Raw genomic sequence first — 57,671 nt, forward strand, 5'->3', positions numbered from 1 at the left:
TTGATGAGGCTTTAGGAAGAGTTTTAAAAGAGGCTATAGTTCCATATCCACCAGGAATACCAATAGCTTGTCCTGGTGAAATGGTAAGTGAAGATGTTATAAAGAGTGTTCTTAATTATTTAAAGGTAGGACAAACTGTTTTAGGAGTAGAGAATGGTAAGATAAAAGTTTGCATACATAATAAAAACAAAGAGTGGTAGTCTATATTGAGACATACCACTCAAGTTCTTTTGGTAAGTTTAAATGATTAATAATTCATATATACCTCCAAGTATGATTGGATTTTTATAGACTGTAAGGTAGTGGGTTTAACTTTAATAAGTTGTGTTAAGTAGGTTCATCAATAATATTTACTCAATTATATTAGTAGTTATGATTATACGTGGTAAAAAAACTAATTATTTTGGAAATAAAATGATAGTGTGTTATTTTAAAAAGTTTTTGTACATACTAATATTAACCTAGTAAAGTAAAGGAGATATAAAGTATGGAAAAAGAACATTACATAGTTGAAGGATTATCAAGTGAATATATAAAAACTCAAGTGAAAAATGCTTTAGAGGATATTGATGGAGTTAATAAGGTTTGTGTTGATCTTGGCCGAGGAACAGTTGAAGTTATGTACAATGAACCAGCAACTTCTGAAGAAATAAGGAATTGCATTGAAAATACAGGACATCCAATTCAATAGTTAGGATAGATATATGATATTTATTCTTGATTTAAAAGTGGCTTAGCCACTTTTTTTTGTCGTTAAAAATAATTATTTAAATTAATAAAGTATTATTTAAATAAATAAAGTGAATGTGCTTCTGAAATGTTATTAAGAATTTTCCGACAATATCCGATAAAATTGTGTTGGATATTTAATTATATACAACAAATTTAGCAGAATAAAGGAGAGCGACTTATGTTTAAAAATTTAAAGCTGGGAACGAAAATAATATCATTACTGATAACTCTTGTAATAATATCAGTAGGTATAGTTGGATTAATTTCAACGAATTCAGAAGTTTCCATTATTAATAAAAACTTGGAATATACCACAAAAGAGTTATCGGCAGGTTTAAGTCAAAGAATAGATGCATTTATAGGTAAACATGTCTCAGTATTAGAATCTATATCAAAATCTAATGATTTAAAGTTATATAATAACAATGATCAAAAAGCGTTACTTACTGAAATAGGGAAGGAATATACAGAGTTCTCACCTATATTTATAACAGATATTACGGGAAAACAGGTAGCAAAGTCAGATAGTAGTGAACTTCTTAATAACTCTGATAGAGATTACTTTAAAGAAGTAATTTCAAAGAAAAAAACGGTTATTAGTGATGTTCTTATTGCAAAAAGTACTGGAAAACCAACAGTAGTTATAGCAGTTCCAGTATTTAATTCTGAAAATAATTTAGTAGGAGTTTTATGCGGAACTTTAAAATTAGATTCAATAGAAGAAATGAGGCAAAATATTTTACTTGGAAAAACAGGATATGCTTTTGTAACAGATACTAAAGGGCAAATATTAGCACATCCTGACGAAAATATGGTTAAAGAAAGAACTAATCTATCAGACATACCAGTTGTGCAAAGTGCTTTAGCAGGAGAATCAGGAGCAAAAACATATGAATATGATAATGTTGAAACCTTTGGAAGCTACACAAGTATATCAAGCACACACTGGGCAGTTGTTGTAAGACAAACTCGTGATGAGGCACTTTCTTCTGTTACACAAACTAAAATGAAAATGATAGGTGTCATAATATCCACTCTAATTGTTACTATTTTAATAGGTTATTTCTTATCTAAAAGCATGGTAAAGCCATTATTAATATTAAGAGATGCTGCAAAAGAGCTAGCTAAAGGTAATTTGAAACATGATTTCAAAGTTACCTCAGGCGGGGAAATAGGAGAAGTATCTAAGTCATTTATAGAAATGAAAGAAGGTATTAAGAATTTAATAGTTCAAATTTCAGTAGCTGCTGATAATGTAACTAAATCTTCAGAGGAAGTGCTAGATTCAGCAAAACAAGCAGAAGTTGTGTCTACTCAAATTGCTGAAGCAACTGGTCAATTAGCTTTAGGTAGTGATGAACAAACTAAGAGTGTTGAAAGAACATTTGATTCAATGAATAATATTGTTAAAACTATTGATGATATTGCAGATAACAGTAATAACTCCCTTAAATCCTCATCTAAAGCTGAAAATTTAGTAAAGTCTGGTGTAGATATCGTAAATACTCAAGATCAAAAGATGAAAGATAGTACAGAGGCAGTTGGACAGGTAGCTGAAATCATCTATGTATTAAATGATAAGACTATTGAAATAGGCCAAATAATAGATGTGATTGAAAGCATAGCAGAGCAAACTAATCTTTTAGCATTAAATGCATCAATTGAAGCTGCTAGAGCAGGAGAACAAGGAAAAGGATTTGCTGTTGTTGCAGATGAGGTTGGAAAACTTGCAGAAGAATCCCAAAATTCTATTGTAAAAATCCAAGATATTATAAAGGATATAAGAAATACTACAGACACTGCTGTAAATGGTGCAAAATTTGCTACAGCTGCTATAAGTGAGCAAAATGAAGCCGTACAAAATACTTCTAAGATATTTAAAGATATTTTAGAAATAGTAGATGTTATAGCAGGTCAGATAGAAGAAATCACAAGTTCTACTGGTGGAGTAAGAACTGCAGGAGAAAGTATTCAACAAGATATGGAAAGAATTTTAGCTGTATCAGAAGAGACTGCTGCAAGCATCGAAGAAGTAACAGCTTCTACAGAAGAACAATCTGCTTATAGTCAAAAAATTGTAAGTGAAGTTGAAAAATTAACTGATATGTCCGATGAATTAAAAAACTACATTAAGACTTTCAAAATGTAAGGATTAGAGGAAGCTGTGTCAAAAGGCAAATATATTTTGTCTTTTGAATAGCTTTTTTTTATTAACAATATTGTCATTAAGTAAATATATAAACTATATACATATAGTAGGAAAAATTTTTAAGTGTATGGGAGTTGAAAATATGGTGGTTTGTGATGATATTGTTGCTTTAAAAAACTCAGAGGGATTTCTTGATATTTTTGATGAAAAGAAACACTATTATGGTGGTGATCAAAAATGGTTTAAGGAAGAAGCATTTAGAAGGGTTGGATGTAGCACTGTAGCAGCAGCAAACATAACTGCATATATATCTTTAAGGGATGGAGATAAGAAATTATACAAATTTAATGATATGAAAAAGGATAACTTTATAAAACATATGGAAAGCTTAGGAAAATATATTTATCCTGATGAAGTTCTAGGAACTATTTCATCATTATATTTTATGGATAGAGTTATAGACTTTGCAGAGGATAGAGGGGTAAGGGTAAAGTCAAATTGGATAACTACAGAATATGATTTTGATAAGTTAAAAGAATTTATAAAAGAAGCTTTAAGAAAAGATAGTCCGGTAGCTTTACTTATGTTAAAAAATAATGTATTAAAAGAATTTGATTGGCATTGGATGACTGTTACTAGACTTTTTGAGAATAATGATAAAACTTATTTAAATGTTTCAACTTGGGGAGAGAGAAAAGTTATTACACTTGAAGATTTTTATATTTATAGTCACTATGGAACTATGACATATTTTGATGTCATTATTTCCTGATGAGAAAAGCAAAGGTAGAACTTCTGCCTTTGCTTTTAGGTTTTCATTAATTTTTAATATATTTTATACTACTCACTAACACAGTTAAGATTATATTTTTCAATGTCTTTTGCCATTAATTTTTTTGAAAGCTTTAGAAATTCTTTTAAGGCTGGAGATATCCATTTATCCTTATGGTAGATAACCTGAGAAATAACTCCAAAATTTGGACCACACCAATTTAAAGGAATAAGCTTGCCTGACTTTACCTCGTCTACGACAGCTACTTCTGGTAATAAGGTTATTCCAAGTCCACTCATTGTAAATTGTTTAATAGCTTGAACACTTCCTGTTTCTAAAACTAAGTTTTGTTTTACATTATACTCATTTAAAATATTTTCAAAAGATGCTCTATAGCTGCAGCCTGTCTCTGTAAGTATAAGAGGCTCATTTTCAATATCCTTTGGAAATATTTCTTTTTTTTCTATTAGTGGATGTCCAGGGTACGCTAAAAGTAACATAGGTTCATCAAATTCAACTTCAGAAATAAATTCTTCAGAATCAATTTTTCTTCCAAGGGAAAAAGCTACGTCGATTATGTTGTCTTTTAAATAATGCCTAAAGTCAGCACAACTACCAAATTTTAATGATACTTCGACGCTAGGAAAAAGTTTTCTGTATTCTTTTAAAATTTCTGGAAGTCTTATTACACACAAAGATTCAGCAGCACCTATAGTTAGTGTGCCTTTTGGAGATTCTTCACTAAATACTACATTTTTAATATCTTGAGAAAGTTTAAGCATTTGTTTAGCATAAGGCAGGAGCTTTTTACCTTCGTGAGTTAGCGTTACGTTTTTTCCTATTCTATCAAAGAGCTTTACTCCAAGTTCATCTTCTAATTGTTTAATTTGAGTTGTAATTGTTGATTGAGCATAACCAAGTGTTGAAGCTGCTCCAGTAAAGCTTTGTAGTTTGCCTATTGTTAAAAATGTGTTAAGTTGACGAAAGTCCATTTAAAACACCTCCGTATCAAAAATTTTGAATATATCAATTTGAATTATCGATTTTACTAATATATATTTTCATGATATCATATATATGTAATGAAACACAAATTAATTTTGAGGTGGTAGTAATGAGCAATAAATTAAAAGTTGGGATTATAGGAGCTACAGGCATGGTTGGGCAAAGATTTGCATGTCTTTTAGAGAATCATCCTTGGTTTGAAATAGTAGTAGTTGCTGCTAGTAAGAGATCAGCTGGGCAAACTTATGAAGAAGCAGTTGAAGGTAGATGGAAGATGGCAACCCCTATTCCAGAAAATATTAAAAAATTAGTAATTAAAGATGCATATGAAGTAGAAGAAATTTCAAAATTGGTTGACTTTGTATTCTGTGCAATCTCCTTAGATAAAGAAAAAACAAAGCTTTTAGAAGAAGATTATGCAAAACATGAGACACCAGTTGTATCTAACAATTCTGCTAACAGAATGGTGGAAGATGTGCCAGTAATTATACCTGAGATAAATGGGGATCACGCAAAGGTTATTGAAGCACAAAAGAAACGTTTAGGAACTAAGAGAGGATTTATAGCAGTAAAACCAAACTGTTCTATTCAAAGTTATGTTCCTCCTATAAGTGCCTTAAAGAAGTTTGAACCAGTTGAGATATTAGCTTGTACTTATCAAGCAATATCAGGATCAGGTAAGACATTTAATGAATTCCCTGAAATTATTGACAATGTAATTCCATACATTGGTGGGGAAGAAGAAAAGAGCGAAAATGAACCATTAAAAGTATGGGGTAAGGTTGAAGATGGTAAAATAATTAGTGCAGAAAATCCTGTAATAACAACTCAATGTATAAGAGTACCAGTTTCTGATGGTCACTTAGCTGCAGTTTTTGTTAAGTTTAAAAATAAACCTTCAAAGGAAGAAATAATCGAAGCTTGGAATAACTTTAAAGCACCAGAACTTGCTTATAACCTTCCAAGTGCCCCAAAACAATTATTGCACTATTTTGAAGAAAGTGATAGACCACAACCAAAGCTTGATAGAAATTATGAAAATGGAATGGGAATCACTATGGGAAGATTAAGAGAAGATAAGGTTTATGATTATAAATTTGTTGGACTTTCTCATAACACTTTAAGAGGTGCAGCAGGTGGTGGAGTTTTATCAGCTGAATATTTAAAGGCTGCTGGATATTTAACAGCAAAATAATTAGGGAAAAGTTTATAGTAAAACTTTAAATATATTGTATTTAATACTCTTATTGTAGTGGTAATTGAAAATACCCTATAATAAGAGTATTTTTATTGTAATTAGTTATATTTAATAATGAAGTGCATAATAATAGTCTGACATTTTCTCAGCAAATTTTAAGCTGACATTAAGGTTGGATTAATTTTGAAGTTATATAATTTGAGTATGAAATTATTTTAGATCAAATTTAAATTATATAGAGATTTAGGAGTGAAAGTATGAAGATTATGGGTAAATATATACCTAATAGTATTACAATAACAAGAATGGTTCTGACTTTCATATTTTTATATTTTATTTTGGAACAGTTTCAATATAAAAAAGACAATATTATAAGTTTAATTTTTGTATTCTTAGTTATTTGTATTTCAGATTTAGCAGATGGGAAAATTGCAAGGAGAATGGGGACAAGCTCTGTTCTAGGAGCAAAACTAGATGTATCTGCAGATTTATTATATATAATTATTTCTTATTCAGCACTAATAGTGGTTGGAATACTTCCAGTATGGTTTTTGATTTTTGTATGTTTCAAATTTATAGAGTTTACAGCAACATCAAAATTCATTAAATACTACAACCAAGAATCAAAGAATGTTTTTGTTTTTGATAAGATTGGGAGGAAAGTAGCAGCAATATTTTTTATTATTCCAGGCCTCGCATGTATTTCTAGATGTATGTTTGTAGATAATGGATTAAGTTTTGTTTATTGCATTTTGTATTTAACATGTGTAGCAGGGCTTTATTCTTCTATACAAAGAGTAAGAAGTTGTATTAAATTATATAATATTAGTATAAGTGGCAATTAATTTTTAATCTTATTAGCTTATGAAAGATGAAAAAACATTCATAAATTTATGTTAGTTGCCTATGCCATGGGTGTTTATCACTATTATGGAAGTGCAAATTATGATGTTTTCTCCATGGATCCTTTAAGAATATGATTAAATATTATAAATTGTATAGGTGATGAATTTGTTGTAACAGGGCCACATGGAAAGTTTGATTACAAAAAAGGAGTAAAAAATCAAATATGGATTGCTGGTGGAATAGGTGTAACACCTTTTAGAAGTTTCATACAAGCAGGTATACCAAAAGAATATTCGGTAGATTTTTTCTATGCATATAATAATGATAAAGAAGGTGCTTATATTGACGAATTAGAGATGTTAGCATGTAATGAAAATTTAATTATGAGTATTTTCAATTTAAATAAAATTGTTATAGTATACAAATATAAATCTTGTAATGTGGATTTGATGATAAAGCTAGTTTGACATTTTAAGGGAAAATAATTAAAATAATTATTTAGGGAGGGATTAATTATGAGTAATAAAAAAGGAAACATTTCAATTCATACTGAAAATATTTTTCCGATTATAAAAAAATGGCTTTATTCTGATAAGGATATATTTATAAGAGAACTTATCAGTAATGGATGCGATGCTGTTAGTAAGTATAAGAGACTTGTTACAATGGGTGAAACAAATGGTATTGAAGGTGAAAACTTCAAAATATTAATTTCTGTGAACAAGGATAATAAAACACTTAAATTTACTGATAACGGTATTGGAATGACAGAGGAAGAAGTAGAAAAATATATAACTCAAATTGCTTTCTCTGGTGCAGAGGATTTCTTAGAAAAGTATAAGGAAAAAATCGGTGAAGAAAATGATATTATAGGTCATTTTGGTCTTGGTTTCTATTCTGCATTTATGGCAGCTGATAAAGTACAAATAGATACTTTATCTTATAAAAAAGATGCAAAGCCAGTTAGATGGATTTGTGAAGGTGGTACAGAATATGAGATGGATGATTCAGATAGAGAATCAAGAGGTACTACCATTACTTTATTTATAAATGAGGATAGTAAGGATTTCTTAGAGGAGTATAAGGTTCGTGAAATTATTTCTAAATACTGTGCATTTATGCCAGTTGAGATTTTCTTAGAAAATGAATGTGCAGAAAAGAAAGAAGGAGAAGAAGAAAAGTCTCCAGTAGCTATAAATGATGTATCTCCTTTATGGCTTAAGAAACCAAGTGAATGTACTGATGAAGAATATAAAGCCTTTTATAAGAAAGTGTTCCATGACTTTGAAGATCCATTATTTTGGATTCATTTAAATGTTGATTATCCTTTTAATTTGAAAGGTATTCTTTATTTCCCTAAACTAAAAAATGAATTTGAATTAGTACAAGGTGAGGTAAAGTTATTTAATAATCAAGTATTTGTGGCAGATAACATAAAGGAAGTTATTCCTGAATTCTTGCTATTATTAAAGGGAGCAATAGATTGTCCAGATCTTCCTTTAAATGTTTCAAGAAGTTTCCTTCAAAATGACAGGGAAGTAGGAAGGATATCAAAACATATAATAAAGAAAGTAGCAGATAAGCTTAATTCTATTTTTACAAATGAAAGAGAAAAGTATAATGAATTCTGGGATGATATACAAGTATTCATTAAGTATGGTTGTATAAGAGAAGAGAGTTTCTATGAAAAGATAAAGGACTCTATTATATTTAAAACTATAAATGATAAGCATGTAACTTTAAAAGATTATCTTGAAGCAGCTAAGGAAAAGCATGAAAATAAGGTGTTCTATGTTAGCGACTTAGAAAAACAAGCGCAATACATTAAACTTTTTAAGGAATATGGGTTAGATGCTATAATTTTAGCTACTCCTATAGATAATAATTTTATATCTTTCTTAGAGTATAAAGATACTGTTGTTAAGTTTAACAGAGTAGATTCTGATTTATCAGATGTATTAAAGGATAAGGAAGAAGTAGAAACATCTCAGGAGGAAAAGGACAAAATAGTTAAGGTGTTCAAAGATGTGATTGGTGAAAAAATGAAGGATTACAAAGTTGAAAGCCTTAAAAATGAGAATACTCCAGTAATGGTGTTAGTGTCTGAGTATTCTAGAAGAATGGCTGAAATGCAAGCTCAATTCGGAGGGATGTCTATGGGTATGAACTTCCCAGAAGAAAGAACTCTTGTAATTAATGAGAAAAATCCTATTGTACAAAAGGTTATTAACTTAAGTGAAGATGATGCTAATAAGGAAAGAGTAGAAAACATCTTGAAGCAAGTAGTTGACTTAGCTTTAATAGGAAATAAGGCATTAAATGCTAAAGAATTAGATGAATTTATTAAGAGAAGTAATGAACTTATGCTAGAACTTCTTTAGTATAAAATAAGACATACTCTTAGAGTATGTCTTATTTTTATATTTAAGAAATTTTGTCTAGATCATTGTTGTCTTTTTTCGAAAATTTTGGTCTTAGAAATTTAAATGCACAAGTTAAAATTAAACAAGCTTCTATAAAAATTATTAAATATAAGATGTATATATTGCTTATTGCACCTTTTTGGTAAAGTGCTGCAGGAATATCAACTATTGCATGTATAGCAATTGCTGCAAAAAAGTAAAGCTTTTTTCTTTCTTTTATTGCATATAGGACTATAATTGATAAACCAATTTGAATAGCTAATGCTAATACTCTTTCTATTCCAGGAGTGATCCATTGAAATACTGGGGTGTTTACATATTGATCTATTACCATATTAATTTTAACTGTAGGAATTCCTGCTTTCTCAGAAATAGAAGTGAATTTCCCAGAATTAATTGCTAAAGAATTTGATATGGTACCAAGGGCTGCTATACCTCCAATTAAGATAGATTCTATAGAACCATGGCCTAGTCCATAGGATATACCATCTAAAAAGTTTCTATTTTGTTTAAGAAAATATTTAAAGGATATATATCTTGCACTTTCTTCAAAGATACCTGCAGCTAGTCCTCCGTAAATAGCATATGCTATAGCTGAGTTAGCAAAAAAGGCAGTAGTAGTAGGGTTAACATTTAAGAAATATAAATGTAGCAAGTTTTCTAATATTTCAGCTGAAATGAAAAAGGCTAAAACACCTACTAAAAAAGGTTTTAATGAAACCTTATACTTTTTCTTTACAAATATTATTAATGTGATTGGTAATATAACACTAAGAATAAAACTAAGAATCATAAAAAATATTGATGTTGAATTAACCATAAAAATACTCCTTACATAATAAATTTAGATTGATAAAATTGACATCTAGTTGTTTCTATCTCTATATATTGTAAAGCATGTTTCATTAAAATACAAAGACATTGAAAAAAACACTTGAGAGTTTATTCTCAAGTGTTTTATAGTTGATATTATTATTTTTTATTCTTTATTGCTATTTTTAATAATTCATTAACTATAAGAGGAACGGTAGAAATTAATATAGCTATTATCCAATCAGTTATAGTTAGCGGATAAACCTTAAATATATCTGCAAAGAAAGGAATTGTTATAATTATAAATTGAATTCCTAATCCCAATATAAAGGAACCAATTAAATATTTATTGCCGAAGATTCCTAGTTTAAATACAGATTTTTTTGTGCTTCGCATATTAAGAGAGAAGAATAGTTGCGATGCACTTAAAACCACAAAAGCTAAAGTTTGTGCATGTCTTAATGATCCGGGATAAATATTTTCACCAAATTTAAAAGCGATTAGGGTAAGTGCACCAATAAGTACTCCATTTACAGCTAAGTACAATCCCATGTGGCCAGAAAATAGAGTTTCTTTAGGGTTTCTTGGAGGATCTTCCATTACACTTTCATCCATAGGATCAACGCCTAAGGAAAGAGCAGGAAAACTATCAGTAATTAAATTAACCCACAATATATGAATAGGTAAAAGGGGAGAATTCCAGTTTACTAATATAGCTATGAATAAAGCAACTATTTCCCCAAGGTTACAGGAAAGTAGAAATATTATGGCCTTTTTAATATTATTATAAATATTTCTTCCTTCCTCGACTGCATTAACTATAGTAGAAAAATTATCATCGGTTAATATTATGTCAGCAGCACCTTTTGCAACGTCAGTACCTGTAATGCCCATAGCAACTCCAATATCTGCAGCTTTTAAAGATGGTGCATCATTAACCCCATCTCCAGTCATGGAAACAATATTACCATGGGATTTAAAGGCTTTAACAATTTTAACCTTATGCTCAGGGGAAACCCTAGCAAAAACCTTATAATTATTTACTATTTTATTAAATTCATTTTGCTCGTATTTATCTATTTCACTACCTGACATACATTCAGAAATATCTTCAGCCATATTTAGCTCGTTAGCTATGGCAAAGGCGGTATTTTTATGATCTCCAGTAATCATAATTGGTGTGATTCCAGCACCTTTACAAAGCTCTATAGAAGACTTAACCTCTTCTCTTGGAGGATCTATCATTCCCATAAGCCCAACAAATGTTAAGTTAGTTTCAAAATTATCTAAAGGAATGTTAGGGGTATCTATATCTTTATATGCTAATCCAAGAACTCTAAGAGCTTCATCGCTCATTTCATTAGATTTACTTAAGAGTTTTTCTTTAAGCTCTTCAGTTAATGGAGAAATTGTACCGTTAATTGATATATTAGTACAGATTTTAAATAAAGAATCAATAGCGCCTTTAGTAAAAACTTTATATTTGTTAGCATAGGAATTTAGTGTGGTCATGAGTTTTCTATCAGAGTCAAAGGGAATTTCATTAATCCTTTTATGTTCTTCATTTAATGGATCTTTAAATATATTAAATTTTATACCCACATCAAGTAATGCGATTTCAGTAGGATCCCCTGTTTTCGATTCTTCAGTAGAGGTAGCATCATTACAAAGTACCATACCTTCTACTAGGAGTTTACCTTCATTATTAGTAATATCTAAATTGTCTAAAATATCTAAGGTATCATTAAAAAAGGTCTTTTTTACAGTCATTCTATTTATGGTTAAAGTACCTGTTTTGTCCGAACATATAATAGATACAGAACCTAAGGTTTCAACAGCAGGTAGTTTTTTTACTATGGCATTTTCCTTAATCATCCTTTGAACACCTAAAGCTAAAACAATAGCAACTATAGCAGGTAACCCTTCAGGAATAGCGGCAACAGCTAGACTTAGTGCAGTTAATAACATCTCAAACCAATCTCTACCTTGAAACATTGAAATAGCAAAAATTAAAATACAAATACCTACAGCAGCAAAACCCAAAGTTTTACCAAGGCCAGCTAATTTCTTTTGAAGAGGTGTTGTATCGTCCTCTTCTTCATCCAGCATCTTTGCAATTTTTCCTATTTCAGTATTCATACCTGTAGCAGTAACAATGCCTGAACCTCTTCCGTAAGTAGCTAAGGTGGACATAAAAGCCATATTCTTCATATCACCAATTTGAGGCTTTTCAGATACAATCAATATATTAGCATCCTTATCAGAAGGAAGAGATTCACCTGTAAAGGCAGATTCCTCAATTTTAAGATTAGCACTTTCAATTAGCCTAAGGTCAGCTGGTATATATCTACCAGCATCTATTATTACAATATCTCCAACCACAACTTCTTCAGAGGGGATTTCTGTTAAAATTCCATCTCTTTTAACCAAAGCCTTTGGGGTACTTAATTGTTTTAAAGCTTCAAGAGCTTTTTCTGCCTTTGATTCTTGAACAACACCTATAATAGCGTTAATTAAAATAACTATCAAAATTATGATTGAATCACTTATTTCACCCATAAATCCCGAAATAATAGCAGCAGCTATAAGTATATAAATCATGGCGTCGTTAATTTGTGCTAGGAATAAAGCAAATAATGTTTTTTTCTTTTTTCCAGCCAATTTATTTTCGCCATCTCTATCTAATCTTCTTCGGGCTTCTGCTGAGGATAAACCTTCAACGGGATGACTTGATAATTCGATTATCACATCCTTGGGATCTTTATTAAACCACATAAAACCTCACCTCAATTTAATTATTATATAGTTAGGATATTGCTTTTGTTAATGTTTAATACATGGAAAATAGTTCAGCATATAGGCAATTTAGAAAATTAAATGATTTTTAATATAAGGTTAATGTGGTATTATTAATAGGAGGAGAATGGAAATGAAGATAGATAGGTTAATTAGTATTATTACAATTTTAAATAACAGAGGTAGAACTACGGCAAAAGAACTTTCAGATAGATTTGAAGTTTCAGTTAAAACAATACAAAGAGATATTATGGCAATAGATAGGGCTGGAATTCCAATAGTATCTTATCAAGGTAAAGATGGTGGATATGAAATATTAGAAAGCTATAGAGTTAGTGGAAGTGTTATGAGCCCGGATGATGTTTATATTATTTCTGAGCTTTTAAATGGAATTGGGAAATCATATAATTCTAAGCATTTAGAAAATTTAATAGAGAAGTTTAAAGCAATAGATACTAAAGAAACTTCAAATAGAATTTTAATAGATTTTTCTTCATGGGGAAGTGGAGATAAAACAAAGAAAAAATTAGAATTAATAGATAGAGCTTTTTCTGAAAAGAGAACTTTATCTTTCGAATATAGCAATATAAATGGAGAATTCTCTAATAGAGCAGTAGAGCCTATAAAATTGATTTTAAAAAGTATGAACTGGTATCTCTATGGATTTTGTCTTTCTAAAAATGATATGAGAATATTTAAAGTTAGAAGGATGGATAATATAAGTTTAGGAGAAAAGTACATTGTAGATAGAGAATATTCACTAGATGATATTTTTGATGACAGAGCAAAGGATATTATTAAATTAAAGCTAAAAGCTAATGAAGAGTTTATTAGAAAAGTTGATGATTACTTTGAAGAGTATAAAATAGATGGCAAAATTATTGAAGTTAGGTTACCAGAAGATGAATGGGTTTATAGCTTGATCTTAGGTTTGGGAAATAAGGTAGAGGTCATAGAACCAGAAAAGGTTAGAAATATTATAAAAAATAGAATAAAAGAAATGAACAATTTATATAAATAGGACACAATGGTGTCTTGTTTTTTTTATTATACTGATAATAGGAGAAGTATAGGAGGTAAATTTATGGGAGAGAAGTTAGATTTAAAAAAGGAAAACAAAGAACTTTACACAGGAAAGGATGGAGAAATAAAAGAAGTGTTTTGTAAGAAGGCTTTTTATATAACAATAGATGGAGAAGGTGACCCTAATACTAATGAGAAGTATAAAATGGCAATTGGAGCTTTATATAAGGTTGCATATTCTTTGAAATTTATTTATAAGAATAGAAACTTAGATTTTGTGGTTATGCCATTAAGTGGACTTTGGTGGGGAGTTAATAGCGAGGAAAATAAGGAAGAATGGAAATGGAGAGCTATGATTGAAATACCTAACTATGTTGAAGAAGATGATATAGAGGTAGCTAAAGAAGAAGCTTATGTAAAAAGCAAAAATGAAGTGATAAAAGAAGTTTTGTATAGAGAAATGAATGAAAATAGGTGCTTTCAGCTTCTTCATATTGGACCATATAATAAGGAAAAGGAAAAAATCTCAGCGCTTCATAGGATTATAAAGGAAAAAGGTTATTCCATGAGAGGAAAACATCATGAAATTTATTTAAATGATGCAAGGAAGACTGAGGAGAATTCTTTGAAAACTATAATTAGGCAGCCTGTTTACAAAGAAGAGGAGGAGATCCTTAACTTTGAAGAAGAAAGTAGAGAATTTTTTGATAGACTTAGAAACAACAAAGTAATGGTTTTATCTACAGCAGATGGAGAGCGAGTCTCTTCAAGAAGTATGAGTATAATCATTTATAGTAGAAAGTTTTATTTTCAAACAGACAAGGAATTTAGAAAAGTTAAAGATATTAATAAAAATAGAAATGTAGCTTTGTGTGTGGATAATATTCAAGTTGAAGGTAAAATAGGAAAAATAGGTTCTATTTATGATGAATATTTCAAAGATTTTAAAAAGCTTTATAAGGAAAATTATTCTGGTTCATACAAGACTTATTCAAAACTTATGGAGAATAAAGTTTTTGAAATTATTCCTGAAATAATATCTTTATATGAATATGAAGGGAAAAATGTGTATAGAAAGTTTATTAATTTTAATAGAAAAGTAGCTTATAGAAGGTTGTATCTATCTTATTAATGTTTAGAAAGTAGAAATTAATAGAGAAGGTACAGGGTTAATATTAATGATATTCTTCAGAATACTACCATAAATATTCTGAAGAATATAAGAATATTACCATATATATTCTTAAGAATATGCTGGTAAAATGCGGCTTTAGACATAGTGGCTGCATTTTATCAGCTTTTAATTTGCTTTAGACTCAGCTTCTTTCTTATCAACAAGTAAGTTATATCCAAGTCCAATTACAACTATAATTCCACCAATTACTTTTCCTAAGGATAATTGATTTAAAGAGAAGTAATCAATAAATATTCCTATAAATAATTGTCCAATAAATATAAGAAGAGCCATATAAAAGGCAGAAATTTTTTGAGCCACATGGTTTGAAATAGAAATAGAGATCACTCCAATAAGTCCTCCTAAATAAGCTAAAAAGGGTATAGAATTAAGAGAAATATTTAACGATTCTCTACTTATTACTAAAATAATAGTTGAAAATAATAGTCCAGTTAAAAAATTATAAAATGTACTTTGAAAAAGTCCAATCTTCACGGCTAAATTTGAATTTATAATTCTAGAAACAACTATAGCAACTCCAGCTAAAATTGCAATTAATATATAAAGCATAAACCCTCCATTAATAAATAGTCATAATAATTATTCCAATAGATATAATTACTAGTCCAATTATTTTTTTCTTATTAAATTTATTTACCTTAACTCCAAGTAAGCCAAAGTTGTCTATTATTATAGAAGATAATGTCTGTCCTAATAATCCAAGAGCCATGGTTAAACTAGCTCCTATTGGAACAAAGGTATAGTTATTAAATAAAACTGTAAAAACACCAATAACTCCAGCACTATATAGGGTTAAGGGAAGAGTTTTATCAAAGGTTAGCTTAGTTTTTGTAAAGATTAATATAGCAACTACTCCTATAAGACCTACAAAATGAATTAAAACACTTGATATATAATTTCCTGTATATGTTGATAAAATACCATTAAGACTTGTCATAAGACCGATTAATGCGCCTATGATTATAGAATAAATATTGTACAAAATTTGTTTCCCTCCATTTCTATAAATAATCTATCATAAAATCATTGATAATTAATATGACATATGTCATATTAAACTTAGAATAAAAAATTATGAGGATGATTATGAATAAAATTAGAAGTAAAAAACTTAAATCTATGTATATAGAAAAATATAATATAAATGATGTATTTACAAATGATATGGAAAGTTTCATGGAGCTTTTATGTTTTAAAAAGAACGAGTATCTTTGTAGACAAAATGAAAAAATAAATTATCTTTTCTTTGCAGTTGAAGGAAGGCTAAAAGTATTTAAAACTCATAAGAACGGAAAAAATATACTATTATCCTTTAATCATCCACTTATGATACTTGGGGATTTGGAACTTATTAATTCTGAACTTGCTGATGCAAATATCCAGGCAATAGAAGATGCATACTGCATAGCTCTGCCTGTAGATAAGGTTCGTGAAATATTAATAAATGATTTAAAGTATTTAAGATATGCCTGTAATTCTATTAGTAAAAAGTTAAAAGAAACTTCTCAAAATAGTTCTATTAATTTAGTATATCCTTTAGAAAATAGGCTTGCTAGTTATATACTGGTTATGAAAGAAGAAGTAGATGGAAGTCTTAGATTTAATGGGAATCTAACTGAAATAGCTGAATTACTTGGAACTAGTTATAGACATCTATTAAGGACGCTAGAAGCTTTTATAAAAAAGGGAGCAATAAGGAAGAAGGAAAAATATTATGAAATATTAGATGAGGAGCTTTTAATAAAAATGTCAGCGGATTTATATAAGTAAATATTAAAGTATAAACAAAGGGAGCTTGGTATCCGGCGAAAGACAACCCAAGCTCCCCAATTAGCACTATTGTACCAACTGCTTAAATAGAATAACATAATTTATAAACATATACAAGAGAAATCTACTAAGTATTTAATTTTCTCTATTTTTCATAAAAATTGTGATTTTATAAGATTTATTAGAAAATTTAGTAACAATTTGGTATAATATAGATATTAAATAAAATAATGTAAAATCGGAAAAGTGAAAGGTAGAAAGGATATGGAAGTATTTAAATTTTTAAGTGCAGAAGAAACAATAAGTTATTTAAATGAAAATAACTCATATGGCTATGTGGTGTTTTGTGAACCAGAAAAGGTTTTAGAGCTTAATAAAAAAGTTAATGATAATGTAGTATTATGCTCAACATCAGGAGAATACACTTATGATGGTTTTGAAAGCCATGTATTTACAGGTTTTCAATATGATTTACAGGAGGTAGAGGTAGTAGAAGTCTTATATCCTCCAATAAAGAGTTTGGAAAAGCTTAATGGTGCTTATAATAAGGTGAAAGATAATGAAAATGCCCTTGCTTTATTACTTTGCGATGGATTGTCAGGTGTGGAAGAAAGTATAGTAACAACATTTTTCTTTGCAAAGGAAAACTTCAAAATCATAGGGGGAAGTGCTGGAGATTATACTGAATTTAAAGAAACTCTAATTTACATTGGAAAGAAAAAAGTACATAGTGTTGCCTTATTCTTTAATAGTAAGAAGAAAACACAAATAGTAAAGGAAAATATATATAAGCCAACAGGGATAAAGTTATTGGTAACTGATGCTGATCCAATAAATAGAGTGGTTAAAACATTTAATAATAATAATGCAAGCACAGAATATGCTAAAGCCTTAGGAATTACAGAAAGTGAACTTTCAAGCCATTTTATGAATAATCCTCTAGGGAAGATAGGAAAAGATAATATTTATATAGCTTCACCTATGAAAGTTAATGAGAATAAGTCAATTACTTTCTACTGTCAGATGTTACCTAATACTTTTGTTGAATTACTTGAACCAATGGATCCAATAAGTATGCTCCAAAATACTATTAGCGAAATTAAGTTTAAACCTAAGTTTACTCTAGCTTTAAATTGCATTTTAAGAAGTATAAAATTTCAAAATGAAGGACTATGGAAAAATTTTGATCATGAGTTATTAAGGTTCTGTAAAAATACTACAGGATTTATTTGCTATGGAGAGCAATTTTATAAGCATCATTTCAATCAAACCATGGTTCTTTTAGCTATGGAATAAACTTAAGGGGGTATTAATTTGTTTAATAGAAAAAGAAAGGAACAAGATATATTTAAAAATGAAGAAAAGATATATGAAGTAGAAAATCTTTCAAAAAATAAATTTGACTATATTGAGGAAGTTTTTGTTTTATCATCAGAAATAGATAAAAATATTAATGGTCTCTTTAAGGAAGAAGGCGGAATGACTTATGGCTTAAAAAAGCTTCATGAGGGAAATGAATATACAACAAGTCAAATTCAAGAAATAGAAAAATATCTTCATACAGTATCAAATAATAATGATAATATAGAAGAATTGGTAGGAGAGGTGTTTGGAAAACTAAAATTATCATCCAGTGAAATAAGTAGTGCAGGAAAGGCAATAGATAGCTTAGCAAATCATATGGGGTCAGTTCATAATGCATTTCAAGACATAGTTAGTAGCTTTGAAGATTTGCAAAAAGAATATATGAATATTAATAAGATAGCAAACCTTATTACAGACATATCTACTCAAACTAATCTTTTAGCTTTAAATGCATCTATAGAAGCAGCAAGGGCTGGAGATGCAGGAAAAGGATTTTCAGTTGTGGCAAATGAAATAAAAAAGTTATCTGAGAATACTAAAAATAGCGTAAAGAGTATCTTTGATTCTAATAAAAATATGACGAAAATTATAGAACTACTAAGGGTAAAGTCCAATGAAGGGTCAGAAGTAGTTAATGCTACAATAAGTGGCATTAGAGCATCTGAGAATCAGTTAGGCAGAATGCTCCAAGCAGGTAAAGACGTAGCTACAAGCATGGGAAAGGTAAAAGAATCTCAAATGGAGAATAAGGAAAACATAGAATCTATAGAGAAGAATTTGGGAAATGTAGTTGAGAAATCAATTAATGATAATAATGATTTAGAAGAATTAATATATAGCGTACAAGCTAAAGCTGATTTTTATTTACATATTTTAAATCATTTAAATCAGATTAAGATTCTTCAAAAGGAATATGAAGAAAGTAAGTAAAAGTAATAGGAGAGGTTTATAATGAAGAAAAAGTTAAAGCATTTAGTTAGTATAATGGTTATTGCAGGATTAGTAGTAGGTTCATATTCTTTACAACCAAAGGTGATAGATAACATTCTTTTAGAATTTGCTAAAACTAAAGTTTCACAAAATAATAAAGACGTAAAATTAGTAATAGACAAAGATAATGAAAATACATTGCCTAAAAATTTTAGAATGTCAGGTGATGTAATTAATAGAGAATCATCTAGTAATGTTAACTTAAAAGGATTAAGAGACTTGAATGAATCAGGTAGTGGGGCTCTTAGTAAAAACAGCCTTAAAATGATAAAAGATAAATTTGAAGCTAATAAAAAAATCAAAAATATTATAGATGTAGATTTAAGGCAAGAAGCTCATGGCTTTCTTAAGGGAATGGCTATAAGTTGGTATGGAAAAAGAGATCAGGCTAATATAAATAAAGAAAGAAAAGATATCATAAGGAATGAAAAGGATAAATTAAAAAAGATTAAAAAAGATAAATATATTGTTTTTGATAAACTTAAAGAAGGGAAATCTGTTAATACCATTTCTGAAATTATAAAACCTAAAAAAGTTCAGACAGAAAAACAATTAGCAGAATCTCAAAAAATAGATTATTTAAGACTTACTGTAACAGATCACTTAAAACCTAAGGATGATGAAGTAGACTTATTTGTAAAAAAGATGAGAAAAATATCTACAAAGGATACTTGGGTTCATTTTCACTGTAGAGGTGGGGTAGGAAGAACTACTACTTTTATGGCTATGTATGATATGATGCATAATGCAAAAGAAGTAAGTTTTGAAGATATAATGGAGCGTCAAGCACTTATAGGTGGATCTGATATCTTAAAGAAAGATGCTGAAGATAATGAAACAGGGGATGAAAATAGAGGCGATTTTTTAAAGAAATTCTATAAGTATTGTAAATTAAATAATGATAACTTTAAAACATCTTGGAGTGAGTGGTGTTTTGAATAAAAGTTTTATTTAAATTTGATACTTACAATTTATCAAATGGTGAGCATACAGTAAAATGAATCAGCCGAAAATTTAAGTAGGTTGGTTCATTATTTTTTAATAGGACAAGCTAATAAGCTGAACTATTTCTATTGTTTATTAGGCAAAGTATAAGTATAATAAACCTTGTATGTTTAACAAATAGTAATTAATTGAGGTATCTAATACATGAGTAAATTTAAAAAAGTTTATATAGAAATAACAAATGTATGTAATCTTAGTTGTAGTTTTTGTCCTAAAACAAAGCGAGAGAAGAAATTTTTAACAACTGAGGAATTTAAAATAATACTTAAAGAAATAAAACCCTATACAAAATTTATATATTTTCATCTGATGGGAGAACCATTACTTAATCCAAATCTTGAAGAATTTCTAGAGATGGCATACGAAGAAGGCTTTAAAGTTAACATAACTACAAATGGAACTTTAATTCCAAAGGTATATAAGATTTTGTTAAATTCAAAAGCATTAAGACAAGTTAATATTTCTTTACATAGCTTTGAAGCAAACAAAAATCAAGTATCTTTTAATGAGTATTTAAATGGAGTAATTGATTTTATAAAACAAGCTAATGAAAATACTAATATAATTTGTTCTATGAGACTTTGGAATAATGACAGTAGTCTATTAGATATTAAGGGAGAAAATGATCTTAATGTAGAAATAATAAATGAAATAAAGATAGAACTTCATTATCTTGGGGACTTAAAGGAAACACTTGACAGGGACAATAAGGTTAAGATTAGGGATAGAGTTTATTTAAATGGAGCAGAAAAATTTCAATGGCCTAGTATGGATGCAGAATTTTTTGGAGACATAGGCTTTTGCCATGGCTTAAGAGATCACTTTGGTATATTGGTAGATGGTACAGTAGTTCCTTGTTGTTTAGATGGGGAAGGACAGATACCTCTTGGAAATATATATAATAAGCCACTTGAGGATATTTTAGAAGGAGAGAGAGCTAAAAAGATTTATGATGGCTTTTCTGGACGTAAGAGAGTAGAAGAACTTTGCAAGAGATGTGGATATAGTGAGGTTTTTAAGAAGTAGATATTTATATAGTGTACAAGAATAATTTGATTTTAAGAACTTACAGAAATTCATTTCGAATTTTGTAAGTTCTTTTTGTGTTAGTTTAAATCAACAAAATCAAGCTTAAAAACAACCTAACCCTTTAAGATCACTACCATTAACTAAATGCATGAATTTAACATCAGGTATTAATTCATCACTATTGGTGTAATCTCTCTTTTTAGTTAGTTCGCTTATATCTAAGCTTTGGAAGTCAGAAGCTGTTACAGTAATTCCTTCTATATTCCATGAGTTGCTACTTACATTTTTACTAGGTAGATTAGAATCTTTTATTGCTATTCCGTTAAATGAAAGATTATTATGAACTATTTCTCTTGTTCCAGGAATATCTGTAGGATTATTTATGCTAACACGTTCTAGCATATCAAAGTTACCACCTCTATTATTATAAGCTGTATTATTATACCAATATGCAGATTGTCCAGGTTGATGATTTGCATAGAATCCATGAGCTTTATTATTAGCTGCTAAGCAGGCATAAACAGTATGAACTGGAACAGGATCATATGGTGTTCCTGATGCATATCCACCAATCTTGAAGCCGTTAGAATCACCGCCTGCATTCATATCAAAAGCCCAACAATGATCAAACGTATTAGCTCCTTTTGAAGTTAGGCAGTCAAATCCGTCATCACTATTATTCCATGAACGGCAATATTGGAATACAACACCATTTCCATGGGCACCAAAACCATCAGTGTTACCAATTGAAAATTTTGTAGGGCCTATATTGTTGTAAGCATCACATTTAGTACAATAACCAGTTCCGTTATTAACAAAATAGAAGCCATTAGCTTCAGTATCATGGCATGTTACCTCGTAAAGTAGAGCATTACCTTCAACTCTAAAACATTCTGATTGTTTTTGATTACCAACCTTTACTCCTGTTACATCAATTGTTGCAATGGTAACATCTGTTACCCCTTTTGCTATGTGGAATGCAGCTACACGCTTATTAGTAGGTACAGTTGAGAAATCAAAAACCGGTATATCTGAAGATGAAAATGCCCTATAAGTAATTCCGCTTTTTGTAATATTATTTACATAATTATATGTATTATCTGAAGAAGCAATATTAAAATTTTTATAAGTTCCTCCCATTATAAAGACTGTATCACCATAAGAAGCTACTGCTTGTGCCTTTGATATACTTGCAAATGGTGAATTTATACTTCCAGAGTTATTATCGTTACCAATTGGCGACATATAATATTCTGCTGCATGTGCAAATACTGGTGTTAATAAACTAGCACCAAAAACAATTAATGATAAGATAAATTTTTTTATTAAGTTTTTCATAGTTTCCCCCTAAGTTCTATCATTTAAAATAAAGTGTTAAAGTGTACATTTCAAAATTTTAATATAGGTAATACTTTTTTCATTTTAAATAGCTTTTTATGTATGTTTCACCTCTCCCTTTGTAGATATTCACACTAAATTTGGACTTTAACGACTTTTATGTAATATTGTAACATAAAATAACTAAAACTGTAAAAAATAGTTTTTAATCTAATAAAATGTATGCTATTATAATAAAAGTCAATTATATAAATATTAACTATATTAAGTAAAATTGGTCTAATTGGCTTATCATAATATAATATCTAGGGGGAAACGTAAATGAAGAAAGTAAAATTATTAGGTCTTGGAGTGGCGATGGTTTTGACATTAGCAACTACTTCAGGTCACACAGCAGCACAAGCAGCAACAGGAAGAACATTAGTTGTAAATGAAGGAGAAACATCATTAAGTAGTATAGTGGAAAGTTCACAAGCAGGAGATACCATACAAATTAATGGTACTGTAAAATCAGGAACTGTTAATGTTCCAGAAGGTGTAAATATTGTAGGAGGAACTAATGCAGTAATTGATTTTTCTTTAACTAAATTTGGACAAAAGGGATTAAATGTTTTACATGATGGATCTACAATTCAAAATTTAGAAATCTGCAATGCTGGAGACAATGGAATATTTGTTCAAGGTAATAATAATGTATTCTATGGAGTATATGTTCATGATAACAAAGATGCAGGGGTTCAAGTATCAAATGGAGGAGCAAATAACTATTTTGGATATGTATATTCCTACTATAATGCAGATCCAAAAGGAGAAAATGCAGATGGATTTGCAATAAAATTACATTCTGGAGAAGGTAATGTATTAGAAGATTGCGTTGCTGCATGTAATTCAGATGATGGATATGATTTATATGCTGCCCATGGAGCTGTAACATTTAATAGATGTAAGGCAATAAATAATGGTGAGTGGAATGGAATAAGAGGAGATGGAAATGGATTTAAAGTTGGAGGGATAGATAATAAGACTCCAGGAGTTGCAGCACATCCAGACCCTTTAAATCATATATTAACAGATTGTGAAGCATCAGGTAATACACGTAATGGATTTGATAGAAACAATCAAACAGGAGTAGTAACTATGTTAAGATGTACAGCAAATGCAAATGGAGGAGCTAATTATAGTTTCCCTCAATCAGGAACTCCATCAGCATTAGGATATAAAGTAACTTTTGGTAGAGCTATAATTGAGGATTGTGTTTCTGCCAATAATGCTAATAACAATATTAGTGGTGCTGATTTATATGGAGATTGTACTGGGTTTTAATTAAATGATTAAAATCAAGTTATCATAGTTTTTCATAATAAAATAAAGATAGCTAAATGCTAATATAATAAAAAATAGTACAAGAGGTTTATACTTCTTGTACTAAATTTTTTAGTGAAATATCTAAAACTTTAAAGGAGTGTGTTAAAGCTCCACAGGAGATGTAGTCTGCACCAGTTAAGGCATAATCTTTAATAGTATTTAGTGTTATATTTCCAGAGCATTCGGTTATAGCTCTCTTGTTTATTAACTGAACCATTTCTTTAGCTTGAGAAGGAGACATATTATCAAGCATAATGATATCAGCCTTAGCTTCTAGGGCTTCTAGCACTTCTTCCTTAGTTTCAGTTTCAACTTCAATTTTAACTGTGAAAGAAGAATTCTTTTTTGCAAGATAAACAGCTTCTTTTATACCTCCTGCTGCATCTATATGATTATCCTTTATTACAACTGAATCAGAAAGTGAAAATCTATGGTTTTTTCCACCTCCACATAAAACAGAATATTTGTCTAAATGTCTATATAAAGGAGTTGTCTTTCTTGTATCTACTATCTTGGAATGTAGACCTTCAAGTTTTTTTACATATTCGTAGGTTGTAGTAGCAATTCCACTCATTCTTTGCATCAAATTAAGAGCAATCCTTTCACCCATCAGAATATTTCTAGTATTTCCATAAACCTCAGCTATCTTGGTACCTTTTTTCACCTTATCCCCATCACTTACAGTAAATGAAACTTCTACATCTCCTAAAATTTGAAAAACTCTAGAAAAAACTTCTAAGCCGCAAATAATACCATCTTCTTTAACTATAAGAGATACTCGTCCTCTGCTTTTTTCATCTATTGTGGCATTAGTTGTTATATCGACAAAAGGCATATCTTCCTGAAAGGCTCTCTTTATAAGATCATCAACAATTAAGAAGTTTAGCATAATTTTCATCAACCCTTTCTTTTAGGAAATCAATTAATTCTTCTTTAGTTGGATAATTAACTGTGTTCGAATATAGTTCTTCGTTTATTTTTTTAGCACATCTATAGGCAAAAACAACACCTTCAAGTAGGGAATTGCTAGCAAGTCTATTATTCCCATGGACTCCTGTACAAGCTGTTTCACCTAAGGCGTATAAATTAGTTAAATTTGTTTCACCGTTTATATCAACCTTTATACCACCCATGGCATAGTGATGTGCAGGAGATATAGGAAGCATATCAGTATCCATTATATATCCTCGACTTAAGCATTCACTATATATAAATGGGAAGCGCTTCATTAGAAAATTTTTATCTAAATGAGTTAAATCTAGATATACGTATGGAGTATCAGGAGTTTTTGATATCTCTTTTAGTATTGCCTTTGAAACTATATCACGAGGCTTTAGAGAATCTACAAATTCTTCTCCCTTTAAGTTTCTAATGATTCCACCTTCTCCTCGTAAAGATTCTGAAAGTAATAATCTTTTGCCATTTGAATTTTTTTCATAAAGAACAGTAGGATGTAATTGAAGATAATTTATATCTTGAATAGCTACATTGTTTTTAAGGGCTATTGAAATTCCATCTCCAGTTAAGGAAGGAAAGTTTGTGGTAGAAGTAAATAATCCACCTAGGCCTCCAGTTGCAAGGATTGTAGACTTGGCATGAATTTCTAAAGTATCATCTTTAAAGCTACAAATTCCTCCGAGACAAAGCTTATCCTTTTTTATAATGTCTATAAGTCTACATTTTTCTATTACTTCTATGTTAGTCCTAGTTTCAAGTTCTTTATAAAGACTTTCCATTATATACTTACCTGTTTCATCTTTTACGTGAGCAATCCTAAAGGTACTGTGACCACCTTCTCTAGTATAGCTTAATGAACCATCTTCATTTTTATCAAAAGGAACATGAAGATCAATTAATCTCTTTATATTATCTTTAGATTCTTTAACTAAGATTTCTACAGACTTTTTATTGTTCTTATAATTTCCTGCTTTAATGGTATCTTCAATATAAGGAATTATGTCATCATCATTTAAAACTGTTGAAATACCTCCTTGAGCTAAATAAGAGTTGCAGTCTCTTAAGTTTTCTTTTGTAATTAATATTATCTTCAAATTTTTGTTTAGGTTTAGAGCAGAATATACTCCTGCTACACCAGTACCAGCAATTAATACATCACAGGTTTTAATCACATTAGTCATCTCCTAATTTATGCATATTTTCTAAAGCTCTATGAGCTTTTAGTCTCATTTCTTCATCTATGATTATCTCATTAGATTCATTTAGCAAACAGTCATATAATTTTTGTAGATTTGTCATCTTCATATTAGGGCAAATCATGGAATTATTAAGAGGTAAAAATTCTTTATCTGGGTTCTTTAGTTTCATTTGATAAAGCACACCTTCTTCAGTTACAACCACAAACCCCTTTGAAGGAGAGTTAGTAGCATAATTAATTATTTCCGAAGTACTGCCTATAAAACTTGCAAGATCACGAACTTCCTTTTTACATTCAGGATGAACTAGTACTTCATAAGTTGGATGCTTTTCAGTTAATTCTGTAATATCCCAAGGTTCAACTCTCTCATGAGTTGGGCAGAAACCTTGGTATAATATAAATTTCTTGTTTGGGAAATGTTCAGCTATAAATTCACCTAAGTTTCTATCAGGTAAAAATATAATTTCTTCTTCTTTTATGTTATTCATTATTTTTAGAGCAGAAGAAGAGGTTACACAAACATCTGACACTGCTTTAATATCTAAATTTGTATTTATATAGCTAATTATTTTAGCCTTTGGATGTTCTTTTTTTAAATCTTCAAGCCTGTCTATTAAAGCCATATCAGCCATAGGGCATCTTGATTCTTCAGCAGGTAAAAGTATCTTTTTATGAGGAGATAATATTTTAGCACTTTCAGCCATAAATCTTACTCCGCAAAAAACAATAAGATTAGAGGAGGATTCTAAAGCTTTCTTACTTAAGAAATATGAATCTCCGGTAATATCAGCTATCTCTTGAATTTCAGGCCTTTGGTATAGATGAGCAAGTATAAGTGCTCCTTTTTCTTTCTTTAGTTTTTTTATTTCTTCTACTAGATTCAATTTTAACAACTCCTTGCAGATTATACAGGTGTATATACACTTGTATAAAGTTTAAGATAATAGGGAGGGTTTGTCAATTTTTTTTAGCTTTAGATTGAAAATATTAGAGGGTAGGGTTGTATATAAATTTACAAATGTGGAAAGAATCACATTAGGGAGTGATGTAAATGAGTAAAATTAAGAAATTCATTCTTTTAGGTGCAATTATTTTAACCTTGTTGTTTGTTATAAGTTATTTCGTGTTTGATAATTACTTAAATAATCAAAATCAAATAGCAGAAGAAAACAATCAAACTACTTTAGCAAAAGATAAAACAAAAGTTTTAGATGATAATTTTAAAATAACCTTATTTAAAGGTGATGTTAAAGAAAGAGAAAGTACCTTAAAAGATATGAAAAAGGAATTAGGTCTTGGAGATAATGTTACAGAAGAGGCCCTACGAAAGGCTCTAGAGAATAATGGATATACTGTAGATGCAGTTTACGATAATGAGATTTCTTTTAAAAGATCTCCAGAAAGTGCTGTGGAACCTAACAAATATTATATTAGAGAATTTGATGGATATTTTGCTATTTATGGCAGTGATAAGGACGGAAATCTTTTAATTGAAAATCCTTCTACAGATATATATAATGAAAGAAAAAAATTTAAAGATTTGCCAAAAAGCGATCAAGATATTATAAATAGACTAGATTTAAAGTTTAATACAAAGGCTGAGGCAGAAGAAAAACTATCAGAGCTTATTTCGTAATATGAGCTAATAATAATTTATCTACAAATATAATAATTTTTTATCTTTATCTTAATAAAGGTTGATTTAATGGAACATAATTTCTATTAAATCAGCCTTTTCTTAATTTAACTAGTACTTTAGAAATAGTTGAAAGATTCTATGTTAAATGATAAAGTATAATAAGGATTTAATGAGAACATACTTTCACTTTTCACTGGAGGATAAAAATGTACGAGTATATAAAAGGTAAATATATAGGAATAAATAAAGACTATATAATTTTAGAGAATAATAACATTGGATATAAAATTTTTACATCAGGAGCTACAATGTCTAGCTTGCCGAAGTCTGGAGAAGAAATTATGCTTTATCTAGAGCAGATAGTAAGAGAAGATTTTATAGGTCTTTATGGTTTTGAATCTAAAGAAGAACTTGAGATGTTTAAGTTATTATTATCTATTAATGGGGTTGGAGCAAAGGCTGCATTATCTCTATTATCTATAAGTAGAGTTAATAACCTTAAGTATGCCATAATTATGGAAGATGAGAAACATATTTGTAGAGCTCCTGGCATTGGAAAGAAAACTGCTGGAAGAATCATATTAGAACTTAAGGATAAGCTTAAGAAAGAAGATATGGCAGTTAATAAGGATGAAAACGGAACTAACATGGACTTAGATAGCGATATAGAATATAGAGCAAACTTAAGTGAAGTTCTAGGAGCATTGCTTGCTTTAGGCTATAGCGAAAAAGAAGCTGAGGCTGCTATAAGTAAGGCAAATAAAGAAGATACAGTAGAGAACATTATTAAGAACTGTTTAAAGATATTAATGGGATAGGAGGTTATATTTTATGGAAAGAATCATTACTTCTAGAGAAATAGAGGAGGATTCTAATGGAGAATTAAGTTTAAGACCTCAAAAGATTAGTGAATATATAGGACAGGACAAAGTAAAGGAAAGACTAGATATCTTTATTAAGGCTGCACAAAAAAGAGAAGAGGCACTAGACCATGTGCTTTTATATGGACCACCAGGACTTGGTAAAACAACTTTAGCTAATATCATAGCTAAGGAGATGGGTGGAGATTTAAAGGTAACTTCAGGGCCTGCCATAGAGAGAGCTGGAGATTTAGCAGCTATTTTAACAACCCTTAAAGATAACGATGTCTTATTTATAGATGAGATACATAGACTTAATAGAAGTGTAGAGGAAATACTTTATCCTGCTATGGAAGATTATGCATTAGATATAGTTATAGGAAAAGGTGCAGCGGCAAAATCCATAAGATTAGATCTTCCAGCCTTTACTTTAATAGGTGCAACTACTAGAATAGGAATGTTAACAGCACCTCTTAGAGACAGATTTGGAGTTATGTGTGCTATGGAATATTACACAGTTGAGCAGCTTAAAGAAATAGTTGTTAGAAGTGCCATAGTGCTTGGATGTAACATAACAGAAGAAGGGGCTATTGAAATTGCAAGAAGGTCAAGAGGGACTCCAAGAATAGCAAATAGGCTTCTTAAAAGGGTAAGAGATTATTCCGAAGTATATTCAGAAGGATTAATTAGCTTAAATGAAGCAAGAAAAGCATTGGAGCTTCTAGAAGTTGATGATAAAGGCTTTGATAGAGTAGATAATAAGATATTAGAAGCTATTATAGATAACTTTAATGGAGGTCCTGTAGGTATAGAAACATTATCATATTTTATAGGTGAAGAGCTTGGAACTCTTGAAGATGTATATGAACCATATCTTCTTCAAGGAGGGTATATAATTAGAACTCCAAGGGGAAGGGTTGCTTCAGAGAAAGCCTATAAGCATTTAGGTAGAGATATGAAGAAGAAAAAAAATAATGGAGAACAAGGAAGTTTTTTTAAGTAGTTAGGAGACGTGAAGATATAATGAAGGTAACTGATTTTGATTTCCATCTTCCAGAGGAGCTTATAGCACAACACCCTCTAGAAAAGAGAGATCAGTCAAGATTAATGGTTTTAGATAAGAATACTGGAGAGATAGAACATAAAAAGTTTTATGATATTATAGATTACCTTGAAAAGGGTGATACCTTAGTATTGAATAATACTAGAGTTATGCCAGCAAGACTTATTGGAGAAAAGGAAAATACAGGTGGAAAGATAGAATTCCTTTTATTAAAGAGAATAGAAGGAGACAAGTGGGAGTCTTTAGCTAAGCCTGGTAAAAGTGCAAGGGTTGGAAGAAGATTTACCTTTGGAGAAGGAAAGCTTAAGGCAGAAGTTATTGAAGTTTTAGAAAATGGTAATAGAATTATTGAATTTGAATATGAAGGTATCTTTGAAGAAGTATTAGATTCCCTTGGGGAAATGCCACTTCCACCATATATTCATGAAAGACTAGAAGATAAGGAAAGATATCAGACAGTTTATTCAAAGGAAGAAGGTTCAGCAGCGGCGCCTACAGCTGGCTTACACTTTACAAAGGAATTATTAAAGAAGATAGAAGATAAAGGTATAAATATAACATATGTAACTTTGCATGTGGGACTTGGGACTTTTAGACCTGTAAAGGTAGAAACTATTGAAGATCATGATATGCATTCAGAATTTTATACATTGTCTAAGGAAACAGCAGAAATCATCAATGAAACAAAAAGAAGAGGTAATAGGATTATTTCTGTAGGAACTACTTCTACAAGAACCTTAGAAACTATAGGTGATGAAAATGGATTTGTAAAGGAACAAAGTGGATGGACAAATATATTTATCTATCCTGGATATAAGTTTAAGGTTGTAGATAATCTTATAACAAACTTCCATTTACCAGAATCAACTCTTATTATGTTAGTTTCCACTCTTGCAGGAAGGGAACATGTAATGAATGCCTATGAAGAAGCAGTAAAAGAAAGATATAGATTCTTCTCCTTTGGAGATGCTATGTTTATAAAGTGAAACTTTTTATGTGGAGTTTTAACTCCAGATGAATTTAGTTGAACCTATCCAGGAGCGTGCAGCTGTTATCTCCCCTTTGAAGAAAGGGAGTATTACAGATGCTAGCTATCGGATAAAGTAACTACATGAGATATATTAAGGAGTGAAATAATTGTCTAAAAGATATACATTATTAAAGAAAGACGGTAAGGCAAGAAGAGGTAGATTTGTAACACCTCATGGAACGATAGAGACACCAGTATTTATGAATGTTGGAACGCTAGCAGCTATAAAAGGTGCAGTTTCTTCAATGGATTTAAAAGAAATAGGATGTCAAGTGGAATTATCTAATACATATCACCTTCATTTAAGACCATCAGATAAGGTTGTAGCTAACATGGGAGGGCTTCATGAATTTATGAATTGGGATAGACCAATTCTTACAGATTCAGGTGGATTCCAAGTGTTTTCCCTTGCTGGAATTAGAAAAATAAAGGAAGAGGGAGTTTACTTTAATTCACATATAGATGGAAAGAGAATATTTATGGGACCAGAAGAGTCAATGCAAATTCAAAGTAATTTAGCATCTACAATAGCTATGGCCTTTGATGAATGTATTCCAAACCCATCAACAAGAGAATATGTATTAGACTCAGTAGCTAGAACTACAAGATGGCTTGAAAGATGTAAAACAGAAATGGACAGATTAAATTCTCTACCAGATACTATAAATAACGAACAGATGTTATTTGGTATTAATCAAGGTGGAACTTATGATGATATAAGAATAGAGCATGCTAAGACTATAACTAAGATGGATCTTGATGGGTATGCTATTGGTGGTCTTGCAGTTGGAGAAAGCCACGAAGATATGTATAGAATTATAGATTCTGTTGTGCCACATCTTCCTGAGGATAAACCTATATATTTAATGGGGGTTGGTACTCCAACTAATATACTTGAAGCGGTTGATAGAGGTGTAGACTTCTTTGATTGCGTACTTCCAGCTAGAAACGGCAGACATGGTCAGGTATTTACTAAAGATGGAAAGATAAACTTAATGAACTCAAAATTTGAGCTTGATAAGAGACCTATAGATGAAGGGTGTCAGTGTCCAACATGTAAGAGTTATACTAGAGGATATATAAGACACTTATTTAAAGCAAAAGAAATGCTTGCTATGAGATTATGCGTGCTTCATAACTTATATTTCTATAATAAACTTATGGAAGATATAAGAGCAGCTATAGATGGTGACTATTTCAAAGAATTTAAAGAGCAAAAGCTTAAAGAGTGGAACGGAAAAGCTTAGTATTGACAATGCTAAGGATTAAAGGTACACTACAAAATAAATAACAATATAGGAAGGAAGTTCAATATATGGAACAAATACTTACATTTGCACCTTACTTAATAATAATAGCGGTGTTTTATTTAGTTTTCTTAGTACCAGAGAAGAAGAGAAAAAAACAATATGATAGTATGCTTGAAGGACTAAAGGTTAATGATGAAATTATGACAAGAGGCGGAATAATAGGTAAAATTATTTCTCTTGATAATGATAATATGGTTTTAGAATCAGGGCCAGATAGGGTTAGACTTAAGTTTTCAAGAAATGCAATTGCAAATAAAATTTATAAAGAAGATTAGAATAGTACCTCTTAATACTACATAAGATTAAGTATTAGGGGGTGTTTTCTTTGAATACTAGGTTTATAAAAAATATCATAAAAGGTTCTTTTTTGTCTTCCGTATTATGTATTATATTGATTTTTTTGCTATCTCTTGTTATGATTAAAGTAGATTTTGCCAAAAATATATATAATATAATCTATAATGTTATAACGTTAACATCTTTAGTAATAGGAGGGGTTATTACAGCGAAGGTTAACGAAAGAAAGGGATGGTTATCTGGGGGAATAGTTGGAATTATATTTTTTATATTGATGTTTATATTTTCATCAATATTTAAAGGTAACTGGGATATGGGAACAGGAGAGCAATACAGATTACTAGTTTATGCTATAACTGGAACAATTGCGGGGATATTAGGTGTAAATATGTAAAACACCTTTATTCTAAAAGTACCATATGCTATAATTAATACATTGCGAAAATAAAGACTCTAGTACTGAGGAGGAGAAAGATGAAGACAAAAGGGAAGAGTTCAGTATTATTTATACTATGCACAATTGCCATTATAGCCTTTGCCTTTATAGGATTTAATGGATTAGAAATAGGCGGTTGGAAAGTTAAGTCATTTAATGACACAATTACAAAAGGTTTAGATCTACAAGGTGGAGTTTCTGTTACTATGGAAATTCAAGATGAAAATGTATCTAAGTCAGATCTAGAAAAAACAAAGCAACAATTAGAACTTAGAGTTAACAAGATAGGGGTATCTGAAACAGTAGTTTCTACTGAAGGCGATAGAAGAATAAGAGTAGAGATCCCTGGAAAATATGATTCAGCTGGAATTGTTGATGATTTAAGTAAAACTGGTCAATTAACATTTAAGTCACCAGAAGGAGAAGTTCTTTTAACAGGGCAAGATGTTGAAAAGGCATCAGTTACTTCTAATCCGGAAACAGGGTCACCAGAAGTATCACTTGAATTAACTTCAGAGGGACAACCAAAGTTCGCAGCAGCTACTGAGAAATATATTGGTAAGCAAATATCTATTAATATGGATGAACAACAATTAAGTAATCCAAGAGTTGATTCAGTAATTACTCAAGGAAAAGCTTCAATAACAGGTCAATCATCATTAGAAGAAGCAAAGAAATTAGCAGGACTTATTAATGCAGGAGCACTTCCTGTTACAGTTAAGGCAGCATCTGTAGAAACAGTTGGTGCAGATCTTGGAGCTACTGCTTTTCCAAATGCTATAAAGGCTGGAATAATAGGTATAGGTTTAGTATATTTATTTATGATAGCATTCTATAGAAGACTTGGAGTTATATCAGCTATAACAATGACATTCTACATTGCAATGACTTTACTTATTTTTGGTGAAGTTGGAGCAGCATTAACATTGCCAGGAATTGCAGCTTTCTTACTTACTATTGGTGTGGCAGTTGATGCCAATGTACTTATGTTCGAAAGAATAAGAGAAGAACTGAAGAAGGGAATCTCACCTAAAGCTGCAGTAAAGAAAGGTTTTGATGAAGCTTTATCTTCAATTGTAGACTCAAATGTTACAACAATAATCGCATCATTAGTACTTTATTTCTTTGGAACTGGTTCGGTAAAAGGATTTGCTGTAACCTTGATGATAGGTGTTTTAGTAAGTTTATTTACAGCTTTAGTTATAACTAGATTTATGATGAATAGAGCAGTAGATGCAGGCTTATTAAGCAAACTATCTCATTTTAGAGTGAAGAGGGGGTAGAGTTTATGCTTAAGATAATAGAAAAAACAAAGATATGGTTCGCTTTATCACTTACTGTAATATTAATTGGTATAGGATTTATGGTTTTCAGAGGATTGAATTTTGGTATAGACTTTAAAGGTGGTACTGAAATATTAATCCAAATGAAGGATGATTTTAATAAACAAGAAGCAGATGATATAGCTAAAAAATATACAGAGGATTTAGTATCTAATGTTGTAGATGGAAACAAGTATAAAGTTAAATCTAGTAATCTAGATAGTCAACATGTTAGTGATCTTGTTAATGAACTTAAAGAAAAGTACGAACTTGATGATAATCCACTAGTATCACAAAATGAAATTGGAGCTTCTGTTGGTAACGACCTTAAGAAAAACTCATTTATATCATTAAGTATCGCTTTAGTAGCTATGCTTATATACATAGCTATAAGATTTGAATTTAAATTTGGTATAGCATCAGTAATAGCTTTGGCTCATGACGTTTTAGTAACATTAAGTGTTTATGCAATTTTTGATATTCAAATAAATACACCATTTATTGCAGCAATGCTAACTATTGTTGGTTACTCTATGAATGATACCATAGTTATATTTGATAGAATTAGAGAAATTTCTAGAGGAAATAGAAGAAAAGATGTAGTTGAAATAGCCGATGTAAGTTTGACACAAACTATTGAAAGATCAATAAATACAACTTTAGCTACATTACTTACTATTATAGCTATAAATATATTAGTACCTTCAGTTAGGGATTTTGCTTTCCCATTAGTTGTAGGTATAGCAACTGGAGCATATTCATCAATCTTTATAGCATCACCAGTTTGGGTAATCTTAAAGAAAAAGATGAAACGTAAAGTTGTAGCAGAATAAACAAGATTTAAAAGAGTAGATATAATATCTGCTCTTTTTTTGTTTAAAAAGAATATAAACTTTCTTTCTCTTTGTTAAGTTATTTATCTCATTTAAATAATAAAAATATCTAAAAAAACTATATAATAAGGAATAGTATAAAATAGTAGTAAAAAATGAAAAAATAGGAATACTATATATAGACAGAGTGTGAGGGAAAAACACAATAAATAGTATATTGTGAAATTTGTTTTCAAAACCCATGAAAATCGTTTGCTATTATAGACAATATACACTATAATAAAGATGTTTTCTTATTTATGGAGGAGTAAGTAATGCGTAAATTTTGGGAGAGTATTTATTGTCCTAACTACATAACTGGATATAATCCCTTTTTACTTAGACATATGAATGAAGCTGTTGAGAAGCTAGTCTACGCAATAAATAATAGAAAAAAAATAGTCGTTTATGGAACTTCCTCAGTAGATGCTATATGTGCTGTAGCATCACTAAGTTTGATTTTAAGGTATTTAAATGCAGATGTTGAATATCTTATTCATGAAGGAGGGGAAATGCGTAAGTCAGTTGATTGTAATGATATACGAGAAGGTGTGGATTTTTTAGGAGCTGACCTATTGATAACTTTAGGAGTAGATTTGAGATCGCAAAAAGAAGAAAAGCTTTGCCGCGATTTAAACATAGATCTAATTGTAGTAGAGAATAAAAAAACAGTTAGAGAAAGAAATTATGTCTATATTAACCCTAGACAAAAGGGATGCGGATACAGGTATAAAAACCTGTCTTTAAGTGCGCTAACTTTTAAATTAATGCAGGCGATTGCAATCTATTACAATATGAAAAATATTAACAAATATTTAGATTTAATACTTATAGGTGGACAATGTGCTAAAGTTAGTTTAAGGGGAGAAAATGGAGTAATATTTAAAGAAGGTAAGAAGTTTTTAGTTAATACAAATAATCATGGATTAAGGGCAATAATTAATTTGGATCAGATAAATGAGCTAAATGATGATGATATTGTTAATATTATAGAACTTATCACTCCAACTATGAATACAGTAGGGGTTGTTAATAATGCAAGAATAGTTCTTGAATTATTAACTACTGGGGATGAGTATAGAGCTAAACAGATAGTAAAATACTTAAATAAGTTAAAAGTACCTGTTTAAGTGGTACAATTATAATATAATATTTATTTTGGAGGAGTAAATATGAATTTAAAAGATAAGATTAGAGTGATTGAAGACTTTCCAAAGGAAGGAATAAGTTTTAAGGACATAACTACATTAATAGGTGATGGAGAAGCATTTAAGGCTTCAATAGATGAAATAGTGAATCATTTAAAGGATAAAAATGTAGATTTAATAGTTGGACCAGAAGCAAGAGGCTTTATTTTTGGAGTACCGGTTGCATATGCATTAGGAGTTGGATTTGTACCAGTTAGAAAAAAGGGTAAGCTTCCAGGTGAAACTGTATCAGTAGATTACGGATTAGAATATGGTACAGATACTTTAGAAATTCATAAAGATGCAATTAAAAAAGGACAAAAAGTTGCTATAGTAGATGATTTATTAGCAACAGGCGGTACTATAGAAGCAGTTGCTAGATTAGTAGAAAGTGTTGGAGGAGAAGTAGTATCACTTGACTTTGCTATAGAATTAACAGAGTTAAAGGGAAGAGACAAGTTAGAAGGATATGATATTCTTTCTCTAGTTGATTACGAAGTTTAATATAAAAGTGTAAAAGAAACTCTTCTTGAATTGCCTGTTTATTTGACAGGACAGTTCATTATGGGTTTCTTTTTTTATCTAGAAATATTTAGAAAGTCTGCGGAATTTCAATCTTTAATTCAAAATTTTAAATTCTAAATTTGTAGATTGAATATATTTCTGTAGAAACTAATAGATGTAAATTAAAAGAAACATTGTTGAAAATAGAAAAATAATAATATATAATATTCTTTAAGGTGGCTGGTTTAACAACCAGCCTTTGATTTTAGAAATATATGTTTAGGAGAGATTATCCTTATGATAGAAACCTTGCTAAAAAAAATAGAAGATAATTGTGTTAATGTTGATATTGAAATAATAAAGAAAGCTTATAATTTTGCCGAGGATGCCCATAAGGAACAAAGGCGAGAATCAGGTGAACCTTATATAGTACATCCAATAGATGTTGCTGAAATTCTAGCAGAGCTTGGTATGGATACTAGTACTATAGCAGCAGGGCTTTTGCATGATGTTTTGGAAGATACTCCTTGCAGCTTTAAAGAGATGTCTGAAATATTCAATGAAGAAATAGCTACTTTGGTAGATGGAGTAACTAAGCTTGGAAAATTTGAATATAAGACTAAAGAAGAACAACAAGCTGATAATGTGCGAAAAATGCTTTTAGCAATGGCAAAGGATATAAGAGTAATTATTATTAAACTTGCTGATAGATTACACAACTTAAGAACATTAAAGTTTGTACCAAAGGAAAAACAAAAATTAAAGGCTAAGGAAACTTTAGATATTTATGCGCCTTTAGCTCATAGATTAGGTATGTCTAAGATTAAATGGGAGCTTGAAGATTTAGCTTTTAGATATTTACATGAAGAAGAGTATTATACCTTAGTTCATGATATAGCAGAAAAGAGAGTTGAAAGAGAAAGCTATATTTCAGGGATTATTGATGAAATAAAAAAGAGTTTAGAGGATTCTGGAATAGATTGTGATATAGATGGAAGGCCAAAACATTTTTATAGCATATATAGAAAGATGGTTAATAAAAATAAGAGCCTTGAACAAATTTTTGATTTAACTGCCATAAGAATTTTAGTTAATTCAGTTAAGGATTGTTATGGAGTTTTAGGAATTGTACATACTATTTATAAACCAATACCAGGTAGATTTAAAGACTATATAGCTATGCCTAAACCTAATATGTATCAATCATTACATACTACAGTTATCGGAGCACAAGGAAAAACCTTTGAAATCCAGATAAGAACTTTCGATATGCATAAAACAGCTGAATATGGTATTGCTGCTCACTGGAAGTATAAAGAAGGTAATGATTCAGTTGAAGATAAAGAAAAGAATTTTGAGCAAAAGTTAGTTTGGCTTAGAGATATGCTAGAGTGGCAGAAAGAAACTTCCGACGCAGAAGAGTTTATGGAAGGTTTTAAGATAGATCTTTTCTCTGATGAGATATTTGTCTTTACCCCAAAGGGCGTTGTTATTAATTTATCTAGTGGTTCAACACCTATTGATTTTGCATATAGAATACATACTGATGTAGGTAATAAATGTGTTGGAGCAAAGGTAAATGGAAAGATAGTGCCTCTTGATTATCAGCTAAAAACAGGTGAGATAGTTGAAATAATTACTTCATCATCATCAAAAGGGCCAAGTATGAACTGGCTTAGTATAGCTAAGAGTAATCAAGCAAAGAGCAAAATTAGAAATTGGTTTAAAAAGGCTAAAAAAGATGAAAATATTAATAGAGGTAAAGAACTATTGGAAAAAGAACTTAAGAAACAATCAGTTACTTTTGCAGCCATTGCAAAGGGTGAAGCTTATGAAAGAGTTCAAAAGAGATATAACATACATAATATGGAAGACCTTTATTCAAGTATAGGACTTGGAAATATTAATGCATCTAATATAGTAGCTAGATTAAAGGAAGAAACCATAGCTGAGAAGGAGAAAATTTCTCCAGAGGCCGAGAATAGATACATAGAAGAACAGATTGCAAAGGGAGAAAGAAGTGCAAAGAACATTAAAGATTACGGAATAACAGTTAAAGGTGAAAGTAATCTAATGGTTAGATTTGCAAGATGCTGTAACCCAGTTCCAGGGGATGAAATACAGGGATATATAACAAAGGGAAGAGGAGTTTCTGTTCATAGAACTGACTGTAGCAATTTACAATCATTAATAGCTTATGATCCTAACAAAGTATTAGAAGTTAATTGGGGAACAGCTAAGGGAGCTTCTTATATTGCAGAAATAAGGGTAAAGGCTGAGGATAGAAAAGGAATATTGTCAGATATAACTATGGTTATTACAGATTCTAACCTTTATTTAAATTCCTTCAATGCTAATTCTTCAAAAGGAAATGAAGCTATTATAAGCATAAAAGTAAAAATAGATTCAGTGGAACAATTAAAGGAACTTATGAAGAAGATAAGAAGACTTCAAGGTGTTACTGATGTATTTAGAATGAACAGTTAAAGGATGTGTAGAGGTTGAGGGCTATAGTTCAAAGGGTAAACTCATCAAGAGTTACTGTAAATGAAGAAATAATTGGTGAAATTTCTAAGGGCTTTAATGTGCTAATTGGAATTTCAAAGGATGATAATGAAGATGATATTAAATATATAAGTGAAAAAATCCTTGGACTTAGGGTTTTTGAAGATGAAGATGATAAGATGAATCTTTCTATACAAGATGTAAAGGGTGAACTACTTATTATTTCACAGTTCACCCTATATGGTGATTGTAGAAAAGGAAGAAGACCTAATTTCATGAATGCTATGGGTGGAGATGAAGCTCGTGAGCTTTATGAAAAATTACTAGATACTTTTAAAAAGTCAGGCCTTAAGGTGGAATGCGGAGAGTTTGGAGCTCATATGATAGTGGATATAGTTAATGATGGACCAGTAACTATCATGCTAGATAGTAAAAAAGAATTTTAAAAGAGGTGCTAATATGATAATTAAAACTTTAGTAATTGGAGCAATTCAGGAAAATTGCTATATAGTAATAGATGAAGAAACAATGGAAGCTGTAATCTTAGACCCAGGTGGCAATGGGCCTGAAATATCAAAGGTTGCAGATGATTTAGGTGCTAAGGTAAAATATGTACTTTTAACGCATGGACATTTTGATCATGTAGGTGCAGTTGAATATTTAGCTGACAAATACAAAGTACCTTTTTATATAAATGAAAAAGATGAAGATGCTATAGAAAATGATACAACATCAGTATTTGGACCATTAAGAAAAGCAGATGGTCATCTTAGTGAAGGAGATACAATATCTTTTGGAAAAACATCAGCTAAGGTTATTACTACACCAGGACATACCCCAGGAGGAGTTTGTTTCTTAATTGAGGATAAACTATTTACAGGAGATACTCTATTTCAAGGCGCTGTTGGTAGAACAGACTTCCCAGGTGGAAATTTCGAAGATTTAATATCAGGAATTAAAACTAAATTACTAATATTAGATGATGGAGTGGAAGTTTATCCTGGACATGGAGGAAGTTCTACAATAGGTTACGAAAAGATGAGAAATCCTTTTTTAGATTAAGGAGAGAAGATGGAAAGAAATATAAAGTTAAATGACTTTAAATATAGATATGATGTATATCAAATGCTTAATATATATTTCCCTTTAGATGAAATAAAATTTTCAGAGCTAGAGGGAGATTATCATGTAAATATAGATTCTAGTAAGGTTACCTTTGATTATATGAATTATCATAATGAAGCTGTATTTAGTGAAGATGAACATATAAAGGAAACTATTAAAAAAGTTATATTTGAAGTTTTGAAAGAAATTACAGGTGAAACTTACCCTTGGGGAACTTTAGTTGGCATAAGACCTTCAAAAATAGCTTTAAAGCTTTTAAGAGAAGGGAAAACAGAAGAAGAAGTTAAGAAAATTTTCTATAAAGAACATTTTACTCAAGGAGAAAAAGCAAAGCTTTGCATAGATGTAGCAAAGTTCGAAGATAGATTTGTAAATAAGGATGAGAAAACTATATCAATTTACATAGGAATGGCATTTTGTCCAACTAGATGTCTTTACTGTTCCTTTGCATCTAACCCTATAGGTGGAAATAAAAAATTAGTTTCCCCATATTTAGATGCCTTAAGTTTTGAGATAGAAGAAATACGTAAGTATATTAATGAAAAGGCTTTAAAAGTGGAGACTGTCTACTTTGGTGGAGGAACACCAACTTCAATAGATGAAGAAGAATTTGAAAATATTATGAATAAGATATATAATTCCTTTGTAGACAAAAGAGATTTAAAGGAATTTACTGTAGAATGTGGCAGACCAGATTCTATAACTCTAAAAAAGCTAGAAACTATGAAAAAATATAATGTTTCTAGAATTAGTATAAACCCTCAAACTATGAATGATAAGACTCTAGCCTTAATTGGAAGAAATCATACCTCAGATGATGTAATAGAAAAGTTTAACATGGCAAAATCTTTAGGCTTTGAAGACATTAATATGGATATGATAATAGGGCTTCCAGGTGAAGGTTTAGAGGAAGCTAAGCATACTGCTGAAGAGATTAAAAAACTTTCACCTGATAGCTTAACAGTTCATGGATTATCTTTAAAGAGAGGTTCTATAATGTATGAGAACTTTATCTTAAAGAAAGGCTTAGGTCTTAAAACCCAAGATGAAGTGTTAAAAATGTATGATGAAAGTAAGAATTTAGCAAAGTCTTTAGATTTAAAGCCATATTATATGTATAGACAAAAAAATATGGTTGGAAATATGGAGAATTTAGGGTATGCTAAAGAAGGCAAGGAATGTATTTATAATATGCAGATGATAGAAGATAAACAAACTATTATCGCATTAGGTGCAGATGCTGTTACAAAGGTTGTATTCTTAAAGGATAATAAGATAGAGCGCTTTGGAAATGTAAAAGATGTTCGAGAATATGTTAAAAGAATTGAAGAAATGGTAGAAGGTAAGAAAGAATTGCTTGATACTTTATATTCTTAAATAAGAAAGGAATGACTAAAATGGGAGAAGCTTTAGGTGGCTTAAAGAGAAGTATGTACTGTGGAGAACCTAGAGAAAGCCATGTAGGAAGTAAAATTACTCTTATGGGATGGGTTCAAAGAAATAGAAAATTAGGGGGACTTAATTTTATAGATCTTAGAGATAGAGAAGGCATAATGCAAGTAGTATTTGGTGAAGAAATTAATGCAGAAGCTTTTGAAAAGGCTAAAGCTGTAAAGCCAGAATACTGTATAGCTGTTATTGGAGAAGTTGTAAAACGTGAAGCTCCAAATGAAAGCATGCCAACTGGTATGGTTGAGTTAAAATGTGAAAGCATAAAGATACTTTCAGAATCAGATACTCCACCTATATACATAAAGGAAGGATTAGATGCATCTGAACAAGTAAGATTAAAGCATAGATATCTTGATTTAAGAAGACCAGATATGCAAAAAATCTTTATGATAAGAAATAGAGCATCTAAGGCTGTACGTGACTTTTTAGATACTAATGGATTCTTGGAAGTGGAAACTCCAATCCTAACTAAGTCTACACCAGAAGGAGCAAGAGATTATCTAGTGCCTTCAAGAAATTACCCAGGGATGTTCTATGCTCTTCCTCAATCACCACAAATATTTAAACAATTATTAATGGTGTCAGGGTTTGATAAATACTATCAAATTACAAAATGTTTTAGAGATGAAGATTTAAGAGCTAATAGACAACCAGAATTTACTCAAGTTGATTTAGAAATGAGTTTTGTGGAAGAAGAAGATGTAATAGGAATTAACGAAAAGTTAATAGCTCACGTATTTAAAGAAGTTTTAGGTCATGAAGTTAAGCTTCCTATTCCTAGAATGACTTATAAAGATGCTATGGAAAAGTATGGATCAGATAAACCAGATATAAGATTTGGTATGGAAATTACTGATTTAACAGAAGAAGTTAAAGATGTTGATTTTATGGTATTTAAATCTGCTTTAGAAGCTAAGGGTTCAGTTAGAGCGCTATGCTTAAAGGGTGGAGCTTCTATGGGTAGAAAAGATATAGATAGATTAGGTGAATTTGTAAAAGGATATAAGGCAAAGGGATTAGCTTATATTCAACTTAAAGAAGAAGGAATAAAATCACCTATAGCTAAGTTCTTAAATGATGATGATATGAACAGAATAATATCTAAAATGGGAGCAGAGACTGGAGATTTAATACTTATAGTTGCAGATAAAAATTCAGTAGTTTTCCAAAGCCTAGGAGCATTAAGATTAGAACTTGCTAAGAAATATGATTTAATAAAAGATAAGAGTGAATTTAAGTTTACTTGGGTTACAGAATTCCCATTATTTGAATATAGCGAAGAAGAAGAAAGATATACAGCTTGCCACCATCCATTTACAGCACCAATGGATGAGGATTTAGATATGATTGAATCTGACCCAGGTAAGGTTAGATCAAAGGCTTATGACCTAGTTTTAAACGGTGAAGAATTAGGTGGAGGTTCTATTAGAATACACAATATGGAACTTCAAGAAAGAATGTTTAAGGCATTAGGCTTTACTCAGGAAGAAGCTTGGGAAAGATTTGGATTCCTACTTGAGGCATTTAAATTTGGACCACCACCACATGGAGGATTAGCATTTGGTCTTGATAGAATGATAATGTTCTTAGCTGGAACAGATAATATTAAAGATGTTATAGCATTCCCTAAAAATCAAAACGCTTATTGCTATTTAAGTGAAGCTCCAAATATAGTTGATGAAAAGCAACTTTCTGAACTTGGAATTAAGATTGATGTTAAGAAAGAAGAAAAAATAGAAGAATAAAAACATTGAAAGTTCTGATTTAGTCTTAATAAGATTAATCAGAACTTTTTTTAAATTAATAAATATATAATTCTTTTACAAGTTACTTAAAGTATAATATTAGAAAAATGTACTAAATGAGGGTAGGGCGTATGAAAAAGAGAAAATTTATAAGGGTACTTAAGAAGGTTATAATAGCTTTATTAGTTTTAACTAGTGTAGCTGTTATTGCAGGTATATTTATTGTTTCAAAAGTACAAAAAGATGGAGCAGCAAGAATAGTTTCTTTAGAGGATATTCCAAAGGATGTAGATGCTATAATAGTACTTGGAGCAGGGGTTAAAGCTGATGGTAGTCCATGCGATATGCTTGTAGATAGGTTAAAGACTTCAATAGAAGTTTATAAAGAAAGTAATAATAGCAAATTACTTTTATCAGGAGATCACAGCAGACAAAATTATAATGAAGTAGGAACTATGAAAAAGTTTGTACAAGATAATATTAAAATAAATGATTCAAAAATTTTCTTAGATCATGCTGGATTTTCTACTTACGAAAGTATGTATAGAGCAAAGGAAATTTTTAAAGTGAAAAAAGCCATTATAGTAACAAATGAATATCATCTTCCTAGAGCATTATATGTAGCTAAAAGCTTAGGAATAGATGCATATGGAGTTAAATCAGATATAAGAAACTATAAGGGGATAGAGGTTTATAGGCAAAGGGAAAAGTTAGCTCAATTGAAGGACTTCTTCTATGCCCTAATAAAACCTGAACCAACCTTTTTAGGTGAAGAAATACCTGTAAGTACTTCAGATGGCAGAGTTACAGAGGATAAAACTTCATAAAATATAAATGACCTAAGGCAAGTACTTGGGTCATTTTTCTTTTGTAGTAATTTATGGTTGTTAGGTAAAAAAGTGTTAAGGTTGTGCTTTTGTATACGATAATAAAATAAGAATAATATGAAAGGGGGAACTAATAAAATGACAGATAATATTCGTTTTGTACTAAATAAAGAAATTGAAAGAGGACATAGTAGAATTAAAAAAACTACAGCCATAACTCCAGCAGTTAACGACGGAAGAAAAAATGATTCTAACAAGAAAAAGAAGAGCTTTAAGAATGCTCTACAAGAGATACGAAAAGAGAATGAAGACATTAAGAGAGATAACGGTGAAGATTATGATGAGGACATTATTGTATCTTCTAGTCTAACTTCTTTAATTAAGGAAAACAACACGGTTGGACGTATAGTTAGAGAAAAGATTATAAATTGTCCTAGAATAAATAGTATACTAAATGAAAAGTTTGAGAGAAATAGTGAACCCTTAGATAGAGTGAAAAGGGGTTAAAAAATGAAAATCGATAGTTCAAATGTTAGACTTAGCTTTACTGGTAACGATGGAAATACTAAGAGTAAATCAAAAACTGATGACAAAAACAAATCAAGTTTAAAGGTTGATTCAGAAGCAATTAAGCAAAAGAGAAATGAAAATAGACTTAAATTTATAAGTGATCTTGAAAAGATGAAGGAAGAATATAAGAAGAAAAAGGAAGAAATAGAGCATGCAAACTTAACTGCAGAGCAAAAGAAAGCTAGACTTAAAGATATAAATGGTAAGATTAAGGATGTTCAGACACAGATTGATCAAATTAAAGCTCAAATGAAACAAGAAAAAATTGATGAGCAAAAGGAAAAGCTAGAAAAGAAAAAGGCTGAAGAAGAAAAAAACAGTCCTAATAATAAAAAGGGCGATGTTACAAAGGATGGAGTTGTTATTTCGAGAAGTCTTTATGATTTAATTAATCTTAGTGCTTCTGAAAGACAAATTCATAGTTTAAGACAAATTAAAGCTCAGGAAAAGATAGAATCAAATTATTTGGGAAATAATCCAAGTGAAAAGTCATTTACACATAAAAGAGCTGAACAGATTACTGCTAGTGCAGCAAGGATTGATGCAAATATCAATAGCAAAATAAGTGAGATGGCTAAAGTGGCTAAAAAGCATGTAGATGATGATAGTGAAGTTAGTTCAAGTAAAGAAGGCAGTGATGAAAATAAAGCTGTTACAGGTAAGTATGCAGAAAAAGCTAATGAAAAAGAACTTCAAAAAATGAATGGAAATCAAAGTGCAGAATAATAGTAAAAAAACTGGAGAAATCCAGTTTTTTTGTTGGTATAAACTAAAATTATGTTATTTAAGTACATAAATAATATAGGTAAAGATATTATTTTAATATTTTATTAGTTAATTTAATGAAAAAATTTACAAAGAAAACATTTACAAAAAGAAAATAGACAATTAGTCATTTTTTTAGCAAAATAAACTTGACTATTAGTCATTTTAGGTGTAAATTTATAATTGTCAAATGGAAAAACACATAGAAGGAAGGAGGTATTAGAATGAATTTCTTAAAAATAGCAGGATCAGATATAAAAGGTATATTCAAAAATAGGTTTATAAGAGTAAGTGTCATAGCTATCATAATAGTGCCTTTATTATATTCTCTATTATATTTAGATGCCTTTTGGGATCCATATGGTAGATTAAAAGACATGCCAGTTGCTGTAGTAAACTTAGACCATGGTGCTAATTTAGATGGTAAATTTGAGAACTACGGTAATGACTTTGTTGATAAGCTTAAAGATGACAACAGAGTAGGTTGGAAATTCGTATCAGATGAAGATGCAAGTAATGGGTTAGAAGGTAATAAGTACTATGCAAAATTAGTAATTACTGAAAACTTTTCAAAGGACATAATAAGTGCCAAGGAGGGTGCTCCAAAGCAGGCAGATTTAAGATTTGTATGTAATGAAAAGAAAAATTTCTTAGCATCACAAGTTAACTCAAAGGTAGAAAGTGCCTTAAAGGAAGAAATAACAAAAACAGTTACTGAAACTTATGTGTCAGGTGCTTTTGATAATCTTTATAAGGTTAAAGATGGAATGGATGCAGCAGCTGATGGTAGTGGACAACTTAATGATGGTTTAAATACAGCAAATGATGGTTCTAGCAAATTAAATGATGGGCAGGTTCAACTTAATGATGGTATTTCTCAGCTAAATGGAAAGGTACCAGAACTTGTAGATGGAGCTAATAAGTTAAATGATGGATCTAATCAATTATATGATGGACAGGTTCAACTTAATGATGGTATTACGAAATTAAATGGTAAAGTTCCTGAACTTGTGGATGGAGCTAAAAGGTTAAGCGACGGATCTAATCAATTATATGATGGACAGATTCAACTTAATGATGGTTTAACCAAACTAAATAGTCAAGCACCAGATTTAACTTCAGGAGTGATTAGGCTAAATGGTGGAATTAAACAAATTTATTCTGGATACACAACTTTAATTTATCCAGGTGTAAGTGGATTAGATACTGGTCTTAAGTCAATGCAAGCAATGTTAGATAAAGATTCTCAATATATGACTGAATTAAATAAGGGAAGCGATAAAGTTAATGCATTTGGTACTAAAATAGTAGAAAATTCCACAAATATAAAAAACGGGTATGACCAAGTTAAAAGTGGAGTAGATAAACTTATAGATGGATCTACAACTTCTGCTCAAGCTTTAAAGCTTGCTGAACAATATCTAAACCAAGGAAAGACTAACGAGGCTTTAGCAATAATCAAGAATGTAAATGCAGCAAATGATGCATCAGCAGCTAGTGTTGCTAAGTTGAAACAAGGTGTTTCAAACTTTGCTACTGGTATAGACACATATAATGCAGGAGTTTCACAATATACAAGTGGTGTTAATACTTTAATTGGTGGATATAATAAATTTATTACTGGAATAAATTCAGGTGTTGGTAGGTTAAGTGAAGGCTCTGGTGCCTTAAAGGTAGGTTTAGATAATAAATTTACTCCAGGTCTTCAAGAAGAGTATGCTGGGTTAGCTAAATTACATGCTAGCGTTACTGGTACAGATGGAAATCCTGAAAACCTAGGACTAAATATGAGTGCATCGAAATTATATGCAGGATCAAATAGGTTAGTTAAAGGACAAGGAGATCTTAAAGGTGGTATTGATACATTAAATGGAAAAGTGCCAGAATTAAGAGACGGAGTACCAAAACTTTATGATGGATCAAATAAATTAGTGTCAGGTCAAGGGGCCCTTAAGGATGGTATTAGTACATTAAGTGGAAAAGTACCAGAATTAAAGAATGGAGTTAATAAACTTTATGATGGTTCAAACAAATTAGTATCAGGGCAAAGTGACCTTAAAGATGGTATTACAAAACTTCATGATGGTTCAAATGAGCTTGCTACTAAGCTTAAGGATGGTTCAGGTGAATTAAATGATGGATTGAAAAATACATCAGAAGATATGGGAACATTCGTTGCAACTCCAGTAAATCTAGAAGTTGCACCTATAAATCCAGTTCCTAACTATGGAACAGGTTTTGCACCATATTTTGCAAATCTATCTTTATGGATAGGAGCTATAATGATGTTCTTCGTAATTTCAGCTAAGACTGAACAATACGAAGGAGCAAGTAAGTTCGATAAGGCATTTGGTAAATTCTTATCCTTTGGATTTGTTGGAGTTTTACAAGCTGTTCTTGTTGGTGTAGTTATAATGGCTTTAGGCTTGGCTCCAGGAAATATTGGTTTATACTTTGGATCATTAATATTCTTCTCACTTGTGTATATTGCCATAGTTCAATGTTTAATTTCATTGTTCGGCGATGCAGGAAGATTATTAAGTATAGTACTACTAATCATGCAATTAACAGCATGTGCTGGTACATTCCCATTAGAATTAGTACCAAAATTCTTCGTAGTATTAAATCCATTTATGCCATTTACTTATTCAGTAGAAGCTTTAAGAGAAATAAGCTCTGCTACAGTAATTAACTACGGCGTAGTTGGAAAAGATTTCTTAATATTAGCAATAGTATTGATTGTTTTCTTAGCTACTTCTATAGCTGGTGCAACTTTTGGAGAAAAGATGCAAAGAGTGATTGAAGGAAGAAAAGAAGGAAACAACTAATAATAAAAAAGACTGGATTTCCAGTCTTTTTTTATTTAATAAATTATTAACATAATCCGCCTTTGTTACTGCTGTTGTTATTGTTTCCACCACAAAGACCTGACATGCCACTTTGACTTTGAGTGGAAGATGTATTGCTATTTTTAAAGTTGCCGATTTTTTCATTTAACTTATTTATGGTTGCTGCATATTCATCGTTGTATGGATTTAAAGTAACAGCGTTTTTTATGTGATTAACACCAGATTCAATCCAACCTTTTTTGATTAAGAGTATTCCTTTTAAATAATTCCATTCTGCGGAAGAAAAGTCAGATACCATATTTAGTTTAGCTTCTGCTGCTACAAATTCATCTCTTTCTATAAGATCTCTTACCTCCTCACATGTCATAGTATTAGTGATAATTCTATAGGCTTCATTTGCCTCATTTATTTTTTCTTCATTAAAGGATTTAAAGGAATCATTTTCAAGATTATCTAGGTTGTAAGTTTCTAAAATGTTTGTATATGCATCTTTAATTTCCTTTTCAGAAGAGTGAGGTAATACACCCAAAACCTTATAAGGATCCATAAATATATACTCCTCATATTTATATTGATATATAGTAAATATATTATAACTTATAATAAATATTCATGTATTTTTCTATTAGTCCTCGATTTATGACATTATAAATAATGCCTTCATTTTTTTCTATAGGTAGTTCTTTTAAAAGGTCACTACAGTTCATGGCAAGACCCATTAAAAGAAAATCCATAGCTTCTTTGATTTCTTTAACTAGTCTTTCATAAGGTAGATTTTTTTTATTATATGATTTTTCAATAGGGTTAAACTTACCATTATCCATATCATTTCTCAAATCGTCTAAGGCATCTATAAGGTAAATCCATTTTCCAAAGGAATAACCAAAGGTATAAAGACTATTACGGATTTTAGGAGTATCCCTATTAAATGTAAAGGGAGCTTCCTTTAAAATTTCTCCAATTATATGCCCAAAGGGATGAGTTATTTCATCTAATGGAAAAGAATTATTTGAAGTTTCCATAGAATGTAGCTCGTTTAAGTTAGTCTTTACTATATTATCTATATTGTTGTAAATCATTTTTCTTTTGTAAGGAAGTAGAACTAGTGATATAGTTTTACTTACTAAATTATTATCATCTATAACGTCATCTAATGCATTATAATAAATTAATGCTATATTTAAATTAGCTGTGTAGGTCAAAGGAATATTTTCTTTAATGCAAGTTCTCTTTTTTATTGGATGCTTTATACAGGAAGAATTATAGGTGTTTGTGGGTTCTTTATATAAAGAATCAAGTAAAACTGCAAAGAATGTAGCATCGTAATTTAACCCTATTCTAGGAATATTGCCAAAGTTATTTTTTATAGCCATACAAAGACCGCAGTAATAATTTCTAAAGGTTTCATAATCCTTTATTTTAAGTTCGTCTTTAACTGGAGTTATATAACCAAACACAAAGGGCCTCCTATTTGAGAAATACATTTTTTATAAAATTGTTAGCTTTAGTTAAATCATATTTATAAGCCACATTTTTTAAAAAGTTTATTTGTTTATAGTCATCAAGTTCTATATCTATTGGAAGTTCAGGATTAATTCTAAAGTAATTGTCGCCAAGGAGTGTTTTTGAATAAAGATTTTCTAATGGGACAGCATCATTTAATAAAACAGATACTAAGGGTAACTTCACAGTGGAAAAGGGTCTTAGTGTCCAATTTAATATTCCCCAGTTTTTAGTGTTTTCTGAAATTTTCTTTGGAGAACTTCCAGTGCCAATTGATAGAACTCGAAAATCTTTTAAATTGTATTCTGGAAATTTATGAATCACAGTTATAACAGAAGCTATAGCAGGTGAATTTGTTATAATGCCTCCATCTATATAATTGTTATGAGAAGGAAAATAAGTTGGTGCAGCTGAAGTAGCAAGGGCAACATCTAGGATTTTCTCATTACAATGATATTTTTTGGAAAGATTATTAAAAAACACACCTTGCCAATGGTTTCTAGATACTCCCTTAACGTTGAAAGAGGGTATAAATACATATTTATCTAAATCACCAAGGGCTGTTTTATCATAACTTATTATGGAAGACATAAGCTTTTTTAGATTTCTATTTTTAAAGCGAGGATGAAAAAGGTTAATCCTCTTAGGGGTAAAAACATTTTTTGCATTTTCATATGAGAAAAGGTTATTAACTTCATCACTATTTAAACCAGCAGCTAAACCAAGTGAAATGAGCCCTCCTGATGAGGTGCCAGCAAAGAGTGCTGTTTTATCTACAAGGGTTGGATTATCAGTGCATAGCCTTTTTAATAGGCTTGTAGATAAAGCTCCCTTAACTCCACCTCCATCAAAAGAGATAATTCTAAAGGTAGACATAATGTCAGCCTCCTTTTAAAACTCTCTACAAATAATCTATGTAATAAAAAGAAAGTTGCTATTATAAATAAAGAAATTTTTAGAAAAACATTTTTTTTAGTATAATAAAAATATAGAAATGGAAAAAGATATAAATAGACTATATTCTATTGGAGGAAATTAATTATATGAAGAGAAATGCAGCACAAAGAGAATTTAAGAAACTTAAAAGTCAAATAAATCAAATAGAAGAGATAGCACATCATTCAAAAGGTGGAGCTCTTCATGAGCATGAATCTGCTGTAAGAAAAAAGATCCTTTTATTAATGGAGATGGAGAAGGATGGTTTTAAAGAATATGAAGAGGTATTCGATAGATATAATGAAATCCTAGAGCATATAGGCAAGAGGATTTTAGAAGATTATAATAAAAAGAATAACTGTGATTTCGATTATTATGAAGTTGCTAGAGGAAATTATAATTCTCTATTAAACTCAGGAATAATGACTGTACTTACAAAGCAGCATATTCCAAAGATGATATCTGAAGAATTTGAAAAGAACTTCCCTGAAAACCCTAAAGATGAATATAGGGAAGCTAGGGGGATTAATAGGCAGTTTATTATTCATCTAGGAGATACTAATACAGGTAAAACTTATAACGCCATAGAAAGATTAAAGGGGTGCAAAAATGGAGTTTATCTTTCTCCTCTTAGAATTTTAGCTTTAGAAAATTATGAAAGGTTAAATAAAGAAGGAGTAGTATGTGATCTTCAAACAGGAGAAGAAGAGCTTACTCATGAAGGTTCAACTCATGTATCTTGCACAATAGAAAAACTTAATTTAAAGAAACAATATGAAGTTGCAGTAATAGATGAAATTCAAATGATAGATGATTCTCAAAGAGGTGCAGCATGGAGCAGGGCGTTACTTGGAATAAGGGCTCGAGAAATTCATGTATGTGGTGCATTAAATGCAAAAGAGATCATAAAGAAAATATTAGATGATTGCAAAGATCCATATGAAATTAAGGAGTATAAAAGAAGTATTCCTCTTGAAGTTCAAGATAAGGAGTTTAGTCATAGAGATATAGAAGAAGGGGATGCAATAGTATTATTTTCTAAAAAGAGAGTATTAAGCTTAGCTCAGGAATATTCTGAAAGAGGAGAAAGGGCAAGTATAATTTATGGAGATCTTCCACCTGAAGTTAGAAGAAAACAGTATGAGCAATTTATAAATAAAGAGACAAAGATTTTAATTACCACAGATGCTATCGGTATGGGAGTTAATCTTCCTATAAGAAGGATAATTTTCCTATCAACTAAAAAGTTTGATGGAGAAGAGGTAAGAGAATTAACATCTCAGGAAGTTAAACAAATAGCAGGAAGGGCTGGAAGAAAAGGAATTTATGATGTAGGTTACGTTGCTGCTAGTGGTAACAATAGTGAATTCTTAAAGGATAAAATAAGAGAAAAGGATAGAGAGATAACAGAGGCCGTAATAGGACCATCAGAAGCTATTTTGAGAATTAAAACTTTGCCATTAATAGAAAAATTGGCTCTTTGGAGCACTAGAAAAGAAAAGCTTGATTATTATAGAAAGATGGATATTTCCGATTATATAATTATTTTAGATAGGCTAAAAAGATATAAGCTTAAAGAAGAAACTCAGTGGAAATTACTTAAAGTTCCTTTTGATGTAACTAATGATGATCTTATGGAACAGTTTTTATTTTATGTAGATGAGTTATTTGTAGCTAAGCTTAAAGAGATATCTAGACCAACTGTTTTAAGTGGAACTTTAGACGAATTAGAAATATATTATCAAAAGATTAATATGTATTATTCATTTTGTAAATTGTTTAACTTAAAATTTGATGTTCAGTGGATTTATGACGAAAGAATTAATGTAAGTGAGCAAATTAATGAGATTTTAGTAAAACTTTAAAAACAAAGGAGGTATTTCAAAAGTTTGAAATACCTCTTAAAAATTATATTATTGACCAGGTTGCACTACTTGTGCAAATTTATTTTTAACTTTATCTATGGAACTTTGAGGAACTTGATCTGTTTTATACCAGCCTTTTTGAACCATAAGTTTATAAGTTTCGTTTTGTTTATCTAAGGTTTGATTCAATAATTTATTAAAATCATAACGAAGAGGGTCGGTACTAGCTTCTTGTACTCCAAGTTGATAAAGAGAAGCTAAACTTTTTTCAAGGGTTAATATTTCGTTTGTCATTTCTTTTTCTCCAAGCATTAGTAAATCACCTTCCTACTATTTTAATAGTTGATATAATGTTGATATGTTATGTTTATGATAATTTGCTAAGTTAGTAAAATGATTTTTAAGGTCCGCATCTTGAGTGCAGGAACTGTGATTTGAGCAGCTTTTTTGAGCTAATTCTTCAGCACCTAATAAATCTTCCAAATACAAAAGTTCTTTTTCTGTCATTGAAAATTACCTCCTTTAATCTTAGAAACAATTTTATTTTTCCCGTCATAAATGTTTATTATTCTTCATAAAAATCACCATATTATAAGAAAATATGGCTAATAGGAATAATGCAAATACCTAAAATTAAGGAAAATATATAAAGAAGATTAAATCCGTAAACTCTTGATTCTGGAATAAGTTCCTCAAAGGAAATATAAAGCATTATACCAGCTACAATTCCAAAAACTATACTTAAAATAAAGTCGTTTATATAAGGTTTTAAAAATAGAAAAGCTAATATTGCCCCAACAGGTTCTGCTATACCTGACAGGAATGTATATTTAAAAGCTTTACTTTTGCTTCTTGTTGAATAGTATATTGGCATAGCAATAGATACTCCTTCAGGAATGTTATGAAGAGCTATAGCTAAGGCTATGGAAATTCCAAGAGTGGTGCTTTGATAACCAGAAACATATGTTGCTATGCCTTCTGGGAAATTATGTAGCATTAATGCAATCATGGTTACAAAACCAACTCTATAAAGGTTTGTGTTGTTTTTATCTATAAGTTGTTTACTTTCTTCAGATGGAATAAAATGATCGATTAAAAAAGCTATTAATGTGCCAATAATAAGAAATAAAAGTGCTAATAAAACGCCATTAAATTTACCAAAGTTTTTGGATAAAGTTTCTTCAGCAGTAGGAAAAAGGTCTGTAAAAGAAATTGTTATCATTACTCCAGCAGAAAAGCTTAGAGCAAAGGTGATTAATTTTTTACTGCCAGATTTTGAAAAGAAAACTATAAAAGCCCCTATGACTGTAGATAATCCAGCAAAAAGGGAAAGAAATATTGGCATTATGGAATGAAAATCAAACATATTAAACTCCTACAAATTACTTATCAATAATATGTTTATTTTACAAAATATTAAAAATGCCCATTTTACTTTTTTTAATAAAAACTTATGATAAATAAGCTTGTATAATATCATTTTATATTTTATAATGCTTAATAATATAAATGGGAAAGGAGATACTAATAGTATGATAAGTTTCTTTAAAAGTATAGGAGAATATCTTTCGCCAGAATTAATAAATAATACTAGAAGATTGTTTAAATTTTTATTAGTTTATACTATAGGTTTTTTTATATTGCTATTTGGAATTAAATATGCAGTTCCATTAGTAATAGCTTTAATTATAGCATTAATATTAAGACCTATTAAAAACAGAATACTATCAATAAATAAAAGATTTAAAAAATTTAAACTAACAGAAGGTTTTGTATCTTTAGTATTAACCCTTTTATTAGTAAGTATTTTGGGTATATTACTATTTTTTATAGGATATCAAATAATAGATCAGCTTAAAAATTATTATACATATATAACTGATAAAGAAACAATGAATAATGTACTAAGTGTAGCTAAGGAAAAAGTTCAAGATATTTTAAATAATGTAGATAATATAAATCCTGATATAGCTCAAAACATTAATGAAGGAGTTTCAAAAATTATTTCAGCTGGAACATCAATTATAGCAAAGCTCGTTCAAAATATAATAAATATAATAGTTTCAATACCAACTGGTGTGATTATAACTATTATTACAATAGTCTCTACATTCTTTGTTACTAAAGAAATAGATAATATTCTTGTTAAAATTAAAGGTGCTTTTTCAGAAAAAGGTTTAATTCTAATGAGAAGCCTAAAGAAAAAGAGAAATGAAATCTTTGGGGGATATATAAAAGCTTATTCTATTATACTTACTGTAATCGGAATATATAGTTCCTTCATTTATATGGTAATAGGTATGAAATATGCTGTTGTTATAGGAATATTAACAGCGGTTTTAGATGCTCTTCCACTAATTGGAGCAGGTATGGTTTATAGCGTTATTGCCATTATAAACTTAGCTTCTGGTAATATAAAGGGAGCCATAATAATGGTTATAGGATATATAGGAGCAGTTGCTATTAGACAATTCTTAGAGCAAAAACTAGTATCTTCATTTTTAGGTGTTCATCCATTAGTTATTATTATTGCATTGTTCTTAGCTTTTACACCTGTAGGTTTTCTTGGAACCTTTTATTTCCTTGGGGCTTTTGTTTTATATGGAACCATTAAAGGGGAAAAAGATGTATAGAGTCTAGAAAGTTTGCTAGAAAAGTAATATAATAAAAAAGTATATAAAAAGTTGGGGAAAAGTAAGAAGGGGGAAATGTAAATATGAAAAAGGTAAAGATAGCATTATTAGGTTTAGGTAATGTTGGGCGTGGCGTTTGGAATATCTTAAAAGAAAACGAAGAAGAGATAATGAAGCGTTCTGGATTTAAAGTTGAAGTAGCTAAAGTCCTTGTAAGAGACATAAATAAGCCAAGAGGAGTAGAAGTACCAGATGGAATAGTTACAACAGATTTTAATGAAATTTTAAATGATGATTCTATTAAAATCGTGGTTGAAGTTATGGGTGCTATAGAACCAGCTAGAGAATATATGCTTAAGTCTATGAGCAGAAAAAAACAAATTGTAACAGCAAATAAGATGCTTCTAGCAACTAATGGGGATGAACTTTACAAGAAAGCAGATGAAGAAGGTGTAATGTTCAATTATGAAGCTAGTGTAGCAGGTGGTATACCAATAATTCAAGCTATTAATGAAAGTTTAACTGGAAATAAAATAAAAGAATTATATGGGATAGTAAATGGAACAACTAATTTTATATTAAGTAAAATGGAACTTGAAAATGGCAAGTTTGATGATGTGTTAAAACTTGCTCAAGAAATGGGATATGCAGAAGCAGATCCAACTTCAGATATAGAAGGATATGATGCTCAATATAAATTAGCTATTTTAGCATCTTTAGCTTTTGGAACTAAGATCGATGTTTCTAAGGTTTATAGAGAAGGAATAACTAAGATAACAGATGTAGACATGGAATATGCAAAAAGCTTTGGAATGGTAATAAAATTACTTGCAATAGCAAAAGATGTAGATGGACAGCTTGAACTTCGTGTACATCCAACTATGATTCCAGAAACTCATCCGTTAGCAAATGTATATGATTCCTTTAATGCAGTATTTATAAAAGGAAATGCCGTAGGAGATTTAATGTTCTATGGAAGAGGTGCAGGAGACTTACCTACAGGAAGTGCTGTAGTTGCAGATATAATATCAATTGTAAGAACAAACATAGATGTAGATAATCCTATTTCGGTTGTTAAGAACAATTTATGGAATAAAGAGATTATGGATGTAGCTAATGTGGAAAGCAAATACTACATTAGAGCTACTGTTCAAGATAGACCAGGTGTTTTAGGTGAGGTAAGTGCAGTATTTGGAAACTATGAAGTTAGTATGCACTCTGTAATCCAAAAGGGTGAAATAAAAAATAAGAGTAAAGTTGCTTTAGTATTAGTTACTCATATGACAACTGAAGAAAAGGTGAGAAAAGCCTTAGATGAATTAAGTAAGTTAAATGCAGTTGAAAGTATAGAAAATTTAATAAGAATAGAGGAATTTGAGTAGAGAGAGCCTTAGGGCTCTTTTTTTAGTGCACAATGGAGAGTGGTATATTATATTATTATATTAGTAAATAATTGTTGGAGAAAAATTATGGTTCAAGGTATATTGTATGTTTTAGCTGCAGTTTTAACTATAATATCTTTTATTAAAGATAAGGAGAAGACAAAAAAGGCATTAATCAAGGGATGGAAGGCATTTGAAGGCATTTTGCCAATGGTACTTTGTGTAATGACAGCAGTAGGAATTTCCTTAAGTTTTGTTAATGAAGATACCATTGTAAATTTTATTGGACCAAGCTCTGGGATTATAGGAGTATTGTTATCTACTTTAATAGGAGCAGTTACCATGATGGCAGGTTTTATAGCTTTCCCCTTAGGAGCAATTCTTATAGACAAAGGTGCTGGAGTTCCACAGGTTGGAGCTTTTGTTTCTGCTATAATGATGATAGGATTATTAACTATCCCATTAGAAGAAAAGTACTGGGGTAAAAAAGCCACCTTAATGAGAAATCTTTTTGGTGTAGTAGTGGCTTTAATGGTAGCAATGGCATTGGAGATATTGTGGTAAGATGTATATACTTAAAAGATATAAATATGTGATTGTATGTATAATGATTTTATTAATCATGTATTTAATTAATAATGAAGTAGGTATTTTAGCTATTAAAGGAACTTTAAATAATGTATGGGAGCTTATAAAGCTTGTGCCTCCAGTCTTTGTTTTGCTTGGACTTATGGATATATGGATACCTAGAGAAAGGATGATGAAATTTTTAGGGGAGGAATCTGGTGTTAAAGGTGGTATTGTAGCATTTTTAATTGGCTCCTTTGCAGCAGGACCTATATATGCAGCTTTTCCTGTTGCAGCTATGTTCCTTAGAAAAGGAGCATCTATAAAAAACGTTATGATATTTACAGGAGCTTGGGCTTCAACAAAGGTGCCTATGTTATTAATTGAAATATCCTCTCTAGGGATAAAGTTTACTTTAATAAGATTAACAGTTGAAATTATTAGTATTATAATAATTG

56 protein-coding genes (2 of these 56 cut by a window edge) are annotated in these 57,671 nt (G+C 30.2%); 41 read left to right on the top strand and 15 right to left on the bottom strand.

Annotation, left to right across the window (positions count from 1 at the left end; all coding sequences use genetic code 11):
- The 4 genes from FAY47_RS12815 to FAY47_RS12830 form a co-directional block, all read left to right on the top strand.
- Positions 1–200: the end of an aminotransferase class I/II-fold pyridoxal phosphate-dependent enzyme gene (locus tag FAY47_RS12815; protein ID WP_143317220.1), read on the top strand. It extends 1,234 nt beyond the left edge of the window; 200 of the gene's 1,434 nt are visible here — the last part of the coding sequence; the start codon falls outside the window, past its left edge; the stop codon is at positions 198–200.
- Positions 201–487: 287 nt separating this feature from the next.
- Entirely contained in the window at positions 488–691 is a 204-nt protein-coding gene (locus tag FAY47_RS12820) for a heavy-metal-associated domain-containing protein (RefSeq protein WP_143317222.1), read from the top strand.
- 219 nt (positions 692–910) lie between these two features.
- The gene (locus FAY47_RS12825; protein WP_143317224.1) at positions 911–2,881 is read left to right on the top strand and encodes a methyl-accepting chemotaxis protein; all 1,971 of its coding nucleotides are present in this window, start codon (positions 911–913) and stop codon (positions 2,879–2,881) included.
- 142 nt (positions 2,882–3,023) lie between these two features.
- Positions 3,024–3,653 carry a hypothetical protein gene (locus FAY47_RS12830; RefSeq protein ID WP_143317226.1) on the top strand — a complete coding sequence of 210 codons (630 nt, stop codon included), beginning with the start codon at positions 3,024–3,026 and terminating at the stop codon, positions 3,651–3,653.
- 68 nt (positions 3,654–3,721) lie between these two features.
- On the opposite strand, the gene FAY47_RS12835 is transcribed toward FAY47_RS12830, so the two are convergent.
- Positions 3,722–4,645 (bottom strand): LysR family transcriptional regulator, encoded by a 924-nt coding sequence (locus FAY47_RS12835; RefSeq protein ID WP_143317227.1) that lies wholly within the window; start codon positions 4,643–4,645, stop codon positions 3,722–3,724.
- A gap of 122 nt (positions 4,646–4,767) precedes the next feature.
- On the opposite strand from FAY47_RS12835, the gene asd reads away from it, so the two are divergent.
- From asd to htpG, 4 genes are all read left to right on the top strand, one after another.
- Positions 4,768–5,853, top strand: a complete 1,086-nt coding sequence (asd, locus tag FAY47_RS12840) for an aspartate-semialdehyde dehydrogenase (protein ID WP_143317229.1) — start codon at positions 4,768–4,770, stop codon at positions 5,851–5,853.
- A gap of 260 nt (positions 5,854–6,113) precedes the next feature.
- A complete protein-coding gene (locus tag FAY47_RS12845) occupies positions 6,114–6,701 on the top strand; it encodes a CDP-alcohol phosphatidyltransferase family protein (protein ID WP_143317230.1) in 588 nt (195 codons plus the stop codon).
- A gap of 240 nt (positions 6,702–6,941) precedes the next feature.
- Entirely contained in the window at positions 6,942–7,169 is a 228-nt protein-coding gene (locus FAY47_RS20975) for a hypothetical protein (protein WP_279232061.1), read from the top strand.
- 48 nt (positions 7,170–7,217) lie between these two features.
- On the top strand, positions 7,218–9,083 hold the full coding sequence (gene htpG / locus FAY47_RS12855) for a molecular chaperone HtpG (RefSeq protein WP_143317231.1): 1,866 nt from the start codon (positions 7,218–7,220) through the stop codon (positions 9,081–9,083).
- 43 nt (positions 9,084–9,126) lie between these two features.
- Here the strand turns inward: htpG and FAY47_RS12860 are convergent, their stop codons facing one another.
- Positions 9,127–9,945, bottom strand: a complete 819-nt coding sequence (locus FAY47_RS12860) for a YhfC family intramembrane metalloprotease (RefSeq protein WP_143317232.1) — start codon at positions 9,943–9,945, stop codon at positions 9,127–9,129.
- A 152-nt stretch (positions 9,946–10,097) separates the two neighbouring features.
- Positions 10,098–12,713, bottom strand: a complete 2,616-nt coding sequence (locus FAY47_RS12865; protein WP_143317233.1) for a calcium-translocating P-type ATPase, PMCA-type — start codon at positions 12,711–12,713, stop codon at positions 10,098–10,100.
- A 154-nt stretch (positions 12,714–12,867) separates the two neighbouring features.
- Here FAY47_RS12865 and FAY47_RS12870 point away from each other — a divergent pair, with 154 nt between their 5' ends.
- Positions 12,868–13,755, top strand: a complete 888-nt coding sequence (locus tag FAY47_RS12870; protein WP_185966827.1) for a YafY family protein — start codon at positions 12,868–12,870, stop codon at positions 13,753–13,755.
- Positions 13,756–13,818: 63 nt separating this feature from the next.
- Positions 13,819–14,889, top strand: coding sequence for a GyrI-like domain-containing protein (locus FAY47_RS12875; protein ID WP_185966828.1), 1,071 nt, complete (start codon positions 13,819–13,821; stop codon positions 14,887–14,889).
- Between the two features lie 168 nt (positions 14,890–15,057).
- Here the strand turns inward: FAY47_RS12875 and FAY47_RS12880 are convergent, their stop codons facing one another.
- Positions 15,058–15,501, bottom strand: coding sequence for a DMT family transporter (locus FAY47_RS12880; RefSeq protein ID WP_143317239.1), 444 nt, complete (start codon positions 15,499–15,501; stop codon positions 15,058–15,060).
- A gap of 10 nt (positions 15,502–15,511) precedes the next feature.
- Positions 15,512–15,934, bottom strand: coding sequence for a DMT family transporter (locus FAY47_RS12885; protein ID WP_143317241.1), 423 nt, complete (start codon positions 15,932–15,934; stop codon positions 15,512–15,514).
- 104 nt (positions 15,935–16,038) lie between these two features.
- Between FAY47_RS12885 and FAY47_RS12890 the strand changes: the two genes are divergently transcribed.
- The 5 genes from FAY47_RS12890 to FAY47_RS12910 all read left to right on the top strand — a co-directional run bounded on the left by FAY47_RS12890 (position 16,039) and on the right by FAY47_RS12910 (position 21,108).
- On the top strand, positions 16,039–16,722 hold the full coding sequence (locus tag FAY47_RS12890) for a cyclic nucleotide-binding domain-containing protein (protein ID WP_207706243.1): 684 nt from the start codon (positions 16,039–16,041) through the stop codon (positions 16,720–16,722).
- Between the two features lie 264 nt (positions 16,723–16,986).
- Positions 16,987–18,018 (top strand): FIST N-terminal domain-containing protein, encoded by a 1,032-nt coding sequence (locus tag FAY47_RS12895; RefSeq protein ID WP_143317245.1) that lies wholly within the window; start codon positions 16,987–16,989, stop codon positions 18,016–18,018.
- An 18-nt stretch (positions 18,019–18,036) separates the two neighbouring features.
- The gene (locus FAY47_RS12900; protein ID WP_143317247.1) at positions 18,037–19,017 is read left to right on the top strand and encodes a methyl-accepting chemotaxis protein; all 981 of its coding nucleotides are present in this window, start codon (positions 18,037–18,039) and stop codon (positions 19,015–19,017) included.
- A gap of 21 nt (positions 19,018–19,038) precedes the next feature.
- A complete protein-coding gene (locus FAY47_RS12905; protein WP_243129618.1) occupies positions 19,039–20,019 on the top strand; it encodes a protein tyrosine phosphatase in 981 nt (326 codons plus the stop codon).
- Positions 20,020–20,226: 207 nt separating this feature from the next.
- Positions 20,227–21,108 (top strand): radical SAM/SPASM domain-containing protein, encoded by an 882-nt coding sequence (locus tag FAY47_RS12910; protein WP_143317251.1) that lies wholly within the window; start codon positions 20,227–20,229, stop codon positions 21,106–21,108.
- A gap of 105 nt (positions 21,109–21,213) precedes the next feature.
- Here FAY47_RS12910 and FAY47_RS12915 read toward each other — a convergent pair whose 3' ends face one another.
- Complete coding sequence (locus FAY47_RS12915; protein WP_143317253.1) at positions 21,214–22,449, bottom strand: pectate lyase; 1,236 nt, start codon at positions 22,447–22,449, stop codon at positions 21,214–21,216.
- A gap of 321 nt (positions 22,450–22,770) precedes the next feature.
- Between FAY47_RS12915 and FAY47_RS12920 the strand changes: the two genes are divergently transcribed.
- Positions 22,771–23,772, top strand: a complete 1,002-nt coding sequence (locus tag FAY47_RS12920) for a right-handed parallel beta-helix repeat-containing protein (protein ID WP_143317255.1) — start codon at positions 22,771–22,773, stop codon at positions 23,770–23,772.
- A gap of 88 nt (positions 23,773–23,860) precedes the next feature.
- Here FAY47_RS12920 and nadC read toward each other — a convergent pair whose 3' ends face one another.
- From nadC to nadA, 3 genes are read right to left on the bottom strand one after another with little or no spacing between them, the layout of a single operon-like run.
- Positions 23,861–24,703 carry a carboxylating nicotinate-nucleotide diphosphorylase gene (gene nadC / locus FAY47_RS12925; RefSeq protein ID WP_143317336.1) on the bottom strand — a complete coding sequence of 281 codons (843 nt, stop codon included), beginning with the start codon at positions 24,701–24,703 and terminating at the stop codon, positions 23,861–23,863.
- Positions 24,681–25,943 (bottom strand): L-aspartate oxidase, encoded by a 1,263-nt coding sequence (locus FAY47_RS12930; protein ID WP_243129619.1) that lies wholly within the window; start codon positions 25,941–25,943, stop codon positions 24,681–24,683. Before FAY47_RS12930 ends, nadC begins: the two co-directional genes overlap by 23 nt.
- A 1-nt stretch (position 25,944) precedes the next feature.
- Complete coding sequence (gene nadA, locus FAY47_RS12935) at positions 25,945–26,853, bottom strand: quinolinate synthase NadA (RefSeq protein ID WP_143317259.1); 909 nt, start codon at positions 26,851–26,853, stop codon at positions 25,945–25,947.
- Positions 26,854–27,020: 167 nt separating this feature from the next.
- Here nadA and FAY47_RS12940 point away from each other — a divergent pair, with 167 nt between their 5' ends.
- The 20 genes from FAY47_RS12940 (at position 27,021) to FAY47_RS13035 (ending at position 48,306) form a co-directional block, all read left to right on the top strand.
- Positions 27,021–27,605: a hypothetical protein gene (locus FAY47_RS12940; RefSeq protein ID WP_143317261.1), complete on the top strand. Its 585-nt coding sequence runs from the start codon at positions 27,021–27,023 to the stop codon at positions 27,603–27,605.
- Positions 27,606–27,814: 209 nt separating this feature from the next.
- Positions 27,815–28,426: a Holliday junction branch migration protein RuvA gene (gene ruvA, locus FAY47_RS12945; protein WP_143317263.1), complete on the top strand. Its 612-nt coding sequence runs from the start codon at positions 27,815–27,817 to the stop codon at positions 28,424–28,426.
- A gap of 13 nt (positions 28,427–28,439) precedes the next feature.
- Complete coding sequence (ruvB, locus tag FAY47_RS12950; RefSeq protein WP_143317265.1) at positions 28,440–29,471, top strand: Holliday junction branch migration DNA helicase RuvB; 1,032 nt, start codon at positions 28,440–28,442, stop codon at positions 29,469–29,471.
- Between the two features lie 20 nt (positions 29,472–29,491).
- Entirely contained in the window at positions 29,492–30,517 is a 1,026-nt protein-coding gene (queA, locus tag FAY47_RS12955; protein WP_143317267.1) for a tRNA preQ1(34) S-adenosylmethionine ribosyltransferase-isomerase QueA, read from the top strand.
- A gap of 151 nt (positions 30,518–30,668) precedes the next feature.
- Positions 30,669–31,808 carry a tRNA guanosine(34) transglycosylase Tgt gene (gene tgt / locus FAY47_RS12960; RefSeq protein WP_143317269.1) on the top strand — a complete coding sequence of 380 codons (1,140 nt, stop codon included), beginning with the start codon at positions 30,669–30,671 and terminating at the stop codon, positions 31,806–31,808.
- A gap of 68 nt (positions 31,809–31,876) precedes the next feature.
- On the top strand, positions 31,877–32,146 hold the full coding sequence (gene yajC, locus FAY47_RS12965) for a preprotein translocase subunit YajC (RefSeq protein ID WP_143317271.1): 270 nt from the start codon (positions 31,877–31,879) through the stop codon (positions 32,144–32,146).
- Between the two features lie 50 nt (positions 32,147–32,196).
- Complete coding sequence (locus FAY47_RS12970) at positions 32,197–32,562, top strand: TIGR04086 family membrane protein (RefSeq protein ID WP_185966829.1); 366 nt, start codon at positions 32,197–32,199, stop codon at positions 32,560–32,562.
- 80 nt (positions 32,563–32,642) lie between these two features.
- Positions 32,643–33,887 (top strand): protein translocase subunit SecD, encoded by a 1,245-nt coding sequence (gene secD / locus FAY47_RS12975; protein WP_143317275.1) that lies wholly within the window; start codon positions 32,643–32,645, stop codon positions 33,885–33,887.
- 5 nt (positions 33,888–33,892) lie between these two features.
- A complete protein-coding gene (gene secF / locus FAY47_RS12980) occupies positions 33,893–34,759 on the top strand; it encodes a protein translocase subunit SecF (protein WP_143317276.1) in 867 nt (288 codons plus the stop codon).
- Between the two features lie 314 nt (positions 34,760–35,073).
- Entirely contained in the window at positions 35,074–35,928 is an 855-nt protein-coding gene (locus tag FAY47_RS12985) for a DHH family phosphoesterase (RefSeq protein WP_143317278.1), read from the top strand.
- Positions 35,929–35,970: 42 nt separating this feature from the next.
- Complete coding sequence (locus FAY47_RS12990) at positions 35,971–36,489, top strand: adenine phosphoribosyltransferase (RefSeq protein ID WP_143317280.1); 519 nt, start codon at positions 35,971–35,973, stop codon at positions 36,487–36,489.
- A 297-nt stretch (positions 36,490–36,786) separates the two neighbouring features.
- A complete protein-coding gene (locus tag FAY47_RS12995) occupies positions 36,787–38,976 on the top strand; it encodes a bifunctional (p)ppGpp synthetase/guanosine-3',5'-bis(diphosphate) 3'-pyrophosphohydrolase (RefSeq protein WP_143317282.1) in 2,190 nt (729 codons plus the stop codon).
- Between the two features lie 14 nt (positions 38,977–38,990).
- Positions 38,991–39,440: a D-aminoacyl-tRNA deacylase gene (dtd, locus tag FAY47_RS13000; protein WP_143317284.1), complete on the top strand. Its 450-nt coding sequence runs from the start codon at positions 38,991–38,993 to the stop codon at positions 39,438–39,440.
- A gap of 13 nt (positions 39,441–39,453) precedes the next feature.
- Complete coding sequence (locus FAY47_RS13005; protein ID WP_143317286.1) at positions 39,454–40,056, top strand: MBL fold metallo-hydrolase; 603 nt, start codon at positions 39,454–39,456, stop codon at positions 40,054–40,056.
- Between the two features lie 9 nt (positions 40,057–40,065).
- Positions 40,066–41,496 (top strand): coproporphyrinogen III oxidase, encoded by a 1,431-nt coding sequence (locus tag FAY47_RS13010; protein ID WP_143317288.1) that lies wholly within the window; start codon positions 40,066–40,068, stop codon positions 41,494–41,496.
- A gap of 20 nt (positions 41,497–41,516) precedes the next feature.
- The gene (aspS, locus tag FAY47_RS13015) at positions 41,517–43,316 is read left to right on the top strand and encodes an aspartate--tRNA ligase (RefSeq protein ID WP_143317338.1); all 1,800 of its coding nucleotides are present in this window, start codon (positions 41,517–41,519) and stop codon (positions 43,314–43,316) included.
- 131 nt (positions 43,317–43,447) lie between these two features.
- A complete protein-coding gene (locus FAY47_RS13020) occupies positions 43,448–44,143 on the top strand; it encodes an ElyC/SanA/YdcF family protein (protein WP_143317290.1) in 696 nt (231 codons plus the stop codon).
- Positions 44,144–44,281: 138 nt separating this feature from the next.
- On the top strand, positions 44,282–44,650 hold the full coding sequence (locus tag FAY47_RS13025; protein WP_143317291.1) for a hypothetical protein: 369 nt from the start codon (positions 44,282–44,284) through the stop codon (positions 44,648–44,650).
- 3 nt (positions 44,651–44,653) lie between these two features.
- Complete coding sequence (locus FAY47_RS13030; RefSeq protein ID WP_143317293.1) at positions 44,654–45,439, top strand: hypothetical protein; 786 nt, start codon at positions 44,654–44,656, stop codon at positions 45,437–45,439.
- A 263-nt stretch (positions 45,440–45,702) separates the two neighbouring features.
- Positions 45,703–48,306, top strand: coding sequence for a YhgE/Pip domain-containing protein (locus tag FAY47_RS13035; RefSeq protein WP_143317295.1), 2,604 nt, complete (start codon positions 45,703–45,705; stop codon positions 48,304–48,306).
- 46 nt (positions 48,307–48,352) lie between these two features.
- Here FAY47_RS13035 and FAY47_RS13040 read toward each other — a convergent pair whose 3' ends face one another.
- From FAY47_RS13040 to FAY47_RS13050, 3 genes are read right to left on the bottom strand one after another with little or no spacing between them, the layout of a single operon-like run.
- A complete protein-coding gene (locus tag FAY47_RS13040) occupies positions 48,353–48,874 on the bottom strand; it encodes a J domain-containing protein (RefSeq protein WP_143317296.1) in 522 nt (173 codons plus the stop codon).
- Between the two features lie 43 nt (positions 48,875–48,917).
- Positions 48,918–49,784 carry a DUF5685 family protein gene (locus FAY47_RS13045; protein ID WP_143317297.1) on the bottom strand — a complete coding sequence of 289 codons (867 nt, stop codon included), beginning with the start codon at positions 49,782–49,784 and terminating at the stop codon, positions 48,918–48,920.
- Positions 49,785–49,794: 10 nt separating this feature from the next.
- The gene (locus FAY47_RS13050; protein WP_143317299.1) at positions 49,795–50,706 is read right to left on the bottom strand and encodes a patatin-like phospholipase family protein; all 912 of its coding nucleotides are present in this window, start codon (positions 50,704–50,706) and stop codon (positions 49,795–49,797) included.
- Between the two features lie 167 nt (positions 50,707–50,873).
- Here FAY47_RS13050 and FAY47_RS13055 point away from each other — a divergent pair, with 167 nt between their 5' ends.
- Positions 50,874–52,631 (top strand): helicase-related protein, encoded by a 1,758-nt coding sequence (locus FAY47_RS13055; protein WP_143317301.1) that lies wholly within the window; start codon positions 50,874–50,876, stop codon positions 52,629–52,631.
- 48 nt (positions 52,632–52,679) lie between these two features.
- On the opposite strand, the gene FAY47_RS13060 is transcribed toward FAY47_RS13055, so the two are convergent.
- The 3 genes from FAY47_RS13060 to zupT all read right to left on the bottom strand — a co-directional run bounded on the left by FAY47_RS13060 (position 52,680) and on the right by zupT (position 53,997).
- The gene (locus FAY47_RS13060) at positions 52,680–52,925 is read right to left on the bottom strand and encodes a spore coat protein (protein WP_185966830.1); all 246 of its coding nucleotides are present in this window, start codon (positions 52,923–52,925) and stop codon (positions 52,680–52,682) included.
- Positions 52,926–52,961: 36 nt separating this feature from the next.
- Complete coding sequence (locus FAY47_RS20330) at positions 52,962–53,138, bottom strand: hypothetical protein (RefSeq protein WP_185966831.1); 177 nt, start codon at positions 53,136–53,138, stop codon at positions 52,962–52,964.
- A gap of 82 nt (positions 53,139–53,220) precedes the next feature.
- Positions 53,221–53,997, bottom strand: a complete 777-nt coding sequence (gene zupT, locus FAY47_RS13065) for a zinc transporter ZupT (RefSeq protein WP_143317305.1) — start codon at positions 53,995–53,997, stop codon at positions 53,221–53,223.
- 166 nt (positions 53,998–54,163) lie between these two features.
- Between zupT and FAY47_RS13070 the strand changes: the two genes are divergently transcribed.
- The 4 genes from FAY47_RS13070 to FAY47_RS13085 all read left to right on the top strand — a co-directional run.
- Positions 54,164–55,264 carry an AI-2E family transporter gene (locus tag FAY47_RS13070; protein ID WP_185966832.1) on the top strand — a complete coding sequence of 367 codons (1,101 nt, stop codon included), beginning with the start codon at positions 54,164–54,166 and terminating at the stop codon, positions 55,262–55,264.
- Positions 55,265–55,347: 83 nt separating this feature from the next.
- Positions 55,348–56,646: a homoserine dehydrogenase gene (locus tag FAY47_RS13075; RefSeq protein WP_143317309.1), complete on the top strand. Its 1,299-nt coding sequence runs from the start codon at positions 55,348–55,350 to the stop codon at positions 56,644–56,646.
- 87 nt (positions 56,647–56,733) lie between these two features.
- Positions 56,734–57,210, top strand: a complete 477-nt coding sequence (locus tag FAY47_RS13080; protein ID WP_143317311.1) for a permease — start codon at positions 56,734–56,736, stop codon at positions 57,208–57,210.
- A 1-nt stretch (position 57,211) separates the two neighbouring features.
- Positions 57,212–57,671, top strand: partial view of a permease gene (locus tag FAY47_RS13085; RefSeq protein ID WP_143317312.1) — the 5' portion only. Its footprint extends 71 nt past the window's final position; 460 of the gene's 531 nt are visible here — the first part of the coding sequence; its start codon is at positions 57,212–57,214; its stop codon lies beyond the right edge, outside the window.

Source organism: Clostridium sp. HBUAS56017 (assembly GCF_007115085.1).
Lineage (GTDB): Bacteria > Bacillota > Clostridia > Clostridiales > Clostridiaceae > Clostridium > Clostridium cibarium.

Bases quoted from the DNA above. Each gene is read 5' to 3' on its own strand.
- FAY47_RS12940 (WP_143317261.1), top strand. From the start codon at position 27,021: ATGAGTAAAATTAAGAAATTCATTCTTTTAGGTGCAATTATTTTAACC.
- FAY47_RS13010 (WP_143317288.1), top strand. From the start codon at position 40,066: ATGGAAAGAAATATAAAGTTAAATGACTTTAAATATAGATATGATGTA.
- FAY47_RS12875 (WP_185966828.1), top strand. From the start codon at position 13,819: ATGGGAGAGAAGTTAGATTTAAAAAAGGAAAACAAAGAACTTTACACA.
- queA (WP_143317267.1), top strand. From the start codon at position 29,492: ATGAAGGTAACTGATTTTGATTTCCATCTTCCAGAGGAGCTTATAGCA.
- FAY47_RS12985 (WP_143317278.1), top strand. From the start codon at position 35,074: ATGCGTAAATTTTGGGAGAGTATTTATTGTCCTAACTACATAACTGGA.
- FAY47_RS12820 (WP_143317222.1), top strand. From the start codon at position 488: ATGGAAAAAGAACATTACATAGTTGAAGGATTATCAAGTGAATATATA.
- FAY47_RS12905 (WP_243129618.1), top strand. From the start codon at position 19,039: ATGAAGAAAAAGTTAAAGCATTTAGTTAGTATAATGGTTATTGCAGGA.
- FAY47_RS13080 (WP_143317311.1), top strand. From the start codon at position 56,734: ATGGTTCAAGGTATATTGTATGTTTTAGCTGCAGTTTTAACTATAATA.
- FAY47_RS12845 (WP_143317230.1), top strand. From the start codon at position 6,114: ATGAAGATTATGGGTAAATATATACCTAATAGTATTACAATAACAAGA.
- FAY47_RS12920 (WP_143317255.1), top strand. From the start codon at position 22,771: ATGAAGAAAGTAAAATTATTAGGTCTTGGAGTGGCGATGGTTTTGACA.
- FAY47_RS12860 (WP_143317232.1), bottom strand. From the start codon at position 9,945: ATGGTTAATTCAACATCAATATTTTTTATGATTCTTAGTTTTATTCTT.
- FAY47_RS20330 (WP_185966831.1), bottom strand. From the start codon at position 53,138: ATGACAGAAAAAGAACTTTTGTATTTGGAAGATTTATTAGGTGCTGAA.
- FAY47_RS13055 (WP_143317301.1), top strand. From the start codon at position 50,874: ATGAAGAGAAATGCAGCACAAAGAGAATTTAAGAAACTTAAAAGTCAA.
- FAY47_RS12865 (WP_143317233.1), bottom strand. From the start codon at position 12,713: ATGTGGTTTAATAAAGATCCCAAGGATGTGATAATCGAATTATCAAGT.
- FAY47_RS13025 (WP_143317291.1), top strand. From the start codon at position 44,282: ATGACAGATAATATTCGTTTTGTACTAAATAAAGAAATTGAAAGAGGA.
- FAY47_RS12870 (WP_185966827.1), top strand. From the start codon at position 12,868: ATGAAGATAGATAGGTTAATTAGTATTATTACAATTTTAAATAACAGA.
- FAY47_RS12830 (WP_143317226.1), top strand. From the start codon at position 3,024: ATGGTGGTTTGTGATGATATTGTTGCTTTAAAAAACTCAGAGGGATTT.
- ruvA (WP_143317263.1), top strand. From the start codon at position 27,815: ATGTACGAGTATATAAAAGGTAAATATATAGGAATAAATAAAGACTAT.
- secF (WP_143317276.1), top strand. From the start codon at position 33,893: ATGCTTAAGATAATAGAAAAAACAAAGATATGGTTCGCTTTATCACTT.
- nadC (WP_143317336.1), bottom strand. From the start codon at position 24,703: ATGCTAAACTTCTTAATTGTTGATGATCTTATAAAGAGAGCCTTTCAG.
- FAY47_RS12825 (WP_143317224.1), top strand. From the start codon at position 911: ATGTTTAAAAATTTAAAGCTGGGAACGAAAATAATATCATTACTGATA.
- FAY47_RS13030 (WP_143317293.1), top strand. From the start codon at position 44,654: ATGAAAATCGATAGTTCAAATGTTAGACTTAGCTTTACTGGTAACGAT.
- FAY47_RS13070 (WP_185966832.1), top strand. From the start codon at position 54,164: ATGATAAGTTTCTTTAAAAGTATAGGAGAATATCTTTCGCCAGAATTA.
- FAY47_RS13060 (WP_185966830.1), bottom strand. From the start codon at position 52,925: ATGACAAACGAAATATTAACCCTTGAAAAAAGTTTAGCTTCTCTTTAT.
- FAY47_RS12880 (WP_143317239.1), bottom strand. From the start codon at position 15,501: ATGCTTTATATATTAATTGCAATTTTAGCTGGAGTTGCTATAGTTGTT.
- FAY47_RS12890 (WP_207706243.1), top strand. From the start codon at position 16,039: ATGAATAAAATTAGAAGTAAAAAACTTAAATCTATGTATATAGAAAAA.
- FAY47_RS13040 (WP_143317296.1), bottom strand. From the start codon at position 48,874: ATGGATCCTTATAAGGTTTTGGGTGTATTACCTCACTCTTCTGAAAAG.
- FAY47_RS13020 (WP_143317290.1), top strand. From the start codon at position 43,448: ATGAAAAAGAGAAAATTTATAAGGGTACTTAAGAAGGTTATAATAGCT.
- FAY47_RS12835 (WP_143317227.1), bottom strand. From the start codon at position 4,645: ATGGACTTTCGTCAACTTAACACATTTTTAACAATAGGCAAACTACAA.
- asd (WP_143317229.1), top strand. From the start codon at position 4,768: ATGAGCAATAAATTAAAAGTTGGGATTATAGGAGCTACAGGCATGGTT.
- FAY47_RS13035 (WP_143317295.1), top strand. From the start codon at position 45,703: ATGAATTTCTTAAAAATAGCAGGATCAGATATAAAAGGTATATTCAAA.
- FAY47_RS12995 (WP_143317282.1), top strand. From the start codon at position 36,787: ATGATAGAAACCTTGCTAAAAAAAATAGAAGATAATTGTGTTAATGTT.
- FAY47_RS12915 (WP_143317253.1), bottom strand. From the start codon at position 22,449: ATGAAAAACTTAATAAAAAAATTTATCTTATCATTAATTGTTTTTGGT.
- FAY47_RS13050 (WP_143317299.1), bottom strand. From the start codon at position 50,706: ATGTCTACCTTTAGAATTATCTCTTTTGATGGAGGTGGAGTTAAGGGA.
- FAY47_RS12895 (WP_143317245.1), top strand. From the start codon at position 16,987: ATGGAAGTATTTAAATTTTTAAGTGCAGAAGAAACAATAAGTTATTTA.
- htpG (WP_143317231.1), top strand. From the start codon at position 7,218: ATGAGTAATAAAAAAGGAAACATTTCAATTCATACTGAAAATATTTTT.
- FAY47_RS12910 (WP_143317251.1), top strand. From the start codon at position 20,227: ATGAGTAAATTTAAAAAAGTTTATATAGAAATAACAAATGTATGTAAT.
- yajC (WP_143317271.1), top strand. From the start codon at position 31,877: ATGGAACAAATACTTACATTTGCACCTTACTTAATAATAATAGCGGTG.
- FAY47_RS12990 (WP_143317280.1), top strand. From the start codon at position 35,971: ATGAATTTAAAAGATAAGATTAGAGTGATTGAAGACTTTCCAAAGGAA.
- FAY47_RS13005 (WP_143317286.1), top strand. From the start codon at position 39,454: ATGATAATTAAAACTTTAGTAATTGGAGCAATTCAGGAAAATTGCTAT.
- aspS (WP_143317338.1), top strand. From the start codon at position 41,517: ATGGGAGAAGCTTTAGGTGGCTTAAAGAGAAGTATGTACTGTGGAGAA.
- zupT (WP_143317305.1), bottom strand. From the start codon at position 53,997: ATGTTTGATTTTCATTCCATAATGCCAATATTTCTTTCCCTTTTTGCT.
- secD (WP_143317275.1), top strand. From the start codon at position 32,643: ATGAAGACAAAAGGGAAGAGTTCAGTATTATTTATACTATGCACAATT.
- FAY47_RS13075 (WP_143317309.1), top strand. From the start codon at position 55,348: ATGAAAAAGGTAAAGATAGCATTATTAGGTTTAGGTAATGTTGGGCGT.
- ruvB (WP_143317265.1), top strand. From the start codon at position 28,440: ATGGAAAGAATCATTACTTCTAGAGAAATAGAGGAGGATTCTAATGGA.